Raw genomic sequence first — 57,671 nt, 5'->3', positions numbered from 1 at the left:
CGAGGGCATCACGCCCGCCATCGAGTCGGCCCACGCCCTGGCCGGCGCGCTGCGCCTGGCCCGCCGCTGGGCGGACGAGGGCCTCGTGGGGCCGGACGCCCCGGAGGGTCAGGAGCGGATCATCATCGTGAACCTCTCCGGCCGCGGGGACAAGGACGTCGCCACCGCGGCGGCCTGGTTCGGCCTCGGCACGGCCACGGAGGAGAAGGACCCGCTCGAGGAGATGACCCCCGGAGAGGAGCAGTGACCGGCATGACCGTGCACTCCAAGACCGCCGCGGCCCTGGATGCCGCGAAGGCGGCCGGCCGCACCGGCCTCGTCGCCTTCCTGCCGGCCGGCTACCCGTCCGTGGACGAGTGCGTCGAGGCCGTCGTCGCCGCCGCGGACAACGGCGCCGATGTCATCGAGCTGGGCCTGCCCTACACGGACCCCGTGATGGACGGCCCCGTGATCCAGGCCGCGACCCAGGCCGCCCTGCAGGCGGGTTTCCACGTGGCCGACGTCTTCGACATCATCCGACGGGTGACCCAGCGCACTGACGCCGCGGTGCTGGTGATGACGTACTGGAACCTCGTGGACCGCATGGGCGTCGACGAGTTCGCGCGCCGCCTCGCCGAGGCCGGGGGCGCCGGTCTCGTCACCCCTGACCTCGTGCCCGAGGAGGCCGGCGCCTGGATGGAGGCCTCGGACCGTCACGGCCTGGACCGCGTGTTCCTCACCGCGCCCTCGTCCACGGACGAGCGGGTGCGCCTCACCGTCGACTCCTCCCGCGGCTTCGTGTACGCGGTGTCGGTCATGGGCGTCACCGGCACCCGCGACGCGGTGTCCACCGTCGCCGAGACCGTGGTCCGCCGGGCCCAGGATGCCGGGGCGGAGCACGTGTGCGTCGGCCTCGGCGTCTCCCAGGCGGCGCACGTCCGCGAGATCGGCGCCTACGCCGACGGCGCGATCGTCGGCACGGCCCTGGTGCGCGCGCTGACGGACGGCGGGCCGCAGGCCGTGGGCACGCTGACCCGCGAGCTCGCGGCCGGCACGGTCCGAGAGGGCTGAGGGTGACCGCCGCCCTGGCCCCGCTCGCCGCCTTCCCCGCCCCCGGGTGGGACGGGTTCCAGCTGGGCCCGGTGAAGATCCACGCGTACGCGCTGTGCATCATCCTGGGCATCGTCCTGGCCCTGTGGCTCGCCGAGCGCCGGTGGCGCGCCCGCGGCGGCCCCGAGGACCGCGTGCTCGACATCGCCCTGTGGGCCATCCCGTTCGGCTTCGTGGGCGGGCGGCTCTACCACGTGTTCTCCTCACCGGACCGGTACTTCGGGCCCGGCTTCGACGGCACGGGCGACCCGATCCAGATCCTGTACGTGTGGAACGGCGGACTCGGTATCTGGGGCGCGATCGCCCTCGGCGCCGTGGGCGCGTGGATCGCGTGCCGCCGCTACGGGCTGCGGCTGACGGCCTTCGGCGACGTCGTCGCGCCGGGCATCCTGCTGGCCCAGGCCATCGGCCGGTGGGGCAACTGGTTCAACCAGGAGCTCTTCGGCGGCCCGACGACCCTGCCCTGGGGGCTCGAGGTCGACCCGGCCAGCCCGAACTTCCCGGCCGGCTACGCCCCGGACACGCTGTTCCACCCCACGTTCCTCTACGAGTGCCTGTGGAACCTGGCCGGGGTCGCGCTGCTGCTCCTCGTGGACCGCGCGCTGCACCTGCGCCACGGCCTCATGCTGTGGTCCTACGTCGCCTGGTACACCGCGGGCCGCACGTGGATCGAGATGCTGCGCATCGACGACGCCGAGATGGTCACGCTCTTCGGCGTCACCCAGCGGCTCAACGTGTGGACGTCCCTGCTGGTGTTCGTCATCGCCCTCGCGTTCATCGTCGGGATCCTGCTGCGCCATCGCGGCGCGGCCGCCGGCCCCCACGCCCACCAGAGCGTGTGGCGCGCCGGGCACGCCCCCGAGGGCGACGACGGCGCCGCCGTCGCCGCGGGCCGCTCCGGGTCCCACGCCGTGGGCGCGGCGGAGGACGACGCCGTCCGGCGCTGACCCGCTCCCCGGCGCGCCCGCGAGGGGCGCCCGGGGCCCCGGTGTCCCACATGGTGGACATTCGGCGTGTCACAGAACGTCCGGTTCCGCACAGTGGGACGTCGCGCCCGGTAGCGTCTCTTCCACCTCGGGGCCGTCGGCCCCGAGCGTCGGGGCCAGCGCCGTCCCCGTCCGAGCCCCTGCTCTCCGGAAAGGACGGCACCATGCCCGTGGCATCCTCGCCCGCCTCGGCCCCCCGCGCGGGGGGACCGGTGGATCCCTTCGTCCGCTATGCGGACGTCCCCGCCGCCCAGGGCCTCTACGACCCGTCCCGGGAGACCGAGAACTGCGGCCTCGCCGTCATCGCCACCCTGCGGGGCACCCCGGGCCACGACATCGTCCAGCACGCGCTGACCGCCCTGCGCGCGCTCGAGCACCGCGGGGCGGTGGGCGCCGACGAGGGCACCGGCGACGGCGCCGGCCTGCTGACCCAGATCCCCGACGAGCTGTTCCGTGCCGTCGTCGACGCCGAGCTGCCCCCCGTGGGCGAGTACGTCGCCGGCACCGCCTTCCTGCCGCCCGTCGACGGCGAGCGCGCCGAGGCGAAGGAGGCCGTCGAGCGGCTGGCCGAGGAGGAGGGGCTGCAGGTCCTGGCGTGGCGCGAGGTGCCCACCGACCCCTCGGCCCTGGGCGTCGGCTCCCGGGCGGCCATGCCCGCGTTCGAGCAGCTGTTCCTGTCCCTGGCGGACGGTCAGGACGGCACCGAGCCGGGGCAGTCGCTGGACGTGCGGGCGTGGCGGGTGCGCCGCCGCGCCCAGTCCCGCGCCGGCGTCTATTTCCCCTCGCTCTCGTCCCAGACGATCGTCTACAAGGGCATGCTGACGACGGCCCAGCTGGAGCCGTTCTACCCGGACCTCTCCGACGAGCGGTTCACCACCCGGCTGGGCGTGGTCCACTCGCGGTTCTCCACCAACACGTTCCCCTCGTGGCCGCTGGCCCAGCCGTTCCGCACCATCGCGCACAACGGCGAGATCAACACGGTCAAGGGCAACCGCAACTGGATGCGCGCCCGTCAGGGCCAGCTCAAGCACCCGATGCTCGGCGAGGTCCCCGAGGACCTGTTCCCGCTGATCAGCCCCATCGGCTCGGACTCGGCCTCCTTCGACGAGGTCGCGGAGCTGCTCATGCTCTCCGGGCGCCCGCTCACCCAGGCGATCATGATGATGATCCCGGAGGCGTGGGAGAACCACGCGACCATGGACCCGGCCCGCCGCGCCTTCTACCAGTACCACTCCATGCTCATGGAGCCCTGGGACGGACCGGCCGCCGTCGCCTTCTCCGACGGCACCCAGGTGGGCGCCGTGCTGGACCGCAACGGCCTGCGCCCCGCCCGCTGGTGGGTCACCGACGACGGCCTCGTCGTCCTGGCCTCCGAGGTCGGCGTCGTGCCGATCGAGCCCTCGGCGGTGGTGCGCAAGGGGCGCGTGGCCCCGGGGCGCATGTTCCTCGTGGACACCGAGCAGGGCCGGATCATCGGCGACGACGAGATCAAGGCCGAGGTCGCCTCCGCCCAGCCGTGGGAGGACTGGGTGCGCCAGAACCTCCTGGACCTGGAGTCGCTCCCCGAGCGCGAGCACGTCCGCCACACCTCCGAGTCGATCCTGCAGCGTCAGCGCATCTTCGGGTACACCTCGGAGGAGCTGCGCATCCTCGTCGGGCCGATGGCCCAGACGGGCGCCGAGCCGCTCGGTGCGATGGGCACGGACACGCCCATCGCCGTCCTCGCCAAGCGGCCCCGGCTGCTCTTCGACTACTTCGTGCAGTCCTTCGCCCAGGTGACGAACCCGCCGCTCGACGCGATCCGCGAGGAGCAGGTGACCTCGATGCGCACCGCGATCGGCCCGCAGGGCAACGTGCTCTCCCTCGAGCAGGTGCGCACCCGCCAGGTCGACGTCCCGTTCCCCGTGATCGACAACGACCAGCTGGCCCGCATCCAGCACCTGCGCGACGCCGACGGCACCCGCCTGACCCTCAAGGTGAACGGCGTGTACCGGGTGGCCGGAGGCGTCGAGGAGCTCCGCGCCCAGCTGAAGGCGATCTGCGAGCAGGTCTCGGCCGCCGTCAACCGCGGCGTGGAGTACGTGGTGCTGTCCGACCGCGGCGCCACCGCCCAGTGGGCGCCGATCCCGTCCCTGCTGCTGACCTCCGCCGTGCACCACCACCTGCTGGCCTCGGCCAACCGCACCAAGAGCTCGCTGATCGTCGAGGCGGGCGACGTGCGCGAGGTCCACCATGTGGCCGTCCTGCTCGGCTACGGGGCCTCCGCGGTCAACCCGTACCTGGCCATGGAGTCCGCCGAGGAGCTCGTGCGCACGGGGGAGGTCTCGGGCGTCACCGCCGAGCAGGCCGTGGCGAACCTGATCAAGGCGCTCGGCAAGGGCGTCCAGAAGATCATGTCCAAAATGGGCATCTCCACGGTCGCCTCCTACACCGGCGCCCAGACGTTCGAGGCGCTCGGCCTGTCCCGGCGCTTCGTGGACCGCTACTTCGTGGGCACCACGAGCCCGCTCGACGGCGTGGGCATCGACGTCGTCGCCGCCGAGATCCAGGCGCGCCACGAGTTCGCGTATCCGCCGGACGGCAACGACATCAACCCGTACCGCGAGCTCGAGGTGGGCGGCGAGTACCAGTGGCGGCGCGAGGGCGCGCCGCACCTGTTCAACCCCGAGACCGTGTTCCGCCTCCAGCACTCCACGCGGGAGCGGCGCTACGACGTCTTCAAGGACTACACGCGTCGCGTGGACGACCAGGCGGAGGAGCTCATGACCCTGCGCGGGCTCATGCGCCTGCGTACGGGCGAGCGGCCGCCGGTGCCCGTCTCCGAGGTGGAGCCCGTCGAGTCGATCGTGCGCCGCTTCTCCACCGGCGCGATGTCCTACGGCTCCATCTCGCAGGAGGCGCACGAGACCCTCGCGATCGCCATGAACCGCCTCGGCGCCCGCTCGAACTCGGGCGAGGGCGGCGAGGACCCCGAGCGCCTGCTGGACCCGGAGCGCCGCTCGAAGATCAAGCAGATCGCCTCGGGCCGGTTCGGCGTCACCAGCCTGTACCTGGCCACCGCGACCGACCTGCAGATCAAGATGGCCCAGGGCGCCAAACCCGGCGAGGGCGGCCAGCTGATGGGGACCAAGGTGTACCCGTGGGTCGCCCGCACGCGGCACTCGACCCCGGGCGTCTCCCTGGTGTCGCCGCCGCCGCACCACGACATCTACTCGATCGAGGACCTGGCGCAGCTGATCCACGACCTCAAGCGGGCCAACCCGACCGCGCGGGTCCACGTCAAGCTCGTCTCCGAGTCCGGCGTGGGCACGGTGGCCGCGGGCGTCGCCAAGGCGCGCGCCGACGTCGTGCTCATCTCCGGCCACGACGGCGGAACGGGCGCCTCCCCGCTGAACTCCCTCAAGCACGCGGGCACCCCGTGGGAGATCGGCCTGGCCGAGGCGCAGCAGACGCTCATGCTCAACGGCCTGCGCGAGCGCGTCACCGTCCAGGTGGACGGGCAGCTCAAGACCGGCCGGGACGTCGTGATCGCCGCACTGCTCGGGGCCGAGGAGTTCGGCTTCGCGACCGCCCCGCTCGTGGTCTCCGGCTGCATCATGATGCGCGTGTGCCACCTGGACACGTGCCCCGTGGGCGTGGCCACCCAGAACCCCGAGCTGCGCGCGCGCTTCACGGGCAAGCCCGAGTTCGTCGTCAACTTCTTCGAGTTCATCGCGCAGGAGGTCCGCGAGCTGCTCTCGCAGCTGGGCTTCCGCACGCTCGACGAGGCGATCGGCCACCGCGAGCTGCTCGACGTGGACGCGGCCCTGCACCACTGGAAGTCCGAGGGCCTGGACCTCTCGGGCATCCTCGCGGACCCCTCCGTCGGCCGGCGTCCGGGCCACGAGGACGCGCCCATGCGCCGCACCACCGAGCAGGACCACGACCTCGCCTCCCACATCGACCACCGGTTCATCGCCCGGCTGGGGGACACGCTCACGACGGGCACGCCCGTCGTGATGGACGAGGCCGTCGTGAACACGGACCGGTCCGTGGGCACGCTGCTGGGCTACCACGTCACGAGCACGCGGCTCGCCGACGAGCTGGACGACGACACGATCACCGTGCGCCTGACGGGCGAGGCCGGCCAGTCCCTCGGCGCCTTCCTGCCCGCCGGCGTCACCCTGCGGCTCTCGGGCGACGCCAACGACTACGTCGGCAAGGGCCTGTCGGGGGGACGCGTGATCGTCCGCCCCGACGCCGAGGCCCCGTTCGTGGCCGAGGAGAACACCGTGGCCGGCAACGTGATCGGCTACGGCGCCACCTCGGGCCAGCTGTTCCTGCGCGGCCGCGTGGGGGAGCGGTTCCTCGTGCGCAACTCCGGCGCCACCGCGGTGGCCGAGGGCATCGGCGACCACGGCCTGGAGTACATGACCGGCGGTGAGGCGCTGATCCTCGGCGAGACCGGCCGCAACCTCGCCGCCGGCATGTCCGGCGGGCGGGCCTGGGTGCTGGACCTGGACCGGGAGGACCTGAACCCACTCGCCGTCCGCGAGGACGCCCTGATCCTCGAGGCGCCGTCCGCGCAGGACCGGCTGCGGATCGCCGAGCTGCTGGAGCTGCACCGCGCGGAGACGGGCTCCGCCGTCGCCGCCGCGCTGCTCGCCGACCTGCGGGCCGGCGGGGACGCCGCCGACGCCGCGTGGGACCGCTTCACGACCGTCCTGCCCCGGCAGTACGACCTCGTGCTGCGCACCCGTCAGGCCGCGACGGCCGAGGGACTCGACCCGGACGGGGAGGCCGTCTGGGACCGACTGCTGGAGGTGACCCGTGGCTGATCCGCGCGGATTCCTGAAGAACCGGGAGCGCGTCGAGCGCCCCACGCGTCCGGTGCCGGTGCGCATCATGGACTTCAAGGACGTGTACGTCCGCCAGGACGAGGCGATCGTGCGCACCCAGGCCGGCCGGTGCATGGACTGCGGCATCCCGTTCTGCCACTCCGGGTGCCCGCTGGGCAACCTCATCCCGGAGTGGAACGACCTGGTCCGGCGGGGACGCTGGGCCGAGGCCGCCGCGCGACTGCACTCGACCAACAACTTCCCCGAGGTCACCGGGCGGATCTGCCCCGCCCCGTGCGAGGACTCCTGCACCCTGGGCATCAACCAGCCCGCGGTCACCATCAAGCAGACCGAGGTGGCGATCGCGGAGCAGATCTTCGACAACGACTGGCTCGAGCCGGTCGTGCCGGCCCGCCTGAACGGCCACACCGTGGCCGTCGTCGGCTCGGGCCCGGCGGGACTGGCCGCGGCGCAGCAGCTCACCCGCGCCGGCTTCACCGTGGTGGTCTACGAGCGCGACGAGCGCCTCGGCGGCCTGCTGCGGCTGGGCATCCCGGACTTCAAGCTGGAGAAGGACGTCCTGGACCGGCGCCTGGCGCAGATGGAGGCCGAGGGCACCCGGTTCCGCACCGGCGTGGAGATCGGCGTCGACCTGCCCTGGGACCAGCTCAAGGCCCGCTTCGACGCCGTGATCGTGGCGACCGGCGCCCCCGTGGCCCGCGAGCTGCCCGTCCCCGGCCGCGGCCTCGACGGGATCCACCTCGCCATGGACTACCTCGTGCAGTCCAACCGCGCGGTCGCCGGCGACGAGGTCCCGGACCAGATCTCCGCCGAGGGGCGCCACGTGGTGATCCTCGGCGGCGGCGACACGGGCGCGGACTGCATCGGCACCGCGCACCGCCAGGGGGCGGCGTCCGTGACGACGCTGGCGATCGGCCAGCAGCTGCCGGTCGAGCGCCCCGTCCACCAGCCGTGGCCCACGATCCCCAAGGTCCACCAGCAGACCACGGCCGACGCCGAGGGCGGCGCCCGCGCGCACCTTGCCTCCACGGTCGAGTTCCTCGGCGACGAGCACGGCCGCGTGCGCGCCCTGCGCGTGGCGGAGACCGAGTACCGCGAGGACGGCACGCGCGGGCCCAAGGCGGGCACCGAGCGCGAGGTCCAGGCGGACCTGGTGCTGCTGGCGCTGGGCTTCACCGGCATCGAGGAGGGGCTGCTCACGCAGCAGCTCGGCGTGCACGTGACACGCGGGCTCGTGGCCCGGAAGGACGGGTACGAGACCGACGAGCCGGGCGTGTTCGCGTGCGGCGACGCCGGGCGCGGCGCCTCCCTGGTGGTCTGGGCCATCGCCGAGGGGCGTGCGTGCGCGCAGGAGGTCGACGAGTCGCTCGAGCGCTGGTCCCGACTGCCGCACCCCGTGGACCCGGACGACCGCGGCCTCGTCCTCGGCTGAGTCCTCCGTCTCATCTTCCGACGCCACGCGGGCCCGCCCTCCACCGAGGGCGGGCCCGCCCCCTATCGTGGGTCGCATGCGACACGCGAAGATCATCGCCACCTTTGGGCCCGCCACCGACTCCGACGAGACCACCCGCGCCATCATCCGCGCGGGGGCGGACGTCGTCCGCCTCAACATGAGCCACGGCGACCACGCGGTGCATGAGACGTCCTACGAGCGGGTGCGTCGGCTGAGCGTGGAGGAGCGGCGCCCGGTCGCGATCTTCGCGGACCTCCAGGGCCCCAAGATCCGCCTCGGCCGCTTCACCGACGGCCCGCATCTGCTCGAGAGGGGCGATCGGATCACCATCACCACCCGGGACGTGCCCGGGACCCGCGAGCTGGTCGGCACCACCCACAAGGGGCTGCCCGGGGACGTCGCCCCCGGTGACGTGCTCCTGGTGGACGACGGCAAGGTGCGCCTGCGCGCCGTCGAGGTCACGGACACGGACGTGCTGGCCGAGGTCGAGGTGCCGGGCATGGTCTCGGACAACAAGGGGATCAACCTGCCCGGCGTGGCGGTGAACGTGCCGGCCCTGTCCGAGAAGGACGAGCGGGACCTGCGCTGGGCGCTGCGCACCGGCGTGGACATGGTGGCGCTGTCCTTCGTGCGGGACGCCGCGGACGTGGACCGGGTGCACGAGATCATGGACGAGGAGGAGCGCCGGGTCCCGGTCATCGCCAAGATCGAGAAGCCCCAGGCGGTGGAGAACCTCGAGGCCATCGTGGACGCGTTCGACGCCATCATGGTGGCCCGCGGCGACCTCGGCGTGGAGCTGCCGCTCGAGGACGTGCCCGTGGTGCAGAAGCGCGCAGTGGACCTCGCCCGCCGCTGGGCGAAGCCGGTCATCGTGGCCACGCAGGTGCTCGAGTCGATGATCGACAGCCCGCGCCCGACGCGCGCCGAGGCCTCGGACTGCGCCAACGCCGTGCTCGACGGCGCGGACGCCGTCATGCTCTCGGGCGAGACCTCGGTGGGCGCGTATCCGGTCGAGACGGTCCAGACGATGGCCCGGATCATCGAGTCCACCGAGACCCACGGCCTCGAGCTCATCCACCCGCTCGGCTCGCGTCCCCGCACGCGCGGCGGCGCGATCACCCGGGCCGCCGTCGAGGTCGCGAACCAGCTCGAGATCCCGTTCCTCGCCACGTTCACCGAGTCCGGCGACTCGGCCCGTCGGCTCAGCCGCCTGCGGCCGCGTCAGCCGATCTACGCGTTCACCCACCACGAGCACACGCACAACATCCTGTGCCTGACCTGGGGCGTCTACCCGAAGATGGTCCCGTTCCAGGACTCCACGGACAAGATGACCCTCCAGGTGGAGCAGTCGCTCACATCGGAGGGCATCGCCCAGCACGGCGACCTCGTGGTCATCGCCGCCGGGTCCCCTCCCGGGGCCGTGGGCTCCACGAACACGCTGCGCGTGCACCGCGTGGGCGACGACGCCGCGGGCGGCTCGTCCGCCGCCTCGCCGCAGACGCGCGAGCCGGTCGGCTTCTGGCCGGCCCGCTCCCCGCTCTGACGAGCGCGCGGGCGCCGCTCAGCCGACCTGGTCGATGACGGCCTGCGCGACCTCCCGCATGGTCAGGCGCCGGTCCATGGAGGTCTTCTGGATCCAGCGGAAGGACTCGGCCTCGGTCAGGCGCATCCGCTCCTGGAGCAGCGCCTTGGCCCGGTCCACGATCTTGCGGGTCTCCAGGCGGTCGCCCAGGTCCCGCACCTCGGCCTCGAGGCTGCGCAGCTCGTCGAAGCGGGCCACGGCCAGTTCGATGGCGGGGACCAGGTCGGCCTCGGTGAAGGGCTTGACCACGTAGGCCATGGCCCCGGCGGTCCGGGCGCGCTCCACCAGCTCGCGCTGGCTGAAGGCGGTCAGCATGACCACGGGGGCGAGCCGTTCCCCGGCGATCTCGCCCGCAGCCGCGATGCCGTCCATCACGGGCATCTTCACGTCCATCACCACGATGTCCGGGCGGTGCTCGCGCACGGCCTCGACGGCGGCGCGGCCGTCGCCGGCCTCGGCGACCACCCGGTAGCCCGCCCCGGTGAGCACCTCCACCAGGTCGAGGCGGATGAGGGTCTCGTCCTCGGCGACGACGGCCCGCAGGCCGGTCTCCTCGGGAGGCGTCAGCGTGGACACGGCAGCTCCTTCGCGCGGGCCGGGACGGCGTCGGTGCGGCGCCGCTGGTGGTCCACCAGGCTACCGTGCGCGATGAGTGCGGCGCGGGCGCGGCGGCGGTGACCCCCCCGCCGGAAGGCCGGGGACGCCGGGTCGGGGCGCTGATAGGGTGATCGAGTCCCGCCTCCGGGCGGCACTGCCCGAATGGTGGAATCGGTAGACACGCCGCACTCAAAATGCGGTGCCGAGAGGCGTGTGGGTTCGAGTCCCACTTCGGGCACCGTCGGCGCGCGGCCACCCGCCGTGGGCGCCGTGTCCGTGACCGATCGACCCGAGATGAGTGGTGTCCTGTGCTCCTGACCAGCCTCCTGCTGACCCTCCTCTCGGTGGTGGCGGCCGTCCCGGCCTCCCGGGCGCTGGGCAGGGACGCGGGCTGGGTCCTGGCCGCACCCCTGCTGGCCGCGGCCGGCGTGCTGATCGCGGCGTGGACGGGCGACGTCCGGACGGAGCACCATCCGTGGATCCCCGCGGTCGGGGTGGACCTCGACCTCCGGCTGAACGGCCTGGCCCTGGTGTTCGCCATGATCGTCCTCGTCATCGGCGCCGCGATCCTCGCCTACTCCAGCCGGTACCTCAGTCGGGACCGCACGGAGAGCCGACCCGGCTCCTTCTACCTGCTGATGACCGCGTTCGCGGCGTCGATGCTGCTGCTGGTGCTCGCCGACAACATCGTGGTCCTCTTCGTCGCGTGGGAGTTCACCTCCTTCACCTCCTTCTTCCTCATCGGGCGCTCGGGGGACCATGCCCGCGACCCCGCGATCCGGACCCTGCTCGTGACCGTGGGCGGCGGCCTCGCGCTGCTGGCCGCCGTCGCCCTCATGGCCGTGCGGACCGGCACTGCCTCGCTGTCCGGGGTGTTGGCCTCGGACGTGTGGTCCGAGGCGGGCTTCACCACCACGGTCGCCGTCCTGCTGGCGGTGGCCGCGTTCACCAAGTCCGCCCAGTTCCCGTTCCAGGCGTGGCTGCCGGACTCCATGGTGGCCATCTCCCCGGTCTCCGCCTACCTGCACGCCGCGGCGATGGTCAAGGCCGGCATCTTCCTGCTGCTGGTGTTCAGCCCGGTCCTGGCCGGGAACCCGGTGTGGTCCGCGCTGTTGATCGGCTCGGGCCTCATCACGGCCCTGCTGGGCGCCGTCTCCGCGATCCGTCGCCACGACCTCAAGGGTCTGCTGGCCTACTCCACGATGAGCCAGTTGGGCCTGCTGGTGACCGCCATCGGCATCGGCACCCCCGTCGCGCTTACCGCGGCGATCGTGCACACCGTGGCGCACGCGCTGTTCAAGTCGGCGCTGTTCATGCTGATCGGCGTGGTCGACCACGAGGCCGGCACCCGCGACCTGCGAGAGCTCGCGGCCCGCCACGTGCGCATGCCGGTCACCGGCACGGCGATCGCCGTCGCCGCCCTGTCGATGGCGGGCATCCCGCCGCTGTTCGGCTTCATCTCCAAGGAGGGCCTGGTCGAGGCCGCTCTCGGGACCCCCGGTCCCGCATGGCTCCCCGTCCTCGTCACCGCCGGCATCGCCCTGACCTCCGTGTTCACCGTGGCCTACTCCGGCCGTCTCGTGCTCGGCGCCCTGGGCCTCTGGGGTCCAAGCCCGGACGGGGCCGCCCATTCGTGGCCGACCGGCCGGGAGGACGAGGTCCACGAGGCTCCTGCCACCTTCTGGGGCGTGCCCGTGCTGGCCGCGGCCGCGGGCGTGGCCCTGGGCCTGCTGCCCGGTGTGCTGGACACCCCCGTCTCCTACGCGGCCGAGGCCGCCTCCGGCGCGGAGGTGCACGCGCACCTGGCGCTGTGGCACGGCGTGAACACGGCCCTGCTCGTCTCCGCCGCCATCATCGTGCTCGGTCTGCTGCTGGTGGCCTTGCGCCGCCCGGTGGAGCGCGTGGCCTCCCACGCCGCCCTGCCGTTCTCCGCCCTGGATGCGGTGGACGAGGTTCGGCACCGGCTGATCGGCGTCGGCGCGGTCGTCTCGCGCGCCTCCGGCACCCTGGCTCCCCGCCCCCACCTCCTCATCCCCGCCCTGGTCCTGGGGCTCCTCGCCGTGGCCGGTGTCGCCACGATCGAGGATTTGCCCGCCGTCGTCGGCCAGCCCTCGCGCTGGCACGACTGGGTGCTGGTCGTCCTGGTGGGTGCCGGCGTGATCGCCACCATCCGCGCCAAGACGCGCATCGCCGCCATGGTGGTGGTCGGCGTCGTAGGGTTCGGCATGACCCTGTGGTTCCTCACCCTCGGCGCCGTGGACGTGGCCCTGACCCAGCTGATGGTCGAGGTGCTCACGGTGTGCGTCATGGTGCTGCTGCTGCGCCGCCTGCCCGCCCGCTTCAGCGACGAGCCGACCCCGCGCAGGATGCAGGCGGTCCTCGCCGCCTCCGTCGCCGGCGTCGCCGCGACCCTGGGCGTGCTCGCGTTCACCGGCCGCTCCAGCATGTCGGAGATCGCCCACTTCTACCTGACCCAGAGCTATGCCCAGGCTGGGGGGACCAACGTGGTGAACGTGATCCTCGTGGACTTCCGCGCCGTGGACACGTGGGGCGAGATGACCGTGCTCGGGGCGACGGCGCTGACCATCGCGGCCCTGTTGCTCAACCGTCGGCCGACGCCTCCACAGCCCTCCGCCGTGGACATGCGCTCCCCACTCGCCCACGTGCGCGAGAACCTCGTCCACATCCGGGTGTTCGGCCGTGTCTTCGGCGTGCTGATCATCCTGCTGTCCGCGTTCCTGCTGCTGCGCGGGCACTACGAGCCCGGCGGCGGCTTCATCGCCGCACTGGTCGCCGGTGCCGGCTACGCCCTGCTCTACCTGGCCGCCGACTCGGACACGGCCCCAGAGTTGCGGTGGCCGTACCTGGCCTTCATCGGCTCGGGCATCGCCGTCGGCACCGCGACGGGGATCGTCGGTTACCTCACCGGCAAGGGCTTCCTCGGAGCCGCGGGAGTGAAGGTCCTGGACTACGGGCTCTCCACCACGCTCGCGTTCGACATGGGCGTGTACCTGGCCGTGATCGGCCTGATCGTGGCCGCGTTCTCCCTGCTCGGCCCCGAGCGGCCGGGTGAGGACCCGCTCCGCGCCTCGAGCCGTGACCCCGGCGTCGCGCCGGCGGCCCCGTCCTCCGATCCCTCGGCCCCGACCACCACGACTGCACGAGAGGAGGTCACCCGATGACCGTCGCCCTTACCGTGGGACTTCTGACCTTCGGCGCGTTCTACCTGTTCTCCAAGCGCGAGCTGCTGCGCGTGATCCTCGGCATGGTCCTGCTGGGCCACGCCGCCAACCTGGCCATCATCGCCGCGGGCGGCACCGACCGCCGCGGGCTGCCCTTCGCGGGGACCTCAGACGTCGAGGTGCAGGCCGATGCCCTGCCGCAGGCCTTCGTCCTGACCGCTATCGTGATCGCCTTCGCGATCACCGTGCTGCTGCTCGCGCTGGCCGTCACCGGGCGCGCGGACGACGCGGTGGCCTCGCCGGGGGAGACCCGCGACTCCCTGGAGCAGGCCGCCGCCGACGCACGCTTCCCGCGCGAGGAGCGGCACGCCGCGGCCGGCCGGATCGCGCAGCACTACGCCGGCCAGGGCCCGGAGGTGCGTCGATGAGCGCCGTCCCGCTGGGCCAGCTGCTGCCCCTCTTCGCCGCCGTCCCGCTGCTGTCCGCCGGTCTGCTCGTGCTGGCGGGGGAGCGTCCCCGCCTCCACCGGGCAGTCCTGTTCGCGGTGCTCGGACTCGTCACCACCGGCGGGCTGGCCCTGGGCGTCCACGCCCTCGACGGGTCCGTGCTCGCCACCTCGCTGGGCGGCTGGCCCGGGGGCATCGGGATCGGCTTCGCAGCGGACATGCTGTCCGCCCTGATGCTCGTGCTCACGAGCGCCCTCACGATCGTGGGCGCGGCGTTCGCCTACGGCTCCCGCGTCGCTAACTCCCAGTTCTTCGCCCCGCTGCTCCTGATCCTCATCGGCGGAGTCAACGGCGCCCTGCTGACGGCGGACCTGTTCAACCTGTTCGTGTTCATCGAGGTCATGTTGGTGCCCAGCTACGGCCTCTACGTCCTCTCCGCCAACCGCCGTGAGCCCCTGCGCCGAGTGGACGGGGCGCGGCTGTACGTCACCCTCAACCTGCTAACCTCCACGATCCTCCTGGTCGGCGTCGGCTTCGTCTACGGGCTGACCGGCTCGGTGAACCTCGCGATGCTCGCCGGGTCCGCCGCGGCGGACCCACGCATCGCGATCGCCGCGGGCATGGTGCTGTTCGCACTGTCCATCAAGGCCTCGGTGGCCCCGCTGCACGGCTGGCTGGCCTGGGCGTACTCCTCGACCTCCCCGGCGGTGACGGCCCTCTTCGCCGCCCTGCACACCAAGGTCGCCGTGTACGGGCTCTACCGGATCTACTCCGTCATGTACGACGGCGATGCGCGTCTGCTGCCGCTCATCCTGGTCCTGTCCCTCGCCACCCTCGTGGTGGGTGCGCTCGCCTCGGTCGGTGAGCACGGTGTGCGCGCCGTGTTGTCGTGGCAGATGGTGAGCGGCATCGGCGGCATCCTCGTCGGACTCGGGCTCTCCACGCGCCTGGGTCTCGCGGCGGGCCTGTTCTACCTCGTGCACCACATGGTGGCGATGGGCTGCCTCCTGATGGCGGCCGGCGCGATCGAGGTGCGCTACGGCACCGGCCGTCTCGCGGACCTGCAGGGCCTGGCCCGGCGCGAGCCGCTGATCGCCGTCGCCTTCTTCGTGGGCCTGCTCTCCCTGGTCGGCATCCCGCCCTTCTCCGGGTTCGTGGGCAAGCTCATGCTCATCAGCGCCGGCCTGGACGCCGGCCGCGGTGTCACCGCTGCGCTGGTGCTGGGCGCCTCCCTGGTGAGCCTGTGGGCTCTGCTGCGGGTGTGGGACGCCTGGTTCTGGGGCGCTCCGACGGCCCCACACGGGCACCGCGAGCGCCTGGCCACCGCGGCCATGCCCATCGTGGGCCGGGCGGGCTCCGTGCCGTCGCCCTCCGGCCGCGGCTCGAGCACCGACCACGAGCGCACCGAGTCGTGGGCCTCGCAGGAAACCCTCGATCCGCCCACGGGCGTGCTGCCGGTGACCGTGGATCCGGACGAGGACGTCACGCGCTCCCGCATCCCAGGCCGGCTGGCCGCCCCCGCCGTCGTCCTAGCTATGGCCACCCTCGCCCTCGGGCTCGGCGGTCAGGCCCTGTGGACCGTCACCGACCTCGCGGCTCAGGGCCTGATGGACCCCAGCAGGTACATCGAGGCGGTGCTCAACCCATGAGCACCGCACTCCCGCAGCCTCCGGAAGGAGACGCCCCCATGCACACCGTCGCCCCCGCCGACGGGACCGTCGACCTGGCGCCCGGCACGGCCTCCGCCGTGTCCTGGCCTTGGCGGTGGCTCGTGTTCTGGTGCTGGTACGCGTGGGCCCTGGTGACCTCTTCGAAGGCGGTCATCAAGGACCTCGTCACCCCCGGCGTCCAGGCGCGCTCGGGCATCGCCCGCGTGCGCAGCAACTGCCGCACGGACGCCGAGGTCACCCTGCTCTCGGCGCTGATCACCCTGACGCCCGGCACGTTGACGCTGGGCACCCGGCGTGCCGGCGCCGTCGGTGACGAGGACGGTGACCCGGACGCGCGGCGCCTGCTCTACGTGCACGGCCTGTACGCTGACGACGCCGACGCCCTGCGCGCGGAGATCCACGACATGGAGGCGCGCATGCTCCACGCGATGCGGAAGACGGGGGTGGCATGATGCCCTTCGCCTACGACTGGTCCCTGGTGGGGATCGACCTGGCCATCGCGCTGCTGACCGTGTCGGCGCTCGTGTCCGCGTACAGGATCGTGGTGGGCCCGCTCGACGCGGACCGCGCGGTCTCGGGCGACCTGCTCACGTTCAGCGTGCTCGGGATGCTCGTGCTGTTCGGCGTCCGGGCGGACAACCCGTGGACGTTCGACTTGGTCCTGATCGCCGCGGTCGTGGCCTTCCTGTCCGGCATGTCCCTGGCCCGCGCGCTCACGCGCGGCAAGCGTTGAGGAGGTCGCACCCGTGGACGTCGTCCTGACCGCCGCCGGCTCCGTGCTCGTGGTGATCGGAGCCCTTGCGTTCGTCACCGCGGGACTCGGTCTGATCCGGTTCCCCGACCCCTACACCCGCGTCTCCGCCGTGGGCACCGCCGGCGGCGTCGGGATGATCCTGATCGTGGTGGGCGCCCTGCTACTGGCCCCGGGGGTGGCCGCGTTCGTGAAGGTGGCCCTGATCGTGGTGCTGCAGCTGGGCTCGGCCTCGGTGGCCACCATGGCCCTGGGCCGCTCGGCCTACCTCACTGGGGTGCCCATGAATCCGGGGCACTACGACGAGCTCGCCGAGGATACCCCCGGCCGCGAGGGTGGCCGAGCGGCCCCGCGCCTTCCGGACATGGACTGAGGCACGGGCCGGCCCGCCCGGGCGGCGTGCCTCAGCGCGCGTCGAGGAGCATGTTCGTCATGCGCACGGTCGAGAGCCGCCGGCCCTGCTCGTCCGTCATCACCACCTCATGGGTGACGAGGGTGCCGCCCAGGTGGACGGCGGTCGCGGTGCCGGTCACGAGGCCCGAGCGGACGGCCCGGTGGTGCGTGGCGCTGATCTCGACCCCGACGACGTTGCGGTCCGGCCCGGCGTGGATCTTCGCGGCCATCGAGCCCAGGGACTCGGCGAGGACGAGGTGGGCGCCGCCGTGCAGCAGCCCGACGGGCTGCTCGTTGCCTGCCACGGGCAGGGTGGCGACGGCGCGCTCGGCCGTGAGCTCGAGGAAGCGCAGGCCCATCTTCTGGGCCAGGGGGCTGATCGCCGCGCCGCCGAGCGCGGCGACGAGCTCGGGCGTCAGACCGGCCTCGGCGCAGGCCGCCGCCAGCTCGGCGGGGCTCAGCTCGGGGGTGACGCCGGGGCGGTACACGCGGTCGGAGGCGGCGGGGGTGGTCGCGGTGTGCTCACTCATGAGCACTAGGCTGGCACACGCGACCGGTGCGCCCCGCGCCGCGCGCCGAGAGGAGACGTGAGCACCCATGGCGGCAGATCCGACCCCAGAGGCCCCACAGCGGCTGCTGGTCCTGGACGGGCACTCGATGGCGTTCCGCGCGTTCTACGCGCTGCCCGCCGAGAACTTCGCCACGGACACGGGCCAGCACACGAACGCCGTGTACGGCTTCACCGCCATGCTCCTGACCATGATCCGGCAGCAGCGGCCCACGCACGTGGCCGTGGCGTTCGACCTCTCCGGGCCCACGTTCCGCTCCGAGGAGTACGGTGAGTACAAGGCGGGCCGCTCCGAGACGCCCGCGGAGTTCGCGGGCCAGATCGAGCTGACCGTGAAGGTCATGGAGGCCCTGGGCATCCCCACGCTCACGCTGGAGGGCTACGAGGCCGACGACATCGTGGCCACGCTGTCCGCGCGCGCCGAGGAGGCGGGGTGGGAGGCCGTCGTCGTCTCCGGTGACAGGGACGCGTTCCAGCTCATCTCCGAGCGCACCACCGTGCTCTACCCCAAGAAGGGCGTCTCCGACATCCCGCCGATGGACGCGGACGCCGTCATGGCCAAGTACGGGGTCGCCCCCGCCCAGTACCCCGAGCTCGCGGCCCTCGTCGGCGAGGCCGCGGACAACCTGCCCGGCGTCCCCGGCGTCGGTCCCGGGTTCGCCGCGAAATGGCTGAAGCAGTACGGGGACCTCGACGGCGTGCTCGCACACGCGCACGAGATCACGGGCAAGAAGGGGGAGGCGCTGCGCGAGCATCTCGAGGACGTGCGCCGCAACCGCCGCCTCAACGCCCTCGTGCGCGACCTCGACCTGCCGATCGGGCTCGAGGCGATGCGGCTCGAGATGCCCGAGCGCGAGCCCGTGGAGGAGCTGTTCGACGCGCTGCAGTTCAACCGCATCCGGGAGCGCGTGTTCGAGGTGTTCGGCGAGCGGGTGGGCGAGGACGCGCCGCCCCCCGAGGTCGAGGCCGCCCCGGAGTTCACCGAGGCGACGACGGCCGAGGACGTGCGATCCTTCCTCGCCGCCGAGGCCGGCAACCTGCTCGGCGTCCACGTGGACGTCGAGGGCCCGGCCCTGCTGCCCCGCCGCAAGGTGCCCGTGCCCGGCACGTTCGGCACGCCCGTCGGCGTCGCGCTGGTGGGCGAGCACGCGGGCCTGCACGTCACCCTCGACGGCGACGCCCCGGACCCGGCGCTGGTGGCCGCCGTGCGCGAGGCCCTGGGCGAGGGCGGACTGGCCAAGGCCGTGCACGACCTCAAGCGCACGCTCAAGGCGCTGGCCGCGCCCACCGAGGGCGACGGGCTCGGCCCGGACGCGGCCCTGGACGGCGTGGTGGACGACGTGCTGCTCTCGGCCTACCTGATCCAGCCGGACCGGCGGGACACCTCGCTCGAGGCGCTGGCGGAGGCGCATCTGCACACCCCCCTCACCGCCCCGCGCGAGCCCGCGCAGCAGCGGGCGCAGGGGACGTTCGACCTCGACGGCGGGCAGGCCGCCGCCGAACGCTCGGACCGCGCCGCGGACGCCGTGCGGGCCGCCTGGGTGGTGCGCCGTCTCTCCACCCAGTTCACGCCCCAGGTGCTCGACCGCGGGGCCCAGCGGCTGCTGCAAGAGCTCGAGATCCCGCTCTCGCGGCTGCTCGCCCGGATGGAGCTGACCGGCATCGCCGTCGACGTCGACGCCCTGACCGGCCTGCGCGAGGACTTCACCGACGCCGCCGACGCCGCCAAGGAGTCCGCGTGGGCGTCCGTCGCGGAGGAGACCGGCGGGATGCAGGTCAACCTCGGCTCGCCCAAGCAGCTGCAGGAGGTGCTGTTCGAGCGGCTCAACATGCCGCGCACGCGCAAGACGAAGACCGGCTACTCCACGGACGTGGACTCGCTGCAGGACCTGCTCGAGCAGACCCGGCACCCGTTCCTCGAGAACCTGATGGCCCACCGTGACGCCACGAAGCTCCGGCAGACCGTGGAGGGGCTGCTCGAGACCGTCGCCCCGGACGGCCGCATCCACACCACCTACTCGCAGACCGCCGCCGCCACGGGCCGGCTGTCTTCGCTGCACCCGAACCTCCAGAACATCCCGGTGCGCACCGAGGCGGGCCGCCGCATCCGTGAGGTGTTCGTGGCGGACGAGGTGGCCGGCGAGCAGGCCGTGCTGCTCTCGGCCGACTACTCCCAGATCGAGATGCGCATCATGGCGCACCTGTCCGAGGACGAGGGGCTGATCCAGGCCTTCCGCGAGGGCGAGGACCTGCACTCGTTCGTCGGCTCGCAGGTGTTCGGCGTGGACCCGGACGACGTCACCGCCGAGCAGCGCGCCAAGGTGAAGGCGATGAGCTACGGCCTGGCCTACGGGCTGTCCTCCTTCGGGCTGTCCAAGCAGCTGAAGATCTCGGTGGACGAGGCGCGCGGCCTCATGAAGGGCTACTTCGACCGCTTCGGCGGCGTGCGCGACTACCTGCGCGACGTCGTCGCGCAGGCCCGACAGGACGGGTACACCTCGACGATCGAGGGGCGCCGCCGCTACCTCCCGGACCTCAGCTCGGACAACCGTCAGCTGCGGGACGTGGCCGAGCGCGCCGCGCTCAACGCCCCCATCCAGGGCTCGGCCGCGGACATCATCAAGCGCGCGATGCTCGACGTGCAGGCCGGCCTCGAGGAGCACGGGCTGGCCTCGCGCCTGCTGCTGCAGGTCCACGACGAGCTCATCCTCGAGGTCCCGGCCGCCGAGCTCGACAAGGCCACGGCGCTCCTGAAGGAGCGGATGGGCCGGGCCGCCGAGCTCTCCGTGCCGCTCGACGTGCACGTCGGCCAGGGAAGGAGCTGGCATGACGCCGCACACTGACGCGCCGGAGGGTCCGTCGCTGCGGCGGCTGGCCGACGCCGCCGAGGACCGGCTCGGCGAGCACGGCCTCGCGCTGCGCGACCTCGGGGTCCTCGGCCCCGAGGACCCCGCCGCATCGCACTTCGCGGCCGCGGTCGAACGGGGCTTCTACGAGACGGTGCCCACGGGCGCCGCGCTCCGCCAGCAGCTCGAGGCCCACGCGGCCGACGGACGGCGCCGGCTCGGCGTCTACGCGCCGGGGGACGACCCGGCGGCCCGCCGCCCCGCCGCCACCTTCGAGGACTTCGTGCAGCCGCTGACCACGTGGCCCGGCCGCACCGTCGACGCCTGGCTGATCACCGACGTGACCGTCTCGCCGGACGCCCGCCGGCGCGGCGTGCTGCGGGCCATGATGCTCAGGTCCCTCGCGGACGCCCGCGACGCCGGCCTGTGCGCGGCCGCCCTGACCGCGACCGAGGCCGCCATCTACGGCCGCTTCGGCTTCGGGGCCGCCACCCGGTGGCACGCCGTGCGGATCGACGTCTCGGGCGCCCCCGCGTTCACGGGCGCCCCGGCCGGCGGGCGGGTCACGGTCGAGGAGCCGCGGGAGATCCCCGGCCTCGTGGACGAGCTGTACGGGCGGGTGCTGCCGGCCACCCCGGGCTCGGTCCAGCGGACCTCGTTCAGCGTGCCTCGCTGGGAGGACCGCGAGGCGAGTCGGAACGAGGGGCGCGGCTCGGGGCTGTACGCGGCGGTCCACCGCGACGACGACGGGCGGGTCCAGGGCGTCGCGCTGTATCGGTTCGAGGGCTGGGAGAAGGAGCCGCCCACGATCACCGTCACCGCGTTCCTCGCGGCGACCGCCGACGCGCGGCGCGGGCTCGTCCACCACCTGGCCCGACTGGACCTGGTCGAGCGGATCGAGTGGGGCCGCGCGCCCGAGCCCGGTTGGCTCGAGGCGCTCTTCGTCGACGAGCGGCGGGTGAGTCGGCACCGCGGCTCCGACGACCTGTACCTGCGGGTCCTGAACCTGCCCGCCGCCATGGCGGCCCGTGGCTGGGCGGGCGACGGGGAGGTCGTCGTCGCCGTCGAGGACGCGCTCGGCGCGATCGACGGGACGTGGCGGCTCACCGTCCGCCAGGGGCGCGGCGCCGCCGAGCGGCTGGGCCCCGCGGCCGACGCCGTGGGCCTGGGCGCGGGGCTCCGGCTCGACGCGGCCCGGTTCTCCGCGCTCTGGCTCGGCGGGCACTCCCGCGGGGCCGGCGCCGCGGTGCTGGCGGAGGCCGGTGTCGTGGCGGAGCTGCGGGCCGGCGCGGCGGAGGCGTTCGACGGGCTTGTGCGACCCAGCCGACCCCTGCACACCCTCGTCGGCTTCTGATACGCTGGACGAGCACATTCGTGCGCATTTGATACATGTCCATCACGACCCACGCCGGGTGGGGCCCCTCTGGTGCCCGGATGCCGCCCACCGGCGGCATCGATCCCGACGTGACCCCCGATCCCAACGGAGTCCCTCCTACATGACCACCACTTCCAACGCCCCGCAGGTCGCCATCAACGACATCGGCTCTGCCGAGGACCTGCTCGCCGCCATCGACGCGACCATCAAGTACTTCAACGATGGCGACCTCGTCGAGGGCACCGTCGTCAAGGTGGACCGCGACGAGGTCCTGCTCGACATCGGCTACAAGACCGAGGGCGTCATCCCGTCCCGCGAGCTGTCCATCAAGCACGACGTGGACCCGGACGAGGTCGTGGCCGTGGGCGACACCGTCGAGGCCCTGGTCCTCACCAAGGAGGACAAGGAGGGTCGCCTGATCCTCTCGAAGAAGCGCGCCCAGTACGAGCGCGCCTGGGGCGACATCGAGAAGATCAAGGAGGAGGACGGCGTCGTCGAGGGCACCGTCATCGAGGTGGTCAAGGGCGGCCTCATCCTCGACATCGGCCTGCGCGGCTTCCTCCCGGCCTCCCTCGTGGAGATGCGCCGCGTGCGCGACCTGGCCCCCTACATCGGCCAGAAGCTCGAGGCGAAGATCATCGAGCTGGACAAGAACCGCAACAACGTGGTCCTGTCCCGCCGCGCCTGGCTCGAGCAGACCCAGTCCGAGGTCCGCTCCAACTTCCTCCACAAGCTGGAGAAGGGCCAGGTCCGCAACGGCACCGTGTCCTCCATCGTCAACTTCGGCGCCTTCGTGGACCTGGGCGGCGTGGACGGCCTCGTGCACGTCTCCGAGCTGTCCTGGAAGCACATCGACCACCCGTCCGAGGTCGTCGAGGTGGGCCAGGAGGTCACCGTCGAGGTCCTCGAGGTGGACATGGACCGCGAGCGTGTCTCCCTGTCGCTGAAGGCGACCCAGGAGGACCCGTGGCAGCTCTTCGCCCGCACCCACGCCCTCGGCCAGGTCGTGCCGGGCAAGGTCACCAAGCTCGTGCCGTTCGGTGCGTTCGTCCGCGTGGAGGACGGCATCGAGGGCCTCGTGCACATCTCGGAGCTGGCCTCGCGCCACATCGACACCGCCGAGCAGGTCGTGTCGGTCAACGACGAGCTGTTCGTCAAGGTCATCGACATCGACCTCGAGCGTCGCCGCATCTCCCTGTCCCTCAAGCAGGCCAACGAGGGCGTGGACCCCGAGGGCACCGAGTTCGACCCGGCGCTCTACGGCATGGCCGCGGAGTACGACGAGGAGGGCAACTACAAGTACCCCGAGGGCTTCGACGTCGAGACCAACGAGTGGATGGAGGGCTTCGAGACCGAGCGCGCCGCCTGGGAGCAGCAGTACGCCGACGCTCAGGCCCGCTGGGAGGCCCACAAGGAGCAGGTGCGCCGCTCCCTCCAGGAGGAGGCCACCGCCGGCGCCGACGCCGGTGCGGGCCTGGGCGGCTCGTCCTACTCCTCCGAGGCCCCGTCCTCGGACGGCGGCACCCTGGCCTCCGACGAGGCCCTCGCCGCCCTGCGCGAGAAGCTCACCGGCAACTGATCGCCGCGGTGCGTGACCGTCCCTGACGGCCCGCGCCGAGCACCCGACGCCCCGTCCCTCCCTCCGGAGGGGCGGGGCGTCGTCGCGTCCCGGGGGGCTGGCCGTGGGGGAGCGGACGGGACCCGACGGCCGCGCTCAGCGGCGCTCGGAGACCGTCACGGTGAACGTGCGGTCGCGCGCCGTCTGCCGGGTCGGCCCGACGAGGTCCTCCAGCACCGGCCGGTACCGCAGGTGCGAGTTCCAGACGCACCACAGCCGGCCGCCCGGCTCCAGCACCCGCGCCGCGGCCGCCACCAGCCGGTGGGCCACGGAGGGGTCCACGGCGTTGCCGTCGTGGAACGGGGGATTCAGGAGCACGCACTCCTCCGTCCCGTCCGGCCACGTGGTCAGGGCGTCGTCGCGCACGGCCCGGACGCGGTCCGCCACGCGGTTCGCGCGGGCCGTGGCCAGCGTCGAGGCCACCGCCACGGCGGACTGGTCGGTGGCCAGCACGGTGACGTGCGGCCACAGCCGCGCCGCCCCGACCGAGAGCAGCCCGTTGCCGCAGCCCAGGTCCACGACGCGCCCGGGCGGGCGCGGGTCGTCGGCGAGCGAGGCGAGCAGCAGACGGGAGCCCGGGTCGGCGGCGGCACCACCGAAGGCGCCGGCGTGGGCCACCAGATGCAGGCTCCCCACGCCGGGGACGTCGCGGTCGGCCTCCTCCGGTGGCCGGGGGGTCACGCCGGGACGCGGGCCCCGGGCCGTGAGCACGCGCGCCTTGCGGCGGCCCCGTCCGGCGACGACGTCCTCGAAGGCCGCGCCGAGCACCGCGTTCATGCGCGGGCTCATGTGCTTGTCGCGGCCGCCGGCCAGCAGGACCACGCCGGGGTCGGCCGCGGCTGCGACGATCCGGGACAGCCGGTCGAGCTCGTCGAGCGAGCGGGGCAGCGGCAGCAGGACCGTCCGGGCTCCCCGGGCCGCGTCCTCGGGCGTGGCCGTTCGCTCGAGCTCGCCCGCCTCCCCGCCGAGGCGACCGGCGGCGCGCCACGCGGCGAGGTTCGCGTCCAGCGAGCGCTCGGCGGAGGCGTCGTCCTGGTGGACCCGCACGTCGTGGCCGGCCGTGAGCAGGGGCAGGGTCAGGGCGCCGTGTCGGTCCTCCAGGACGGCCACCGGGCCGGGGACGTGCCCGCTCGCGATCCACCCGGCCAGGGTGTCGAGCAGGAGCAGGTCCGCCGCGTCGTGGGCCTGGCGGTCGGGCTCGGGCGGCAGCGGCCACCGATCCAGCGCCGCGAAGTCCACGCCCGCGGTGAGGTCGTCCGGCAGCCCGCCGTGGGCGACATCGGGGGTGACCCCCCGGGGCAGCGGTTCACTCATGGTCCACCCAGTCCTCTCCGATCCGTTCCGCATGCCCCGCGCCGGCCGTGACGTCCGCGAGCCGCTCCGCGAACGCCGCGCGGGCCTCCTCGGTGTCCGGCACGCCGACCGTCAGGCGTACCGCCGCGGCGCCGTAGCTCGCCTCCAGCACGGACACGCCCGCCGCGCGCAGCTCGTTCTCCCACCGGCCGGCGTCGGTGTGGGGCGCCTCCACCGCGAGCAGGGCCAGCCGGGAGCGGGTGCGCAGCGGGGCGGCGTCGAGTGCCCCGGACACCGAGTCCGAGTAGGCGCGCACCAGGCCCCCGGCGCCCAGCTTGATCCCCCCGAACCAGCGCACGACGACGGCGCACACGTCCGTCAGGTCGGTCCGGCCCGGCGCGGTCTCGCGCTGGAGGACGGCCTCGAGCATGGGGACGCCGGCCGTGCCGGCGGGCTCGCCGTCGTCGCTGGAGCGCATCCGGTCCCGGGCGGGGCCGAGGACGAACGCGCTGCACACGTGCCGCGCGTCGTGGTGCCGGCGCCGCAGGACGGCGACCATCTCGCGCGCCTGCGCCTCGTCCTCGACGCGCCCGAGGTAGGTGAGGAAGCGGCTGCGGCGGATCTCCACCTCCCGTTCCAGCCAGCCGTCGGGGTCGCGGGCGGACGCCGGCAGGACCGTGCAGCGCGCGGTCGGGGCGGGGGCGGGATCGGGCATGACCCCACCCTAGGGGCTGGCCGAGGACGGGCACGCCGTCGAGCCCGGACGTGAGCTTCGGTACAGTGGAAGACCGTGCCACCCGGCACCGGCCCACCGGTGAGCGTGCACGCGTGCCGCCGCGGGCCTCCCACGACCCTGTCCCGGGAGACTCATGACTTCCCCGCTCACTCGCCTGCACGACACGTTGGGGCTCCGCACGAGTCCGGCGATCTTCTTCGGCTCGGCCGCCGCGGTCGTGCTCTTCACCGCCGCGATGGGCCTGTTCCCTGGCCCGGTCCAGGCGGCCTTCGGCGTGGTCTCGAGCTGGCTGCGCTACGACGTCGGCTGGATCTACACCCTCAGCCTGACCCTGCTGGTGGCGTTCCTGTTCATCCTCGCCGTGACCCGGTACGGCCGGGTCAAGCTCGGCGACGACGACGCGGTGCCGGAGTACTCCGGCCTGACCTGGTTCGGCATGATGTTCGCCGCCGGCGTCGGCGCGGTGCTGATGTTCTGGGGCATCGCGGAGCCGATGAACCACTACGCCAACCCGCCCATGGCGGGGACGGAGCCGTTCTCCGACCGCGCGGCCTCGGAGGCCATGGCGATCGCGAACTTCCACTTCGGCATCCACATGTGGGCGATCCTGCTCGTCCCGGGCCTGTGCTTCGGCTACTTCACGTACAAGCGCAAGCTGCCCCCGCGCGTGTCCTCCGCCTTCCAGCCCCTCCTCGGCGATCGCATCCACGGCCCCATCGGCAAGACGATCGACATCATCGCCGTGGTCTCCACCGTGTTCGGCCTCGGCGTGTCCGTGGGCCTGGGCGCCCTGCAGATCAACGCGGGCATGAACTACGTGCTGGGCACCCCCGTGGCCGGCTGGGTCCAGGCGCTCATCCTGGCCGTCGTCACCGCCGTGGGCACGGCCTCCGTGCTGGCCGGCATGGACAAGGGCGTCAAGCGGCTGTCCTACGGCAACATCCTGCTGGCGATCGCCCTGCTCGTGTACGTCCTGATGTGGGCCGTCTCCAGCATGGACGTCATCCGCGGCACCGTGCAGGCGATCGGCGAGTACGCCTCCATGCTGCCCGTGCTCTCCACCTACAACGACACGTACAACTCGGGCCAGTGGTCCGGTGACTGGACCGTTTTCTACTGGGCCTGGACCGTGACGTGGGCGCCCTTCGTGGGGATGTTCTTCGCCCGCATCTCACGCGGCCGCACCATCCGCTCCTTCATCATGGCCGGCCTCGGCCTGCCCACGGCGTTCGTCATCATCTGGATGGGCATCTACGGCTACTCCGCGTTCCAGTCGGACCGCGCCACCGCGCCGGCGCCGGGCCAGGGCGGTGACCTCACGCAGACGATCGTCACCGACGGCAACGTCCAGGCCGCCCTGTTCCAGCACCTGCAGGGCACGCCGCTCTACACGGTGGCCGCGGTCGTGGCGCTCGTGGTCATCACGCTGTTCTTCATCACCTCGATCGACTCGGGCGCGCTCGTGATGGACGCGATGGCCAATGGCCACGAGGATGCCGCGCCCCGCCGCCAGTCCGTGTTCTGGGCCGTGTCCATCGGCGCGGTCTGCGCGGCCATCATCCTCACCGCGGGCGAGAACGGCCTGGCGGCGCTGCAGGAGGTCATCATCGTGATCGGCCTGCCCATCCTGCTCATCACCGTCACGCAGGCCGCACTGCTGCTGCAGGCCCTGCGCGAGGACGCGGGTGCCGCGCGGCCCATGCGGACCCGCCAGTGGAAGCAGGTGCTGCCGGTCGAGGAGTACCGCCGCCGCGCCACCGAGGACGGCGTGGACGTCTCGGACTTCGTGATCCGCCCCGAGTTCGAGGTCGGCACCGAGCCGGAGAACGACACGCACACCCCGAAGACGTGGCACCAGCAGCGCATCGACGCGGCCAAGGCCCTCGTCACCGTCGGCCTGACCGGCGGCATCGCCTCGGGCCGCACCGAGGTCGGCGCGGAGCTCGAGCGGCTGGGGGCCGTCGTCGTGGAGTTCGATGACCTGATGGGGGAGATCCTCGTGCCCGGCAGCCCCGTGCTCGAGGAGCTCCGCTCGGTCTTCGGCGACGACATCGTCCGCGCGGACGGCACCCTGGACGCGCGCACCCTCAACCGGCTCACCGCCGAGAGCTCGACCGCCCGGACGCGCATGTACGAGATCGTCGCCCCGGCGGTGCGCGACGAGGCGAACCGCCGGGCTCGCGAGGTCGGCGAGGACTCCGTGCTGGTGGTCGACCTGGCCCTGCTGGCCGAGACCGGCTCCGAGCACGACTTCGACCAGGTGCTGGCCGTCTCTGCTCCCGCCGAGGTGCGTGTCGCCCGGCTCATGGAGTCCCACGACATGACCCGCGAGCAGGCCTGGGCCTTCATCGATGAGGAGGCGGCGGACGAGGAGCGGGCCGAGATCGCGGACACCGTGATCGAGAACGACGGCTCGCTCGAGGACCTGAAGGAGGCCGTCCGGGCATACTGGGAGGCCAAGATCCAGCCTCAGCTCGAGGCTGCCCGAGGAGAGCGCGTATGACCGAGACCGACCCGGTGGCCGAACGGCCGCGCGTCCATGTGGGCCTGACCGGCGGGATCGCCGCCGGCAAGTCCGCGGTGGCCCGTGTCCTGCAGGAGCGTGGCGCGCTCCTGGTGGACTCGGACGCCCTCGCCCGGCTGGTCCTCGAGAAGGGCACCGACGGGCTGGCCGCCGTCCAGGACGAGTTCGGGGACCGCGTCATCACCGCGGACGGTGAGCTCGACCGCGTCGAGATGGCCCGCATCGTCTTCGGGGACGAGGGCGCCCGACAGCGCCTGAACCGCATCGTGCACCCCCGGATCCGGGCTGCGGCCCGGCGCATCGTCGCCGAGGCCGGGCCGGACGCCGTCGTGGTCCAGGACGTGCCGCTGCTGGTGGAGACCGGGCAGGCGGACGCGTTCGACCTCGTGATCGTGGTGGAGGCCCCGCTCGAGGAGCGCCTGCGCCGGATGGTGGAGGACCGCGGCATGAGCCGCGCGGACGCCGAGGCGCGGATCGCGGCCCAGGCCACGGACGAGCAGCGGCGCGCCGTCGCGGACGTGGTCATCGTCAACGACGCCGACCTCGAGCGGCTCGCGTCCGTGGCGAACCAGGTGTGGGACCGGTTCCTCGCCCCCGGCGCGGCTGAGCCCTCGGCGGACTGACCGCCGGGGTGTCCGGGGCGCGACGTAGGGTTCTGCCATGAGCCTGGCCCAGAAGATCAACCGCGTCGTCGCCCCGTTCGAGGTCATCTCCCCCTACCAGCCCTCCGGTGACCAGCCGAAGGCCATCGCCGAGCTCGCCGAGCGCGTGGAGGCGGGGGAGAAGGACGTCGTCCTGATGGGCGCCACCGGCACGGGCAAGTCGGCGACGACGGCGTGGCTCGTCGAGCGCCTCCAGCGGCCCACGCTGGTGATGGTGCAGAACAAGACGCTCGCGGCGCAGCTGGCCAACGAGTTCCGGGAGCTGCTGCCCAACAACGCGGTCGAGTACTTCGTCTCCTACTACGACTACTACCAGCCCGAGGCGTACGTCCCGCAGACGGACACCTTCATCGAGAAGGACTCCTCCATCAACGAGGAGGTCGAGCGGCTGCGCCACTCGGCCACGAACGCGCTGCTGACCCGGCGGGACGTGATCGTGGTGGCCACCGTCTCCTGCATCTACGGCCTCGGCACGCCCGAGGAGTACATCGAGCAGATGGTCACCCTGCGCCGCGGTGCGGAGATGGACCGGGACGTGCTCCTGCGGCGGTTCGTGCAGATGCAGTACGTGCGCAACGACGTCGACTTCCACCGCGGCACCTTCCGGGTGCGGGGGGACACCGTGGAGATCATCCCCATGTACGAGGAGCTCGCGGTGCGCATCGAGTTCTTCGGGGACGAGATCGAGTCCATCCAGACCCTGCACCCGCTCACCGGCCAGGTGGTGCGCGAGGAGGAGGAGATGTACATCTTCCCGGCCTCGCACTACGTGGCCGGCGACGAGCGCATGGGCCGGGCGATCACCACCATCGAGGACGAGCTGCGGGAGCGGCTGCAGGAGCTGGAGTCCCAGGACAAGCTGCTCGAGGCGCAGCGGCTGCGCATGCGCACCACGTACGACCTCGAGATGATGCAGCAGATGGGCTACTGCAACGGCATCGAGAACTACTCGCGCCACATCGACGGCCGTCCCGCCGGCTCCGCCCCGCACTGCCTGCTGGACTACTTCCCGGACGACTTCCTGCTCGTGGTGGACGAGTCCCACGTGACCATCCCGCAGATCGGCGCGATGTACGAGGGGGACATGTCCCGCAAGCGCACCCTCGTGGAGCACGGCTTCCGCCTGCCCTCGGCCATGGACAACCGCCCGCTGAAGTGGGACGAGTTCCTCGAGCGGATCGGGCAGACCGTGTACCTCTCCGCGACGCCGGGCGCCTACGAGCTCGGCCAGGCGGACGGCTACGTCGAGCAGATCATCCGGCCCACCGGGCTGGTGGACCCGCAGGTGGTGGTCAAGCCGACCGAGGGGCAGATCGACGACCTGCTCGAGCAGATCCGCGTGCGCACGGCCAAGGACGAGCGCGTCCTGGTGACCACGCTGACCAAGCGCATGGCCGAGGACCTCACGGACTACCTGCTCGAGGCGGGGGTGAAGGTCGAGTACCTCCACTCGGATGTGGACACGCTGCGCCGCGTGGAGCTGCTGCGGGAGCTGCGCAAGGGCACCTTCGACGTGCTGGTGGGCATCAACCTGCTGCGCGAGGGCCTGGACCTGCCCGAGGTCTCGCTCGTGGCGATCCTGGACGCGGACAAGGAGGGGTTCCTGCGCTCCACCACCTCCCTCATCCAGACCATCGGCCGCGCCGCCCGCAACGTCTCCGGCGAGGTCCACATGTACGCCGACAACGTCACGGACTCCATGCGGCGGGCGATCGAGGAGACCGAGCGGCGCCGGGCCGTGCAGATCGCGTACAACGAGGAGCACGGGATCGACCCCCAGCCGCTGCGCAAGCGCATCGCGGACATCACGGACCAGCTGGCCCGGGAGGACGCGGACACCGCCGACTTCCTCAAGGGCATGGGCGGCGTGAAGTCCGGGTTCGACTTCGGCATGGGCCACCGAGGCCTCAGCTCGCTGGACCGGGACGCGACCACAGGGGAGGGCACCGAGGCTCCGGCGGTGGACCCGGCGTCGCTGCCCGCCAAGGACCTGGCCGATCTGATCGAGCAGATGTCGAAGCAGATGCACCAGGCGGCGGCGGACCTGCAGTTCGAGCTCGCCGCCCGCCTGCGCGACGAGGTCGGCGAGCTCAAGAAGGAGCTGCGGCAGATGAAGCGGGAGCAGTGACCACCCGGCATGATGCCGACCCAGGGTGTTATGAAAACACTGATGAATGTCGTCATATCAGTGATAGTGTGACGCCATGAGCGCAGCACCCCCGGTCGCGGCCGTGATCGCGGACATCGTCGGCTCCCGCGCCCTCCCGGACCGGGAGCGCGCGCAGGAGCAGATCCTGGCCGCCTTCGCGGCCGCGGAACAGGACGTCCCGCCGCTGCGCCCCGCCTGGGCCAGCGTCGGCGACGAGTTCCAGGCGCTGCACCGCACCTGGCCGGACGCGCTCCGGCTGACCGTCCGCGTCACGCTCGCCCTGCCCCCGGGCCTCGACCTGCGCTTCGGGATCGGCCTGGGGCAGCGGCGGGCCCTGGACGCCGGCGGAGACGGCATCGAGGACGGCACGGCCTGGTATCGGGCCCGCGAGGCCGTCGAGCACGCGCACGAGCGGGCCGCCGGCGCCGCGACCGCCTTCCGTGCCGCGGACCCGTCCCTCACCGCCGCCGTGGACGGGCTCGCCCTGCTGCGCGACCACGTCCTCGGCCGGCTCAAGGCCCGCGAACGCCGGATCGCCGCAGCCCTGCTGGGCGGGGCGACCCAGGCGGAGGCCGCACGGGCGGAGCGGATCACGCAGTCCGCGGTGTCGCAGACCGTCGCGCGGTCCGGGATCGGCCGGCTGCTCGAGCTGGACGCCGAGCTCGCCGCCGCGGCGACGGAGGTCGCGCCGTGACCGCCCTCGCACTGCTCGCCCTGGGGCTGCACGACCTGCTCGACGCCGTCCTGCCCGGCGCCTGGCCCGCCCCACGGCGGCGGTGGCTCGCCCGGGCCGGCGCGGCCGTGGCCGCCGTCCTCGCCGCGGTGCTGGTGGCCGTGCTGGCGCCGACCGGCGTGGCCGTCGCGGTGGGCGGCGGCCTGGTGTCCCTCGGCCTGCTGATGGGCTGGACGTGGCTGCACCCGGACCGGCCGCTCGGGGTGGTCGCGGTGGTGGCCGTGGTCGGCCTGGTGGCCGTGCTCGAGTCGACCCTGGCGCCCGCGGGCCTGCGCTCCGCGCCCCCGGCCCTCACGCTGTTGGCGGTGGCGCTGGCCCTGACCGAGACCGGCAACCGGGTCACCCGCGCGGTCCTCGCCCTGGCGGGCCGGCCCGCCGACGGAGGCGACGAGGAGGCGGAGGACCCCGCGGCGGAGCCCACGACCGTGCCGTCCGCCGCGCCCACGGACCCCGCGGCCGACGGCCTGCGCGGCGGCCGCTACATCGGGCCCATGGAGCGGCTGCTCATGGTCGTGCTGGGGCTCGCGCAGGCCTATCCGGTGATCGCGGCCCTGATGGCGGCCAAGGGCATCGTGCGCTTCCCGGAGATCTCGGCGGACCGCGGAGCCGGCTCGCGCGCGGAGGAGTTCCTCATCGGCTCCCTCGCCAGCTGGGGCCTGGCCGCCGCCGGCGCCGTCGTCGTCTGGCTCGCCCTCGGCTTGACCGCCCCCGGCGCAGCCTGAGACCGGGCCCACCCGCATCCGCGCGCGGGGCCGCACCCGTCTAGACTGGCGCGGCCCCCACGAAAGGAACCCCTCCAAGGACGTGCTCTGTCCCGCCTTCGAGACCACGACCCTTGTGGTCCTCGGCGTCATCCTCCTGCTCGACCTGCTGTACGTCGCGCGCCGCCCCCACGAGCCCTCCATGAAGGAGGCCGGCCTGTGGATCGGGTTCTACGTGGCGCTGGCGCTGGTCTTCGCGGGGCTGCTCTTCGCGGGGCTGCTCTTCGCCCTGGGCGATGCGCAGCACGGCACCGAGTTCCTCGCCGGCTGGGTCACCGAGTACAGCCTCAGCGTGGACGACCTGTTCGTGTTCCTCATCATCATGGCCACGTTCCAGGTGCCCCGCCGCTACCAGCAGGAGGTGCTGATGGTGGGCATCATCATCGCGCTGATCGCCCGCGCGGTGTTCATCGCGGTCGGCGCCGTCGCCATCGAGCACCTGACGTGGGAGTTCTACATCTTCGGCGCCTTCCTGCTCTGGACCGCCTGGCAGCAGCTCAAGGACGACGGCGGGGACGAGGAGTCCGAGCCGGGCGTCGTGGCCCGCCTGACCCGCCGCCTCAACGTGGCGCCGGACTACGACGGCAACCGACTGCGCACCACCGTGGACGGCCGGCGCATGTTCACCCCCATGGTGGTCGTGTTCATCACGATCGGCCTGACGGACGTGATGTTCGCGGTGGACTCCATCCCGGCGATCTTCGGCCTCACCCAGAACTGGTTCATCGTCCTGACCGCCAATATCTTCGCCCTCATGGGCCTGCGCCAGCGGGCCCGACGACGCCCCGCTCCGCCCGCCGCGGGTCGGGGCGTCGTCGTGCGACCGGGTAGACTGACCGGCGACGTAGGGGAGTATCCCGAACACTGTGGACGTCAGCACGCCGCGGCCGCCGAGAGCGCGCCGCCGGCCGGACACAGGGGCCCGGGCCGCGGTCGCGGCGGGCGGAGAGACTTGCGGCACCGTCCTGACCCCTGACGCCGAGAGGTGACCCGTGGAAATCAACGGCCTGACCTGGGGCTTGACGATCGCGCTGATCGTCGGGCTCCTCGCGTTCGACTACTTCGCCCATGTCCGCAAGGCGCACACGCCGTCGATCCGGGAGGCCGCGATCTGGTCCGGCGTCTACGTCGGCCTCGCGCTCGTCTTCGGCCTCGTGTTCTTCGCCTTCGGCGACACCCAGCACGCGGTCGAGTACTACACCGGCTACCTGCTGGAGAAGGCGCTCAGCGTCGACAACCTGTTCGTCTTCCTGGTCATCATGGCCAGCTTTCGGGTGCCGCGCGAGTACCAGCAGAAGGTGCTCCTGTTCGGCATCACCTTCGCGCTGATCTCGCGCACCCTGTTCATCCTGCTGGGCGCCGCCGTCATCGCCGCGTGGTCCGACGTGTTCTACCTCTTCGGCCTGTTCCTGCTGATCATCGCCGGCGGCCAGCTCAAGGGCGAGATGTCCGGCGACGCCGAGGGCGCCCAGGACGAGGCGGACAACGTGATGGTCCGCCTGGTCAAGCGGTTCCTGCCCGCCTCCGAGCAGTTCGACGGCGACCGCCTCTTCACGACGGTGGACGGCAAGCGCCTCATGACGCCGATGCTCCTCGTGATGATCGCGATCGGCGCCACGGACATCCTCTTCGCCTTCGACTCCATCCCCGCGATCTTCGGCGTGACCCAGGAGGCGTACATCGTCTTCACCGCCACGGCGTTCTCGCTCATGGGCCTGCGCCAGCTGTACTTCCTGATCGACGGCCTGCTCGACCGCCTCGTTTACCTGGCCTACGGGCTCTCCGCGCTGCTGGCGTTCATCGGCGTGAAGCTGATCCTGCACGCCCTGCACGAGAACAACCTGCCGTTCATCAACGGCGGCGAGAACGTGCCCGTCGTCGAGATCCCCACGACGCTGTCCCTCGTGGTCGTCGTCGTGATCCTGGCGATCACCGTGGCGATCTCCCTGGCCTCGCCGAAGGGCCAGGCCCTGCGGGCGCTGCAGAACGCCGAGAAGTACTCGTACCGGTACTCGAAGCTGCCCGAGGACGCCGACCCGGCCGAGCGCGAGCGCGCCGCCGCCCTGATGGATCGCTGGACGGCCCGGGCCGAGGCCGTGGACCAGCGCTGGCGCGACCAGCTGCTCGAGCACAAGGACGCGTGGTCGGCCATCATCCGCACGGCCCACGAGACCCGGCTCGCCGATCCCCGTGACGACGACGCGCGCGGGGTCTCCGAGCAGATCGTGCGGCAGGACGGGCCCACCGTCTGAGCCGATCACGGCGCCGGGGGAGCCCTCCGCCGGCGCCCGGGCCCCCGGGCCGGTCAGTCGACCGGGTCGGGGGCCGTCGTCGTCCCGGCGCCGTCCGGCGCGGTCATCGCCAGGAGCCGGTCGAGGATCGCCGGCCCGTCGTCGGCGATGCCGTCGTGGTGGAAGGCGCCGGTCTCCCACACCCGCAGGCCGCGGACGCGCCGCGCGGTCTCGATCGAGAGGTCCCGGTCCACGTACACGTCGTCCGCGTAGACGGCGGCGGCCACGGGGACGGTGTTCTGCGCCAGGGAGGCCACGTCGTAGAGCGGGCCCCACTGCGTGCGCTCGGCGAGCAGCCGCGCCGTGCCGGCCAGGGGCCGCAGCCGGGGGTCGACCTCGACGGACCAGGGCATGACGTGTTCGCCCGTGGGCAGCGGGACCGTGGTCGCCTCCGGGTCGAAGTCCGGGTGCTCGGCGAGCATCCGGGACGCCGACCAGCCGGTGTCCGCCCGGCCGCCGGCCAGGTCCGCCGGCTGCGCGTAGATCGCCTCGTGCAGCACGGTGTAGAGCGGGTTGACGAGGCGGTCGTCCTGGTCGGCGACGGCGGCCAGGAACGTCTCGGACAGGCGCGGCGCGGGCCCGGTGCGGTCCACGGCCTCGGCGAGGACCCAGTGCAGGCGGTCCACGCGGGTGTTGCCGCCCAGCAGCATGCCCAGGGCCTGGGCCCGTCCCACGGTGAGCGGCCCGCCGCCGGGCAGGGGGATCGGGGCGCCCGCGTCCTCGGCGGCGCGGATCAGCCCCACGGCCTCCGCCCACGCGTCGCGGTCGGCCGGGTGCCGGTCGAAGAACTCCTCGGCGCGGGCCCGCATCCGGGCGTAGGTGGCCCGGTAGACCCGGTCGGCGTGGCCGGTGAGCGGGGCGAGGCCGCCGGTCACCAGGCTGCGCTGCAGGCCCTCGGGGTGGAAGGAGAGGTAGCTCAGCGTGCAGAACCCGCCGAAGCTCTGGCCCAGCGTGGTCCACGGCCCGGCGCCGAGGGCGAGGCGCAGCATCTCGGCGTCCCGCACGATCGAGGGCGCCCGCAGGTGTACCAGGTGCTCGGCGCGGGCCTCGTCCGTGGCGAAGGCGCCCGGGGCGGTCAGGGTCGCCACGGTGGCCGGGGTCGAGCGCCCCGTGCCGCGCTGGTCCAGCAGCAGCACGCGGTGGCTCTCGGCCAGCGCGCCGAGCCAGCCGCTCAGGCGCGCCGGGCGGGGCCCGGCACTGCCGGGGCCGCCCTGGAGGTACAGGGCCCAGGGACGCTCGCCCCCGGGGTCGTCCTTCGCCCGGATCTCCCGGGCGAAGACGGTCAACGTGCCGCGCCGGTGCGGCCCGACGCCGGTGCCCGCCGCGTCCTGCGCCTCGGCTTCGGCGAGGCCCAGCGCGTGGTCGATCGGCACCGTGAACCAGTGGTCCACCGTGACGGTGCCGTCGTAGAGCTCGGTGCGCTCGCCCACGCGGTGGCGGGCCGGCTCGAGCGGGGCGAAGCCGCGCGGGTCGCCCGCCACGGGCCGTCCTGCCGCCCGGGCGTCCCCGGCGCTCACAGGCCCCACCCGGACTCGGGCGCGCCCACGGAGACCACCCGGATCACGGGGTGGCCCGCCTCGTCGGAGGCGTCCAGGTCGACCACGGCGTTGATCCCGTGGTCCAGGTCCCCGTCGGGGTCCTTCAGGATCTGCCGCACCGCCCACCAGCGCGGGCCGGCCAGCTCCAGCGGGGCGGCGACGTCGGGGGCCGCGGTCACGCGGAACAGCTCGGGGCCGCGCGCGGCGGGGCCGTCGTCGATGTCCTCGTGGTCGTCGAAGTAGGCGTCGAGGGCGTCGGCCCAGTCGTCGGCGGACAGGTCGCCGGACAGGCGCGCGAGCGCCTCGTCCCGCTCGTCGCCGAACAGGCGCACCCGCTGGAACATCGCGTTGCGGACCATCACCCGGAACACGGGCTCGTTGTCCGTCAGGCGAGGCGGCGCCGGCGGCTCGAGCGCCTCCATGTCCCGGCGCAGCTCGTCGATGTCCCCGGCCACCAGGTCCTCCCACTCCTCCAGGAGGGACGAGTCGGTCTGCTTCACCATCTCGTCGAGCCAGTCCAGCAGCACCTGGAGATCCTCGGTGCGGGCCGCCTCGGGCACCGTGTGGCGCAGCGCCTTGACCGCGTCCGTGAGGTAGCGCAGCAGCACGCCCTCGGACCGGGCGATCCCGTAGAACCGCACGTAGTCGCCGAAGCCCATGGCCCGCTCGAACATGTCGCGCACCACGGACTTGGGGGTCAGCTCGAACTCCGCGAGCCACGGGGCGTCCTGCCGGTAGAGCTCGAACTGCTGCTCGAGGAGCTCGGCCAGCGGCCGCGGGTGGGTGATCTCGTCGAGGGCCCGCATGCGGTCGTTGTAGTCCATGCCCTCGGCCTTCATGGCGGCCACGGCCTCGCCCTTGGCGTGCTTGACCTGGGCGGAGAGCACCTGGCGCGGCGGGTCGAGGGTCGCCTCGATCACGGAGACCACGTCGAGCGCGTGGTCGGGATCGGCCGGGTCCAGCAGGTCGAGCGCGGCGAGGGCGAAGGGGGAGAGCGGCTGGTTGAGCGCGAAGTCCGGCTGCAGGTCCACCGTGAGGTCCACGGTGCGGCCCTCGGCGTCCGGCTCGGGCAGACGCTCGACGACGCCCGTGGCCAGCAGCTCCCGGAAGATCCCGAGCGCGCGGCGCATGAGCACCGCCTGGCGGGCCGGGGTCTCGTGGGTGCCGCGCAGCAGGCGCCGGACCGCGATCACCGGGTCGCCGGGCCGGTCGAGGATGTTCAGCAGCATGGAGTGCGTGATCCGCATGCGGGAGACCAGCGGCTCCGGCTCGGCGGAGACGAGGCGCTCGAACGTCGCCGGCCCCCACGAGACGAAGCCGGCCGGCGGGGTCTTGCGCTTGCCGGACTTCACGGACTGCTTCATGCGCTTGGCCCGCTCGGCCTCGTCCTTGACGTTCGCGAACTTCGCCGCGGCCTTGCGCTCGGCCGCCTTGTTCTCGATCACGTGCTCGGGGGCCTGGACCACCACGGTGCCGGAGGTGTCGAAGCCGGCCCGGCCCGCCCGGCCGGCGATCTGGTGGAACTCGCGGGCCTGGAGCAGACGGGTCTTCTCGCCGTCGAACTTGGACAGCGCGGTGAGCAGCACGGTGCGGATCGGCACGTTGATCCCGACGCCGAGCGTGTCCGTGCCGCAGATGACCTTGAGCAGCCCGTCCTGGGCCAGCTTCTCCACGAGGCGGCGGTACTTGGGCAGCATGCCCGCGTGGTGCACGCCGATGCCCGCCCGGACAAGGCGGTTCAGGGTGTGCCCGAAGCCCGCGGAGAAGCGGAAGCCGGCGATCCGCGCGGCGATCGCCTCCTTCTCCTCCCTGGACGTCACCGAGATCGAGGACAGACCCTGGGCCGTCTCCACGGCGTCCAGCTGCGAGAAGTGCACGATGTACACCGGTGCCTGGTGGGTGCTCACGAGCTCCTCGACCTTCTCCTGCAGCGGCACCTCGGACCACTCGAACGTCAGCGGGATGGGGCGCTGCGCGTGGGCGACGACGGCGACCTCGCGCCCGGTGCGCTCGGTCAGGTCCGCCTCGAGGCGGGCGGTGTCGCCGAGGGTGGCCGACATCAGCAGGAACCGGGCCTGCGGCAGCTCGAGGAGGGGCACCTGCCAGGCCCAGCCGCGGGAGGGGTCTGCGTAGTAGTGGAACTCGTCCATCACCACGGTGCCGATCTCCATGCCCGAGCCCTCGCGCAGCGCGCGGTTGGCGAGGATCTCGGCGGTGCAGCAGATGATGGGCGCGTCACCGTTGACGGTGGAGTCGCCCGTGACCATGCCGACGTTCTCCGCGCCGAACACGTCCACCAGCGCGAAGAACTTCTCCGAGACGAGCGCCTTGATCGGCGCCGTGTAATAGGAGACGGCGTCGTGGGCGAGCGCGTCGGCGTGCGCGGCCAGCGCCACCAGGGACTTGCCGGAGCCGGTGGGCGTCGCCAGGATCACGTGCCGGCCCTGGACCAGCTCGAGGGCGGCCTCCTCCTGGGCGGGGTAGAGCGAGATCCCGCGGTCCTCGGTCCAGGCCGCGAAGGCCCCGAAGACGTCGTCGGCGTCCGGGGCCGGCGGGAGCGCGTCGATGCGGTCGGTCAGCGAGGGCGGGTTCGTGGCGGCAGAAGTCATCGCCCCCAGGGTATCGGCCGCTCCGCGCGATACGGTGCCGCCATGAGTCAGATCGCGCCCGAGAGCCCGCACCCGGACACCGACGCCGTCGTGGGGGACGTGACCGGCCGACAGGGCGGGGGGTTCACCTGGGATCCCGCGCAGTACGAGGGCTTCGCCGAACACCGCGCCCGCCCCTTCCACGACCTGGTGGGGCGCGTGCACGCCGAGGCCCCGCGCGTCGTGGTGGACCTGGGCTGCGGCCCGGGGACCCTGACCCGGACGCTGGCCGAGCGCTGGCCGGACGCCGAGGTGATCGGTCTGGACGACTCGCCCGCCATGCTGGAGCGGGCCCGGGAGCAGGCGGCCCGCACGGGCGCCCCCGCCAACCTGCGCTTCGAGGCGGTCGACGCCTCGCAGTGGCGCCCGTCGGGGGCGACGGACGTCGTGGTGTCCAACGCGATGCTCCAGTGGATCCCGACGCACCGTCGCCTGATCCGGCGCTGGCTCGGGGACCTCACGCCGGGGGCGTGGTTCGCGGCGCAGATCCCGCGGCCCTACGAGCAGCCCTCCCACGCGGCGATCGTGGCGCTGGCGGAGGACCCGGCCTTCTCCGAGCCGCTGCACGGGGTGGCGACGACCCGCACCGTGGCGCCGCCCGAGGAGTACACGCGGCTGTTCCTCGAGGCGGGGTGGTCCCCGGTCGTCTGGGAGACGGAGTACCAGCAGGTGCTGACGGGCGAGGACCCGGTGTTCCGGTGGACCTCCGGCGCGGCCCTGCGACCGAGCCTGCAGGCCCTGGCCCGCTGGGACGCCGAGGAGGGCGCCGCCGAGGGCGCCGGGCTGCTCGAGGCGTTCGTGGACCGGTACCGCGCCGCCATGCGCGAGGCGTACCCGCCGGTGCCCGGTGTCACGGCCGACGACGGCGGCCCGGTCACGATCTTCCCGGCCCGGCGCCTGTTCATGGCGGGGCAGAAGCCGGCCTGACGCTGGGCCCGGGACCGCCCGGGCGCACCGTCACCAGCTGCGCTCGGCCCACTCCGGCAGGTGGGGGCGCTCGGCGCCCAGGGTCGTGGAGGCGCCGTGGCCGGGGTGGACCACCACGTCGTCGTCGAACGCGTCGAAGATCCGATCGCTCACGTCCGTGAACAGCTGACGGAACCGGCCGTCGTCGCCCTCGGTGTTGCCCACCCCGCCCGGGAAGAGGGAGTCGCCGGTGAAGAGCACGGCCGGCTCGTCCGCCTCGGGGCGGCACACCAGCGCGATGGACCCGGGCGTGTGGCCGCGCAGGGCCACCACCTCGAGCCGGAGCCCGTCCGCCCCCACGGTGTCCCCGTGGCGCAGGCGCACGTCGGGGGCGACCCCCGTGGCCTCGGCGATCGCGTCGGCGTCGTCCTCGCCGGCCGCCGTGCGGGCCCCGGTCAGGGAGGCCAGCGCCGGCAACGCGCGCACGTGGTCCCAGTGTCGATGCGTGGTGACGATCATCTCGAGGCGCGGCTCGCACGGGGTGTCGTCCGCGGCCGAGGCGATGAGGTCGCGGATGGCCTCGGCCTCGGCGGCGGCGTCGATCAGCACCTGCGCCCCCGTGGTCTTGGAGGTGAGCAGGTACACGTTGTTGTCCATCTCCGACACGGAGCAGGTGCGCACCGTGACGGCGGGCAGATCGTGCAGGAGGCGGTTCCGGGCGGTCTCGGGCATGCGCAACAGTGTACGGACGGGGCGGTGAGGCGCCAGGGCGGGCCCGGCCCGCGGTGGGTTCGCCCACAGGCGAGACCCCGGTGTCGTGTCCGTACCCGCCCCTATGCTGGCCGCGTGCCCAAGAACTCCTCCACCACCGTCTCCTCCGCCGTCGAGGCCCACCCCGGCGGCCTCGCCTCCGGCCCCGGCGGCGCGCGCTCGGGCGAGCGGGACCGCATCGTCGTCCAGGGCGCCCGCGAGCACAACCTGAAGGACGTGGACGTCAGCTTCCCGCGGGACGCCATGGTCGTGTTCACGGGTCTGTCCGGCTCGGGCAAGTCCTCCCTGGCCTTCGACACGATCTTCGCCGAGGGCCAGCGACGCTACGTCGAGTCGCTCTCCTCCTACGCCCGCATGTTCCTGGGCCGGGTGGACAAGCCGGACGTGGACTTCATCGAGGGCCTGTCCCCGGCCGTGTCCATCGACCAGAAGTCGACCAACCGCAACCCGCGCTCCACGGTGGGGACCATCACCGAGATCTACGACTACATGCGCCTGCTCTGGGCGCGTGTCGGGGTGCCGCACTGCCCGCAGTGCGGCGAGCCGGTGAGCCGGCAGACCCCGCAGCAGATCGTGGACCAGCTCGAGGAGCTGCCCGAGCGCACCCGCTTCCAGGTGCTCGCGCCCGTGGTCCGCGGCCGCAAGGGCGAGTTCGTGGACCTGTTCAAGGACCTGTCCACGCAGGGCTTCGCCCGCGCCGTCGTGGACGGGGAGACCGTCCAGCTCTCGGACCCGCCCGTGCTGAAGAAGCAGGTCAAGCACACCATCGCCGTCGTCGTGGACCGCCTCGCCATGAAGGAGGGCATCCGCCAGCGCCTCACCGACTCGGTGGAGACCGCCCTGAAGCTGGCGGACGGCCTCGTCGTGGCCGAGTTCGTGGACGTGGAGCCGGTCGCCGAGAAGGGCAGGAAGAACACCGCGGAGTTCGGCGGGCGGGACGCCGAGGGCAACCCCCGGTACCGCTCGTTCTCCGAGAAGCTCTCCTGCCCCAACGGGCACGAGCAGACCGTGGACGAGATCGAGCCGCGCTCGTTCTCCTTCAACAACCCGTTCGGCGCGTGCCCCGAGTGCACCGGCATCGGCTCCCGTCTGCAGGTGGACCCGGACCTCGTCGTCGCCAACGACGAGCTGTCCCTGCGCGAGGGCGCCGTCGTGCCGTGGTCGCTCGGCAAGTCCACCTCGGACTACTGGCTGCGCGTGCTCGGCGGGCTGGGCAAGGAGATGGGCTTCTCCCTGGACACCCCGTGGAAGGACCTGACGGAGGCGGAGCGCGACGCCGTCCTGCACGGCAAGGACTTCAAGGTGGAGGTGACGTTCCGCAACCGGTTCGGCCGCGAGCGCCGCTACACCACGGGCTTCGAGGGCGTCATCCCCTACGTGATGCGCAAGCACGGGGAGACCGAGTCGGACGGCGCCCGCGAGCGCTACGAGTCGTTCATGCGGGAGATCCCGTGCCCGGCGTGCCACGGGGCCCGCCTCAACCCCACGGTCCTGAACGTGCTCGTGGGCGGCCTGTCCATCGCGGACGCCACCCGCCTGCCCATGCGGGAGGCCATGGAGTTCTTCTCGGGGCTGCGGCTGACGGACCGGGAGCGGCAGATCGCGGACCAGGTGCTCAAGGAGATCCTGGCCCGGCTGGCGTTCCTGCTGGACGTCGGCCTGGAGTACCTCAACCTGGAGCGGCCGGCCGGCACCCTCTCTGGAGGCGAGGCCCAGCGCATCCGCCTGGCCACGCAGATCGGCTCCGGGCTGGTCGGCGTCCTCTACGTGCTCGACGAGCCGTCCATCGGCCTGCACCAGCGGGACAACCGCCGCCTCATCGAGACCCTCCTGCGCCTGCGGGACCTCGGCAACACCCTCATCGTCGTCGAGCACGACGAGGACACGATCGCCGAGGCGGACTGGATCGTGGACATCGGTCCTCGCGCGGGCGAGCACGGGGGCGAGGTCGTGCACTCGGGCTCCCTGGCGGATCTCAAGGCGAACACGCGGTCCGTCACCGGCGACTACCTCTCCGGGCGCCGCTCCATCGCGGTGCCGGAGCGGCGTCGCGTCCCGGAGAAGGGGCGCGTGCTGACGGTCCGCGGCGCCCAGGAGAACAACCTGAAGGACGTCTCGGTGGAGGTCCCGCTCGGGGTCCTCACGGCCGTGACGGGTGTGTCCGGCTCGGGCAAGTCCACGCTGATCAACGAGATCCTCTACAAGGTCCTGGCCAACCGGCTCAACGGCGCCAAGCTCGTGCCCGGCCGGCACCGGTCCGTGGAGGGGCTCGAGCACCTGGACAAGGTGGTCCACGTGGACCAGAGCCCCATCGGGCGCACGCCGCGCTCCAACCCCGCCACCTACACCGGCGTGTTCGACGCGATCCGCAAGCTCTTCGCAGAGACCCCCGAGGCGAAGGTCCGGGGCTACCAGCAGGGCCGGTTCTCCTTCAACATCAAGGGCGGGCGCTGCGAGGCGTGCGCGGGGGACGGCACGCTGAAGATCGAGATGAACTTCCTGCCGGACGTCTACGTGCCGTGCGAGGTGTGCCACGGGGCCCGGTACAACCGGGAGACGCTCGAGGTCACCTACAAGGGCAAGAACATCGCCGAGGTCCTCGACATGCCGATCGAGGAGGCCGCGGACTTCTTCAGCGCGTACACCCGCATCTCGCGGTACCTGGACACGCTCGTCGACGTCGGTCTGGGCTACGTCCGCCTGGGCCAGCCCGCCACCACGCTCTCGGGCGGCGAGGCCCAGCGCGTGAAGCTGGCGGCCGAGCTCCAGAAGCGCTCCAACGGCCGCACCATCTACGTGCTGGACGAGCCGACCACGGGGCTGCACTTCGACGACATCCGCAAGCTCCTGCACGTGCTCCAGTCCCTCGTGGACAAGGGCAACACGGTGCTCACCATCGAGCACAACCTCGACGTCATCAAGAGTGCCGACCACGTGATCGACCTCGGCCCCGAGGGCGGCTCCGGGGGCGGCACGATCGTGGCCGCGGGCACGCCGGAGGAGGTCGCACACGTCGCGGAGAGCCACACGGGCCGGTTCCTCGCGGAACTGCTCGCGTAGCATGGACCCCGCCCACGCAGGACGCGGACGAAGGAGAGCCATGGCGACGTCGGAGCCCGTGCGCAGGAGCGCCGCCGCGCTCCTGCGGCTCACCTGCCGCCCCGAGGTCGTCGGCATGGAGCACGTCCCTGCGCGGGGCCCCTTCGTCATGGCCTCCAACCACCTGTCCTTCGTCGACTCGGTGATCCTCCAGGCCCTCGCCCCCCGCCCGGTCCACTTCTTCGCCAAGGAGGAGTACTTCACGGGCACGGGCCTGCGGGGCCGCGTCCGGCGGCGGTTCTTCGAGTCCGTGGGCTCCGTCCCCGTCCGCCGGGGCGAGCAGGCCGCCTCCGTGGCCGCGCTCGAGTCCCTCGTGGGCCTGCTCGAGTCCGGCCAGGGCGTCGGCATCTACCCGGAGGGCACCCGCAGCCGCGACGGCCGCCTCTACCGCGGCCGCACCGGTGCGGCCTGGCTGGCCCTGGCCACGGGCGCACCCGTGGTGCCCGTGGGCCTCGTCGGCACGCAGCACCTCCAGCCGCCGGACACGAACGGCTTCCGTCCCCACCGGTTCTCCGTGCGCGTGGGCGCGCCCCTGGACTTCGGCCACCCCGGGCGTCGACACACCCTGCCGCAGCGCCGCGACGCGACGGCGGCGATCATGGACGCCATCGGCGCGCTCTCGGGGCAGGAGCGCGTGGACGCCTACAACGCCGCCCCGGGTGCCCGTGGCTGATCCGGCCTCCTACCGCCCGGCTCCGGGCGAGATCTCCACGTCGCCCGGCGTCTACCGCTTCCGCGACGCGGACGGACGCGTCGTCTACGTCGGCAAGGCGAAGAACCTGCGCGCCCGCCTGAGCTCCTATTTCCAGGACCCCGCCCGGCTGGCCACCAAGACCCGGACCATGGTGTTCACGGCGGCCGCGGTCGAGTGGACCGTCGTCGGCTCCGAGCTGGAGGCGCTCCAGCTCGAGTACACGTGGATCAAGGAGTACCGCCCCCGGTTCAACATCATGTACCGGGACGACAAGTCGTACCCGTACCTGGCCGTGACCATGAACGAGCAGTTCCCGCGCGTCCAGGTGATGCGCGGCGACCGGAAGCCCGGCGTGAAGTACTTCGGCCCGTTCCACCCGGCCAAGGCGATCCGCGAGACCGTGGACCTGATGCTGCGCGTCTTCCCGGTCCGCACGTGCTCGGCCGGCGTGTTCAAGCGGGCCCGCGCCCAGGACCGGCCGTGCCTGCTCGGCTACATCGGCAAGTGCTCGGCGCCCTGCGTGGGCCGGATCAGCCCGGCGGACCATCGCGCGCTGGCCCAGGACTTCTGCGACTTCATGGCCGGGGACGCGAACCGGTTCATCCGCGAGCTGGAGAAGGCCATGGCCCGTGCCGTCGAGGAGCTGCGCTACGAGGACGCGGCCCGGCTGCGGGACGACATCGCCGCGCTGCGCCGCGTGTTCGAGCGCAACGCCGTGGTGCTGCCGGAGAACACGGAGGCGGACATCTTCGCCCTGCACGCGGACGAGCTGGAGGTCGCGGTGCAGGTGTTCCACGTCCGGCAGGGACGCATCCGCGGCCAGCGCGGCTGGGTCATGGAGCGCGTGGAGGACGTCGCCGAGCCGGAGATGGTCGCGCACCTGCTCCAGCAGGTCTACGGCGACCTCGAGGGGCCGGAGCGCATCCCGCACGAGATCCTCGTCCCGGTCGAGCCCGACGACGCCGCACAGCTCACCGAGTGGCTCTCGGGCCTGCGCGGGTCCCGGGTCGCCGTGCGCGTGCCCCGGCGGGGCTCGAAGGCGGACCTCATGGAGACCGTCCGGGAGAACGCGGAGATGGCCCTCAAGCTGCACAAGTCGCGGCGGTCCGGGGACCTCACCACCCGCTCCGCCGCCCTGCGGGAGCTGCAGGAGGCCCTGGAGATCACCGAGCCCCTGCTGCGCATCGAGTGCTACGACATCTCCCACTCCCAGGGCACCAACGTGGTCGGCTCGATGGTCGTCATGGAGGACGGGCTGCCGAAGAAGAAGGACTACCGCCGCTTCAACGTCACGGGGGAGGCCGCCCGGGACGACACGGCGTCCCTGCGCGACGTCCTGCGGCGTCGTTTCGCCCGCCTGGCCAAGGAGCGCGCGGAGGGCGCCCCGCTCTCCGGTCAGGTCGAGGGGGACGATCAGGAGGCGGGGCGCCGCTTCGCGTACCCGCCCTCGCTCGTGGTGGTCGACGGCGGCCCGCCCCAGGTGGCCGCGGCCGCGGCGGTCCTCGAGGAGCTGGGCCTGGACGACCTGCCCGTGGTCGGGCTGGCCAAGCGGCTCGAGGAGGTGTGGCTGCCGGGCGACGAGTTCCCGGTGGTCCTGCCGCGCACCTCGGAGGGCCTGTACCTGCTCCAGCGCATCCGTGACGAGTCGCACCGGTTCGCGATCGCGGGCCACCGCAGCCGGCGGTCCAAGGCGATGACCGTCTCCGCCCTGGACGGGATCCCGGGCCTGGGCCCGGCCAAGCGCACCGCGCTGCTGAACCACTTCGGCTCCGTCGCCGAGATCCGGGCCGCCGGCGTGGACCGGCTGACCGAGGTCGCCGGCATCGGGCCGCGGCTGGCCGAGGCCGTCCACACGGCGCTCACGGCCGACACGCCCGCGGATACAGTGGAGTCATGACCGAGGAGACCCTCCAGCCGGAGAAGCCGCCGACATCCGAGGTGCTCGTGATCGCCGGGATGTCCGGCGCCGGACGGACCACCGCCGCGCACGCGCTCGAGGACCACGGCTGGGACGTGGTGGAGAACATGCCGCCGGCCCTGTTCGGCACGCTGGCCGAGCTCATCGCCCGCTCGCCGGAGGCGTTCCCGCGCCTGGCGATCGTGGTGGACGTGCGCTCGCGCTCCTACTTCGAGGAGCTGTACGCCGCCCTGCAGCACCTGGCCAACAGCGGAGTGGAGTATCGCACCGTGTTCCTCGATGCGGAGGACCACGTCCTCCTGCAACGCTTCGAGGCCGGCCGCCGCCCCCACCCGATGCAGGGCAACGCCCGGCTGCTGGACGGCATCCGCGCGGAGCGGGACGTCGTCGAGCCGCTCAAGGCGCGTGCCGACGTCGTGGTGGACACCACCGAGCTGAACGTGCACGGCCTGGCCACGGAGATCACCGAGCTGTTCTCGGAGTCCGGCCCCGTCACGCTGCGCCTGACCATCATGAGCTTCGGGTTCAAGTACGGCGTCCCGGCGGACGCGAACTTCGTGGCGGACATGCGCTTCATCCCCAACCCCCACTGGGTGCCGGCGCTGCGTCCGCACACGGGCACGGAGGCCGCGGTCGCGGACTACGTGCTCTCCCGCCCCGGTGTCGAGGACTTCCTGCGCGCGTACGTCGCCATGCTGGGGCCGGTGTTCGAGGGCTACCGGCGGGAGAACAAGCACTACGCCACGCTCGCCATCGGCTGCACGGGCGGCAAGCACCGCTCCGTGGCCGTCGCCGAGGAGCTCGCCCGGCGCCTGGCCCAGGTGCCCCACGTCACGGTGCACGTCCAGCACCGGGACATGGGGCGCGAATGACGTCCCCGCTCACCGGCCAGCTGCCCCTGCCGCCCGGGATGGGTTCGGAAGGGCGCGGGGTGGGCGCCGGCATGTCCCGCCCCACGGCCCGGGTCACCGCCCTCGGCGGCGGCCACGGCCTCTCCGCGTCCCTCGCGGCCCTGCGGCACGTGGCCGGGCACCTCACGGCCGTCGTCACGGTGGCGGACGACGGCGGCTCCTCCGGCACCATCCGCCGGGAGATGGCGGTGCTGCCGCCCGGCGACCTCCGCATGGCGCTGGCCGCCCTGTGCGACGACACCGACTGGGGTCGGACCTGGGCCCACGTCATGCAGCACCGCTTCCGCTCCACCGAGGTGCCCGCGGACCAGGCCACCCTGGACAACCACGCGCTCGGGAACCTCCTGATCGTCGCCCTCTGGGAGCTGCTGGGCGACCCGGTGGACGGGCTGCGCTGGGCCGGCGCCCTGCTGCGGGCGCACGGCGAGGTCCTGCCGGTCTCGCGGGTGCCGCTGACCATCGGCGGGGACGTGCTCAGCGCCGGCCCGGACGGCCGCCTGCGCACCCGATGCGTGGAGGGCCAGGTGGCCCTCGCGGTCGCCGCGTTCGAGGGGCGCGTCACCGACGTCCGCCTGAGCCCGTCCGACGCCCCCGCCACCCCGGAGGCGCTCTCGGCGATCGAGCTGGCCGACTGGGTGGTGCTCGGACCCGGCTCGCTGTACACGTCGGTGCTGCCGCACCTGCTGATGCCGGACGTGCGCGCGGCCCTCGCCGCCACCGCCGCCCGGCGCCTCATGGTGCTGAACCTGCGCACGGGAGACCAGGAGACCACCGGCCTCACCCACGCCGACCACCTCAAGGTGCTGCGCTCCTATGCGCCGGACCTCCGGCTGGACGTGGTGATCGCCGACGTGGACGCGGTCACCGACCGGGCGGCGGTGGAGGCCGAGGCGGCCCGGATGGGCGCGCGCGTGGCGTTCAGTAGAGTGAGCAGTGCCCAGGATCCCCAGGTCCACGACCCGCTGCGCCTGGCCGTCGCGATCGACGAGGCGATGACCCACTGACGCGCGCACCTCGCCGAGAAGGAGCACGAGCATGGCGCTGACCATGACCCTCAAGGAGGAGCTGGCCCGTGTGCCGGTCGCCGCGACCCCGGAGCGGCGGGCGGAGACCGCGGCGATGCTGCGGTTCGCCGGGGGGTTGCACCTCGTGGCCGGCCGCGTCGTCGTGGAGGCGGAGCTGGACCACGGCGCCAGCGTGCGCCGCCTGCGCGCCGCCATCACCGACCTGTACGGCCTGGCCCCGGAGATCGTGGTGATCTCCGGCGGCAACCTGCGCCGTGGTCAGCGGTACGTGCTCCGGGTCGTGCGCGGGGGAGAGGACCTCGCCCGGCAGACCGGGCTCATCGACCAGCGGGGACGGCCCGTGCGTGGCCTCGCGCCGGTCCTCGTCAGCGGGACGACGGCGGCCACCGCCGCCGTGTGGCGCGGGGCCCTGCTGGCCCACGGCTCCCTCACCGAGCCCGGCCGCTCGGCGGCCCTCGAGGTGACCACGCCGGGCCCGGAGGCCGCGCTCGCGCTGGTGGGGGCCGCGCGTCGGCTCCGCGTGGCGGCGAAGGCACGCGAGGTGCGTCAGTCGGACCGCGTCGTGGTCCGCGACGGCGAGGCGATCGCCACGCTGCTGGCCGCCGTCGGCGCGGAGCAGACCGCGACCCTCTGGCGCGAGCGGCGCGAGCGCAAGGAGGTCCGGGCCACCGCCAACCGCCTGGCGAACTTCGACGACGCCAACCTGCGCCGCTCCGCCCAGGCCGCCGTCATGGCCGGGGCGAAGGTGGAGCGGGCCCTCGAGATCCTCGGCGACGAGGTGCCCGACCACCTTCGCTACGCAGGTCGACTGCGCCTCGAGCACAAGCAGGCCTCCCTCGACGAGCTCGGCCGCCTCGCGGACCCGCCGATGACCAAGGACGCCGTCGCCGGGCGCATCCGCCGGCTGCTGGCCATGGCGGACAAGCGGGCCGCCGAGCGGGGCGTTCCCGGGACGGACGCGGCCTCCGAGGGCTGAGCGCGGGATCACCGTCGACGGGATCTGGCCCCGGCGCTCCGCCCCCGATCACAATGGAGACGGACGGAATACGCCGCCGAGACGCGAGGTTGCCCGAGATGGAGGCCGAGGGCGTCCTGCCCGCAGCCTCGCCTGACCAAGGAGGAAGCATGACCGAATACACCCTTCCGGAGCTGGACTACGACTACGCCGCGCTGGAGCCGCACATCTCGGCCCGCATCATGGAGCTGCACCACTCCAAGCACCACGCCACGTACGTCAAGGGCGCGAACACCGCCCTGGAGAAGCTGGCCGCCGCGCGTGAGGCCGGCGACTTCGGCTCCGTGAACCAGCTGTCGAAGGACCTCGCCTTCAACCTGGGCGGGCACACGAACCACTCGATCTTCTGGAAGAACCTCTCGCCGGAGGGCGGCGACAAGCCGACCGGCGAGCTGGCCGCCGCCATCGACGAGTACTTCGGCTCGTTCGACCAGTTCCAGGCCCACTTCACCGCCGCCGCCCTCGGCATCCAGGGCTCCGGCTGGGCCGTGCTGGCCTACGAGCCCATCGGCGGCAACCTGGTGATCGAGCAGTTCTACGACCAGCAGAACGGCGTGCCGGTCGCCACCATCCCGCTGTTCCAGCTGGACATGTGGGAGCACGCCTTCTACCTCGACTACCAGAACGTCAAGGCGGACTACGTCAAGGCGATCTGGAACATCGTGAACTGGGCCGACGTGCAGGCCCGCTTCGAGGCCGCCCGCGCCGGCGCCTCCGGCCTGATCCTCCCGGCCTGATCCACACCGCGCACCGGGGCGCTGACGTCGTGGCCCCACGACGTCAGCGCCCCGATGCGGGGAGGGGCTCGGCGCTCCGGCCCTGTCCCCACCGCGCGCCCGGACCGGGCGCGACCGCTCGACCGTACCGCCCCGGACCCACCGCCACGGGGACCACGCAACGCGAACTAACGAGAGAGACCACCATGACCAAGATCGCCATCAACGGCTACGGCCGCATCGGACGCAACATCGTGCGCGTGCTCAGGGACCGCGGCCACGAGAACCTCGAGCTGGTCGCGGTGAACGACCTCGCCGACCCCGAGGACCTGTTCTGGCTGACCCAGTACGACACCATCCTGGGCCGCTACCCGGGCGAGCTGGAGCGGACCGAGAAGGGGTTCCGCATCGACGGCCGCGACGTCGCGTTCTTCCAGGAGGCCGACCCGACGAAGCTGCCGTGGGGTGAGCTCGGCGTGGACCTGGTCATCGAGTGCACCGGCATCTTCACGACCGGCCCCAAGGCGCAGGCCCACCTCGACGCGGGGGCCAAGAAGGTCCTCATCTCGGCCCCCGCCAAGGAGGTCGACGGCACCTTCGTGATGGGCGTGAACGAGCACACCTACGACGCGGAGTCGATGCACATCGTCTCGAACGCCTCGTGCACCACGAACTGCCTGGCCCCGATGGCGAAGGTCCTCAACGACGAGTTCGGCATCGTGGACGGCATCATGACCACGATCCACGCGTACACCGGCGACCAGAACCTGCACGACAACGTGCACAAGAAGGATCGCCGTCGGGCGCGCGCCGCGGCCCAGAACATGGTGCCCACCTCCACGGGCGCGGCCAAGGCCATCGGCGAGGTCATCCCGGAGCTGAAGGGCAAGCTCGACGGCTTCGCCATGCGGGTGCCCACCATCACCGGCTCGGCCACCGACCTGACCGTGGAGCTGACGCGCCACGTGGAGGTCGAGGAGATCAACGCGGCGTTCAAGAAGGCCGCGGAGTCCGGTCCGCTGCAGGGCCGCCTGGTCTACTCGGAGGACCCGATCGTGTCCTCGGACATCATCACCTCCCCGGCGGCGTGCACCTTCGACGCCCCGCTGACCAAGTCCATCGGCCAGACCGTGAAGATCATCGGCTGGTACGACAACGAGTACGGCTACACCTCCCAGCTCATGGACTTCGCAGACCTCATCGGCTCGAAGCTCTGAGCCCGCACGGCGCCCGACGGCCCGGGCCGACGGTTCCTCCGTCGGCCCGGGCCGTCCGCCTAGACTGCACCGTGAACCGACCCCGCTCCGGCACCCCAGGAGGCATCATGCCCGCACCGACCCTCACCGATCTGCTCGAGGCCGGCGTCGCCGGCCGCACCGTGCTCATCCGGTCCGACCTGAACGTCCCGCTGGACGGGGACACCGTCACCGACGACGGCCGCATCCGTGCCTCGCTGCCCGCGATCCGGGACCTGGCCGAGGCCGGTGCGCGCGTGATCGTCATGGCCCACCTGGGCCGCCCCAAGGGTGAGCCGGACCCCGCGTACTCCCTCCGCCCCGTCGCCGCGCGCATGGCCGAGCTGCTGGGCACCGACGTCGCCCTCGCCGCGGACGTGACCGGGGACGACGCGCGCGCGAAGGCCGCCGCCCTGCAGGACGGCCAGGTGCTGCTGCTGGAGAACGTGCGCTTCGACGCCCGCGAGACCTCCAAGGACGATGCCGAGCGCGCCGCACTGGCCGGCGAGATGGCGGCGCTGGCCGGCGACGACGGCGCCTACGTGGGCGACGCCTTCGGCGCGGTCCACCGCAAGCACGCCTCCGTGTTCGACGTCGCGGCACAGCTGCCGGCCCACCAGGGCCCGCTGGTCGCCGCCGAGCTCGAGGTGCTCACCCGTCTGACCGAGTCCCCGGAGCGGCCTTACGTCGTCGTGCTGGGCGGGTCGAAGGTCTCGGACAAGCTGGCCGTGATCGACAACCTGCTGGACAAGGCCGACACGCTGCTGATCGGCGGCGGCATGCTCTTCACGTTCCTCAAGGCGCAGGGCCACGAGGTGGGCGCCTCCCTGCTCGAGGAGGACCAGCTCGACACCGTCCGCGAGTACCTGCGCCGCTCCGAGGCCGGGGCCGCCCGCATCGTGCTCCCCACGGACATCGTCATGGCCTCCGGCTTCGCGGCCGACGCCGAGCACGAGGTCCTGGCCGTGGACGCCCTCACCTCGGGCGCGCACGGCGCGTCCGCCATGGGCTTGGACATCGGCCCCGAGACGGCCCGGGCGTTCGCGGAGCAGATCCGCGGCGCCCAGACCGTGTTCTGGAACGGCCCCATGGGCGTGTTCGAGTTCCCGGCCTTCGCGGAGGGCACCCGGGCGGTGGCCCGGGCCCTCACCGAGGCCTCCGCGGCCGGCGGCCTGTCGGTGGTCGGCGGCGGCGACTCCGCGGCGGCCGTGCGCACGCTCGGCTTCGCCGACGACGCGTTCGGCCACATCTCCACCGGCGGCGGCGCCTCCCTCGAATACCTCGAGGGCAAGGAGCTGCCGGGCGTCACCGCCCTGGCCGGCGAGGGGCGGGCGTGAGCATGGCGGAGCAGACCACGCGCGTGCCGCTGATCGCGGGCAACTGGAAGATGAACCTGGACCACCTCGAGGCCGTCACCCTGGTGCAGCGCCTCACGTGGCTCCTCTCGGACGCGGACCATGACCAGGAGGCCGTGGAGGTCGCGGTGTTCCCGCCCTTCACGGGCCTGCGGTCCGTGCAGACGCTCGTCACCGGTGACCGCCTGGACCTCGTCTACGGCGCGCAGGACCTCTCGCCCGAGGACGCCGGCGCCTACACGGGCGACGTCTCCGGCGCGTTCCTGGCCGCGCTGGGGTGCCGTTACGCGATCGTGGGCCACTCCGAGCGCCGCACCCTCCACGGGGAGGACGACGCCCTCGTCGCGCGCAAGGCCGCCGCGGCCCTGCGCCACGGCCTCACCCCGGTGATCTGCGTGGGCGAGGGCCTGGAGGTGCGCCAGGCCGGCCGGCACGTCGAGCACACGCTCGCCCAGCTGGAGGGCTCGATCGCGGGCCTGTCGGCGCAGGACGTGGCCGGCGTCGTCGTCGCCTACGAGCCCGTGTGGGCGATCGGCACGGGCGAGGTCGCCGGCCCCGAGGACGCGCAGCAGATGTGCGCGGCCCTGCGCGCCCGCGTGGCCGCACTGCACGGCGACGACGTCGCCGCCGGACTGCGGATCCTCTACGGCGGCTCCGTGAAGTCCTCCAGCGCGCCGGCGCTGCTGGCGCAGCCAGACGTGGACGGCGCCCTCGTGGGCGGCGCCAGCCTCGACGCGGACGAGTTTGCTAAGATCGTCCGGTTCGACCAGGCCTGATCCGTCCGGCCCGACCGACCGCATTCTCCGTGACGGCCCCGGCGCGCGCCGGGGCCGCACCTCGACCCGAGGAGCCCTCCCGTGGACGTCCTGACCCTGGCCCTGCAGATCCTCGTGGTCGTGCTCAGCGTGGTCATCGTGCTGCTCATCCTGCTGCACAAGGGCCGCGGCGGCGGCGTCTCGGACATGTTCGGCGGCGGCGTGACCAGCTCGATGAGCTCCTCGGGCTCCGCCCAGCGTCTGCTCACCCGCCTGACCGTCGGCTCCGTGGTCGCCTGGGGTGTCGTGATCGCCCTGCTCGGCGTCCTGCCGCGTCTGACCATGGAGTCCTGAGGCCGCCCCGCCGGGCCCCGACGCGAACGCCCCGCACGGAAGATCCGTGCGGGGCGTTCGCGCGTCCCGGACCGGTGGGGCGCCGGGGGCCCCTCAGCGTTCGGAGGCCTGCACGGGGGAGAGGTCCGTGCGCGGCAGGCCCTGGTGGAGCACGGCGCCGAAGACCTCGTCCGGGTCCAGGCGGCGCAGCTCCTCGGCCAGGCAGTCCTGGATCGTCCGGCGTGGCAGGGAGATGCGCTGCACCGGCCGGCCCTGCTGATAGAGCCGGGCCACCTGCGACTGCGAGCGGGAGAGCACCACGTCCCCGTCCGTGCACCGCAGGCGCACCGCACGGATCCCGTGGCCGACCTTCGAGTGCGCGATCGTCACGGGCACCTTCAGGGTCAGGGTGAGCCACGCCGCGAGCAGCATGGTGCTGGGGGAGTCCGGCGCCCCGTCCACCGTCACCGAGCGCAGGGTGGCCACGTCGAGCGTGTCGAAGATCCCGGCCACCTGGATCCGCCACAGCGTCAGGCGCGTCCAGGCCAGGTCGGTGTCCCCCTCATGGTGGCCCGCGCGCAGAGCCCACAGGGCGGGCTCGGCCGCGGACGCCGAGGCCGTGTCCGTGATCCGGCGGTGGGCCAGGCGACCGAGCGCCGTCGCCGAGGGGACCCCGGGTGGCACCCCGGGCCACCACACGACGATGGGCGCATCGGGCAGGAGCAGCCCGGAGACGAGCGACTCGTCGGCGTGGGCGTTCTCCCCGGCGCACCACAGCACCACGACGTCGGAGGCGCCGGCGTCGCCCCCGACCCGGATCTCGGCGTCCAGGCGGGTGGGGGCCGCGGGGTCGCCCAGGGCCAGGACGACGATGCGGCACGGGTGTTCGAGCGAGGCCGCGTTGGCGGCCTGGACGGCGGACTCGATGCCGGCGTCGTCCGTGCTGATCACGAGCGTGAGGACGCGGCCGAGGGCCACGACCCCGCTCTTCTCGCGCAGCTGCGTGATGCGCTTGGCCACCTGGGAGGTGGTGGTGTCGTGCATGCGGATCTTCACGGGCGCCTCCAGCTTCGTCCGTCGCGGGCCATGAGGGCGTCGGCCGAGGGCGGTCCCCACGTGCCCGGGGCGTAGGGCTCGGGCTGGGTGCCCAGGCTCGCCCAGTGCTCCTCGAACGGGTCCACGATCCGCCAGGACAGCTCCACCTCGGCCTGGCGCGGGAACAGCGGCGGCTCCCCGAGGAGCACGTCGAGGATGAGACGCTCGTACGCCTCGGGGGAGTCCTCGGTGAAGGCGTGGCCGTAGCCGAAGTCCATCGTGACGTCGCGGATCTCGGTCTGCGTGCCGGGCACCTTGGACGCGAAGCGGATGGTGACGCCCTCGTCCGGCTGCACCCGGATGACGATGATGTTCTGCCCGAACTCGTCCCCGTCGTGGACGGGGAACAGCAGGTGCGGGGGCTTCTTGAAGACGACGGCGATCTCCGTCACCCGCCGGCCGAGGCGTTTGCCGGCCCGCAGGTAGAACGGCACGCCCTGCCAGCGCCGCGTGCGGATGCCCACCTTGAGCGCGGCGTACGTCTCCGTGACGGACGCCGGGTTGAAGCCCTCCTCGTCGAGGAATCCCGTGACCCGCTCGCCGCCCTGCCAGCCGGAGGTGTACTGGCCGCGGGCGGAGGCCGCCGCGAGTCCCTCGGGCGTGTCCGGGACGGTCACGGCCTCGAGGACCTTCTCCTTCTCCGCGCGCAGATGGTCCGCGTCGAACGAGATCGGCTCCTCCATCGCGGTGAACGCGAGCAGCTGCAGGAGGTGGTTCTGGATGACGTCGCGCGCCGCGCCCACGCCGTCGTAGTAGCTCGCCCGTCCACCGATGCCGATGTCCTCGGCCATCGTGATCTGGACGTGGTCCACGTGCTCCGCGTTCCAGAGCGGCTCGAACATCCGGTTGGCGAACCGGAACGCGAGGATGTTCTGCACCGTCTCCTTGCCGAGGTAGTGGTCGATGCGGAACACCGCGTCCGAGGGGAAGACGCGCTCGATCACAGCATTGAGCTCCTGCGCGCTGGCCAGGTCGTGGCCGAAGGGCTTCTCGATGACCACGCGGCGCCACGGGCCCTCGGCCGGCTGCGACCGGTCGGCCAGGCCCTGGTCGGCCAGGTGGCGGGAGACGGCCTCGAACCAGTCCGGCGGGATGGAGAGGTAGAACGCGGTGTTCCCCCGCGTGCCGCGTGAGGTCTCGAGCTCGGCGAGCACCTCGTCGAGACGGACGTAGGCAGCCTCGTCGTCGAACGCGCCGGAGACGAAGCGCAGACCGCCCTGGAACTGGTCCCACACGGTCTCGTCGAACGTGGTCCGGGAGGAGGCCTCGACGGCGGCGCGCACGTAGTCGGCGAACTCCTCGTCGGACCAGCTGCGGCGACCGAAGCCGACGAGGGAGAACGCCGGCGGCAGCAGGCCGCGTTGGGCCAGGTCGTACATGGCCGGCAGGAGCTTCTTCTTCGCCAGGTCGCCCGTCACGCCGAACAGCACGAGCGCCGACGGGCCCGCGATGCGGGTCAGGCGCCGGTCACGGGGGTCGCGCAGCGGGTTGCGGGGGGCGGTCCGGGACTCACCGGCCACGGACGGCGCTCCTCAGGGCCTCGATGCCCGCGTCGCGGCGGCGCAGGTGCAGGGTGACCACGGGGCGGCCGAGATCGCCCAGCACCCGGGCGTCGCCCGCTGCCTGCGCGGCGATGAGCCTGCCCAGGGAGAACGGGCGGCCGGGCACCTCGAGGTCCAGGCCGGCGTCGCCGGTGATCTGCAGGAACACGCCGACGGCCGGGCCGCCCTTGTGGAACTGTCCGGTGGAGTGCAGGAACCGCGGACCCCAGCCGAACGTGACCGGGCGGCCGACCAGGTCCGCCAGGTCCGCGCGCAGCTCCTCGAGCTCGGCGTCGTCATGACGGGAGAGGTAGGCGTGGACCGCCAGGTAGCCGCCCTCGGGCACCAGTGCCGCCGTGGCGCGCAGCACGCCGGCCAGGTCCGGGGCAGAGGTCACGGACGCCGGGCCGGAGACCTCGACACCCTCCACCTCGCCGTCGGCCGGCCGCTCGGCGGCGGGGCCGTCCAGCAGGGTGCGGGCGGCGGCCTTGGCGGCCTCCACGTCCGGCTGGTCGAAGGGGTTGATCCCGAGCAGGCGGCCGGCCACCGCGGTGGCCACCTCCCACAGCAGCAGCTGGGCGCCGAGCGAGCCGGCGACCTGCACGCCGTGGCCCGGGGCCGCGACGTCGTCCTCGCCGACGAGCTGCACCTGCAGCAGGTCGGGGGCGTCCCACACGGTCTCGGGGTCGCCGGGGGCGACGACGACGGGCAGCAGCCCGGTGCCGTCCTTGCCCGTGGACTCGGCGATCAGCTGCTCGATCCAGGCCGGCAGTCCGGCGATGCCGGACCCGTGGTCGGCGAAGACGAGCTTGTCGCGCAGCGGGCGGGTGCCGCCCAGGGCCGCGCCGAGCTGCAGGCCCGGGTTGTCCTCGTCGTCGGCGATCAGCAGGTCGAGCACGGCCTCCGCGTCGTCCAGCAGGGCCGCGACGTCCACGCTGGCCAGGCCGGTGGGGACCAGGCCGAACGCGGTGAGGGCCGAGAAACGCCCGCCCACGGTCGGGTCCGCGGTGAAGACGGCGCGCCAGCCGGCGGACTCGCACGCGGCGTGCAGCGGTGAGCCCGGGTCCGTGACGGCGACCAGGCGGGTGCGGGGGTCGATCCCGGCGTCGCGGAACGCGGCCTCGACGACGCGGCGCTGCGAGTCGGTCTCCACGGTGGAGCCGGACTTGGAGGAGACCACCAGCACGGTTCGCTCGAGGTCGCGCTCGAGGGCGCGGGAGACCTGGAGCGGGTCCGTGGAGTCCAGGACCTCGAGCTCGACGCCGGCCGTCGCCGCGATCACCTCGGGGGCCAGGGACGAGCCGCCCATGCCCGCCAGGACCACGCGGTCCACGCCCTCGGCGCGCAGCTCCCGGGTCAGCTGGGCGATGTGCGGGACGAGGGCGCGGGAGTCCTCGAACAGGTCGATCCAGCCGAGCCGCTTGGCGGCCTCGTCGCGGGCCGGCGCCCCCCACAGGTCGGCGTCCTGCGCCCCGAGGCGGGAGGCGACGCGGTCCTGGAGGAGGGCGGGCAGATGGCGGTCGATCGCCTCGAGGGCGGCTCCGGTGGCGGTGAGGCCGAGGGTGCTCATGGG

44 protein-coding genes and 1 tRNA gene (1 of these 45 running past the window's edge) are annotated in these 57,671 nt (G+C 72.9%); 35 read left to right on the top strand and 10 right to left on the bottom strand.

Annotated features, from left to right (window positions below; all coding sequences use genetic code 11):
- The 6 genes from trpB to pyk form a co-directional block, all read left to right on the top strand.
- Positions 1-247 carry the end of a tryptophan synthase subunit beta gene (trpB, locus tag QL983_RS00225; protein WP_101967470.1) on the top strand. The gene continues 1,079 nt to the left of window position 1, outside the view, so 247 of the gene's 1,326 nt are visible here — the last part of the coding sequence; its start codon lies off the left edge, out of view; its stop codon occupies positions 245-247.
- Positions 244-1,050, top strand: coding sequence for a tryptophan synthase subunit alpha (trpA, locus tag QL983_RS00220; protein WP_049147612.1), 807 nt, complete (start codon positions 244-246; stop codon positions 1,048-1,050). Before trpB ends, trpA begins: the two co-directional genes overlap by 4 nt.
- A gap of 2 nt (positions 1,051-1,052) precedes the next feature.
- Positions 1,053-2,036 carry a prolipoprotein diacylglyceryl transferase gene (gene lgt / locus QL983_RS00215; RefSeq protein WP_010078757.1) on the top strand — a complete coding sequence of 328 codons (984 nt, stop codon included), beginning with the start codon at positions 1,053-1,055 and terminating at the stop codon, positions 2,034-2,036.
- 203 nt (positions 2,037-2,239) lie between these two features.
- Positions 2,240-6,892 carry a glutamate synthase large subunit gene (gene gltB / locus QL983_RS00210; protein ID WP_049147614.1) on the top strand — a complete coding sequence of 1,551 codons (4,653 nt, stop codon included), beginning with the start codon at positions 2,240-2,242 and terminating at the stop codon, positions 6,890-6,892.
- Positions 6,885-8,345 carry a glutamate synthase subunit beta gene (locus QL983_RS00205; protein ID WP_049147616.1) on the top strand — a complete coding sequence of 487 codons (1,461 nt, stop codon included), beginning with the start codon at positions 6,885-6,887 and terminating at the stop codon, positions 8,343-8,345. The genes gltB and QL983_RS00205 overlap by 8 nt, the downstream gene beginning before the upstream one ends.
- 76 nt (positions 8,346-8,421) lie before the next feature.
- Positions 8,422-9,909, top strand: coding sequence for a pyruvate kinase (pyk, locus tag QL983_RS00200; RefSeq protein WP_010078753.1), 1,488 nt, complete (start codon positions 8,422-8,424; stop codon positions 9,907-9,909).
- Between the two features lie 18 nt (positions 9,910-9,927).
- Here the strand turns inward: pyk and QL983_RS00195 are convergent, their stop codons facing one another.
- Entirely contained in the window at positions 9,928-10,524 is a 597-nt protein-coding gene (locus QL983_RS00195; RefSeq protein WP_010078752.1) for a response regulator, read from the bottom strand.
- A gap of 177 nt (positions 10,525-10,701) precedes the next feature.
- Between QL983_RS00195 and QL983_RS00190 the strand changes: the two genes are divergently transcribed.
- The 7 genes from QL983_RS00190 to QL983_RS00160 all read left to right on the top strand — a co-directional run bounded on the left by QL983_RS00190 (position 10,702) and on the right by QL983_RS00160 (position 16,967).
- Positions 10,702-10,783, top strand: a tRNA-Leu gene (locus tag QL983_RS00190).
- Between the two features lie 70 nt (positions 10,784-10,853).
- Positions 10,854-13,727, top strand: a complete 2,874-nt coding sequence (locus QL983_RS00185; protein WP_044658966.1) for a DUF4040 family protein — start codon at positions 10,854-10,856, stop codon at positions 13,725-13,727.
- Entirely contained in the window at positions 13,724-14,155 is a 432-nt protein-coding gene (locus QL983_RS00180) for a cation:proton antiporter subunit C (protein WP_010078750.1), read from the top strand. Before QL983_RS00185 ends, QL983_RS00180 begins: the two co-directional genes overlap by 4 nt.
- Positions 14,152-15,822, top strand: coding sequence for a monovalent cation/H+ antiporter subunit D family protein (locus QL983_RS00175; protein WP_044658965.1), 1,671 nt, complete (start codon positions 14,152-14,154; stop codon positions 15,820-15,822). The genes QL983_RS00180 and QL983_RS00175 overlap by 4 nt, the downstream gene beginning before the upstream one ends.
- Before the next feature lie 38 nt (positions 15,823-15,860).
- On the top strand, positions 15,861-16,295 hold the full coding sequence (locus QL983_RS00170; RefSeq protein ID WP_010078748.1) for a Na+/H+ antiporter subunit E: 435 nt from the start codon (positions 15,861-15,863) through the stop codon (positions 16,293-16,295).
- Positions 16,292-16,576 (top strand): monovalent cation/H+ antiporter complex subunit F, encoded by a 285-nt coding sequence (locus QL983_RS00165; RefSeq protein WP_010078747.1) that lies wholly within the window; start codon positions 16,292-16,294, stop codon positions 16,574-16,576. Before QL983_RS00170 ends, QL983_RS00165 begins: the two co-directional genes overlap by 4 nt.
- 13 nt (positions 16,577-16,589) lie before the next feature.
- Positions 16,590-16,967, top strand: a complete 378-nt coding sequence (locus QL983_RS00160) for a monovalent cation/H(+) antiporter subunit G (protein ID WP_010078746.1) — start codon at positions 16,590-16,592, stop codon at positions 16,965-16,967.
- Between the two features lie 31 nt (positions 16,968-16,998).
- Here QL983_RS00160 and QL983_RS00155 read toward each other — a convergent pair whose 3' ends face one another.
- Positions 16,999-17,517: a hotdog fold thioesterase gene (locus QL983_RS00155; RefSeq protein ID WP_010078745.1), complete on the bottom strand. Its 519-nt coding sequence runs from the start codon at positions 17,515-17,517 to the stop codon at positions 16,999-17,001.
- 67 nt (positions 17,518-17,584) lie between these two features.
- Here QL983_RS00155 and polA point away from each other — a divergent pair, with 67 nt between their 5' ends.
- From polA to rpsA, 3 genes are all read left to right on the top strand, one after another.
- Positions 17,585-20,398 (top strand): DNA polymerase I, encoded by a 2,814-nt coding sequence (gene polA, locus QL983_RS00150; protein ID WP_230260436.1) that lies wholly within the window; start codon positions 17,585-17,587, stop codon positions 20,396-20,398.
- The gene (locus tag QL983_RS00145; RefSeq protein ID WP_135019263.1) at positions 20,382-21,755 is read left to right on the top strand and encodes a GNAT family N-acetyltransferase; all 1,374 of its coding nucleotides are present in this window, start codon (positions 20,382-20,384) and stop codon (positions 21,753-21,755) included. The genes polA and QL983_RS00145 overlap by 17 nt, the downstream gene beginning before the upstream one ends.
- Before the next feature lie 142 nt (positions 21,756-21,897).
- Positions 21,898-23,355, top strand: a complete 1,458-nt coding sequence (rpsA, locus tag QL983_RS00140; protein ID WP_036315338.1) for a 30S ribosomal protein S1 — start codon at positions 21,898-21,900, stop codon at positions 23,353-23,355.
- A gap of 135 nt (positions 23,356-23,490) precedes the next feature.
- Here rpsA and QL983_RS00135 read toward each other — a convergent pair whose 3' ends face one another.
- The gene (locus QL983_RS00135) at positions 23,491-24,708 is read right to left on the bottom strand and encodes a methyltransferase (protein ID WP_239074202.1); all 1,218 of its coding nucleotides are present in this window, start codon (positions 24,706-24,708) and stop codon (positions 23,491-23,493) included.
- Entirely contained in the window at positions 24,701-25,402 is a 702-nt protein-coding gene (locus QL983_RS00130) for a YigZ family protein (protein ID WP_069941453.1), read from the bottom strand. Before QL983_RS00130 ends, QL983_RS00135 begins: the two co-directional genes overlap by 8 nt.
- Positions 25,403-25,556: 154 nt before the next feature.
- Between QL983_RS00130 and coaE (QL983_RS00125) the strand changes: the two genes are divergently transcribed.
- The 7 genes from coaE (QL983_RS00125) to QL983_RS00095 all read left to right on the top strand — a co-directional run bounded on the left by coaE (QL983_RS00125) (position 25,557) and on the right by QL983_RS00095 (position 34,504).
- Positions 25,557-27,926, top strand: coding sequence for a dephospho-CoA kinase (coaE, locus tag QL983_RS00125; RefSeq protein ID WP_216881324.1), 2,370 nt, complete (start codon positions 25,557-25,559; stop codon positions 27,924-27,926).
- On the top strand, positions 27,923-28,570 hold the full coding sequence (coaE, locus tag QL983_RS00120) for a dephospho-CoA kinase (RefSeq protein WP_036315330.1): 648 nt from the start codon (positions 27,923-27,925) through the stop codon (positions 28,568-28,570). Before coaE (QL983_RS00125) ends, coaE (QL983_RS00120) begins: the two co-directional genes overlap by 4 nt.
- A gap of 37 nt (positions 28,571-28,607) precedes the next feature.
- Complete coding sequence (gene uvrB / locus QL983_RS00115) at positions 28,608-30,737, top strand: excinuclease ABC subunit UvrB (protein WP_044658957.1); 2,130 nt, start codon at positions 28,608-28,610, stop codon at positions 30,735-30,737.
- 76 nt (positions 30,738-30,813) lie between these two features.
- On the top strand, positions 30,814-31,452 hold the full coding sequence (locus QL983_RS00110; RefSeq protein WP_044658956.1) for a SatD family protein: 639 nt from the start codon (positions 30,814-30,816) through the stop codon (positions 31,450-31,452).
- Positions 31,449-32,213, top strand: a complete 765-nt coding sequence (locus QL983_RS00105) for a hypothetical protein (protein WP_122054304.1) — start codon at positions 31,449-31,451, stop codon at positions 32,211-32,213. The genes QL983_RS00110 and QL983_RS00105 overlap by 4 nt, the downstream gene beginning before the upstream one ends.
- Positions 32,214-32,295: 82 nt before the next feature.
- A complete protein-coding gene (locus QL983_RS00100) occupies positions 32,296-33,228 on the top strand; it encodes a TerC/Alx family metal homeostasis membrane protein (RefSeq protein WP_049147867.1) in 933 nt (310 codons plus the stop codon).
- Between the two features lie 16 nt (positions 33,229-33,244).
- Positions 33,245-34,504 carry a TerC family protein gene (locus QL983_RS00095; RefSeq protein WP_049147868.1) on the top strand — a complete coding sequence of 420 codons (1,260 nt, stop codon included), beginning with the start codon at positions 33,245-33,247 and terminating at the stop codon, positions 34,502-34,504.
- 53 nt (positions 34,505-34,557) lie between these two features.
- Here the strand turns inward: QL983_RS00095 and QL983_RS00090 are convergent, their stop codons facing one another.
- Both QL983_RS00090 and QL983_RS00085 read right to left on the bottom strand, forming a co-directional pair.
- Entirely contained in the window at positions 34,558-36,024 is a 1,467-nt protein-coding gene (locus QL983_RS00090; RefSeq protein ID WP_049147869.1) for an alpha/beta fold hydrolase, read from the bottom strand.
- Between the two features lie 32 nt (positions 36,025-36,056).
- Positions 36,057-38,690, bottom strand: a complete 2,634-nt coding sequence (locus QL983_RS00085) for a DEAD/DEAH box helicase (RefSeq protein ID WP_216881326.1) — start codon at positions 38,688-38,690, stop codon at positions 36,057-36,059.
- 42 nt (positions 38,691-38,732) lie between these two features.
- Here QL983_RS00085 and QL983_RS00080 point away from each other — a divergent pair, with 42 nt between their 5' ends.
- The gene (locus QL983_RS00080; RefSeq protein WP_216881329.1) at positions 38,733-39,656 is read left to right on the top strand and encodes a methyltransferase domain-containing protein; all 924 of its coding nucleotides are present in this window, start codon (positions 38,733-38,735) and stop codon (positions 39,654-39,656) included.
- Between the two features lie 30 nt (positions 39,657-39,686).
- On the opposite strand, the gene QL983_RS00075 is transcribed toward QL983_RS00080, so the two are convergent.
- The gene (locus QL983_RS00075; RefSeq protein WP_063189256.1) at positions 39,687-40,367 is read right to left on the bottom strand and encodes an MBL fold metallo-hydrolase; all 681 of its coding nucleotides are present in this window, start codon (positions 40,365-40,367) and stop codon (positions 39,687-39,689) included.
- 114 nt (positions 40,368-40,481) lie between these two features.
- Between QL983_RS00075 and uvrA the strand changes: the two genes are divergently transcribed.
- From uvrA to secG, 11 genes are all read left to right on the top strand, one after another.
- Positions 40,482-43,466, top strand: coding sequence for an excinuclease ABC subunit UvrA (uvrA, locus tag QL983_RS00070; protein ID WP_036315307.1), 2,985 nt, complete (start codon positions 40,482-40,484; stop codon positions 43,464-43,466).
- A gap of 40 nt (positions 43,467-43,506) precedes the next feature.
- On the top strand, positions 43,507-44,178 hold the full coding sequence (locus QL983_RS00065) for a lysophospholipid acyltransferase family protein (protein WP_036315306.1): 672 nt from the start codon (positions 43,507-43,509) through the stop codon (positions 44,176-44,178).
- The gene (uvrC, locus tag QL983_RS00060; protein WP_036315391.1) at positions 44,171-46,096 is read left to right on the top strand and encodes an excinuclease ABC subunit UvrC; all 1,926 of its coding nucleotides are present in this window, start codon (positions 44,171-44,173) and stop codon (positions 46,094-46,096) included. Before QL983_RS00065 ends, uvrC begins: the two co-directional genes overlap by 8 nt.
- Positions 46,093-46,989: an RNase adapter RapZ gene (gene rapZ / locus QL983_RS00055; RefSeq protein ID WP_036338578.1), complete on the top strand. Its 897-nt coding sequence runs from the start codon at positions 46,093-46,095 to the stop codon at positions 46,987-46,989. Before uvrC ends, rapZ begins: the two co-directional genes overlap by 4 nt.
- Positions 46,986-48,032, top strand: coding sequence for a uridine diphosphate-N-acetylglucosamine-binding protein YvcK (yvcK, locus tag QL983_RS00050; protein WP_123243857.1), 1,047 nt, complete (start codon positions 46,986-46,988; stop codon positions 48,030-48,032). Before rapZ ends, yvcK begins: the two co-directional genes overlap by 4 nt.
- 31 nt (positions 48,033-48,063) lie before the next feature.
- On the top strand, positions 48,064-49,029 hold the full coding sequence (gene whiA, locus QL983_RS00045) for a DNA-binding protein WhiA (protein WP_129866766.1): 966 nt from the start codon (positions 48,064-48,066) through the stop codon (positions 49,027-49,029).
- A gap of 149 nt (positions 49,030-49,178) precedes the next feature.
- Positions 49,179-49,805, top strand: a complete 627-nt coding sequence (locus QL983_RS00040) for a superoxide dismutase (RefSeq protein WP_036315296.1) — start codon at positions 49,179-49,181, stop codon at positions 49,803-49,805.
- 185 nt (positions 49,806-49,990) lie between these two features.
- Positions 49,991-51,001 carry a type I glyceraldehyde-3-phosphate dehydrogenase gene (gap, locus tag QL983_RS00035; protein WP_036315293.1) on the top strand — a complete coding sequence of 337 codons (1,011 nt, stop codon included), beginning with the start codon at positions 49,991-49,993 and terminating at the stop codon, positions 50,999-51,001.
- 107 nt (positions 51,002-51,108) lie between these two features.
- Entirely contained in the window at positions 51,109-52,356 is a 1,248-nt protein-coding gene (locus tag QL983_RS00030; RefSeq protein ID WP_036315290.1) for a phosphoglycerate kinase, read from the top strand.
- Positions 52,357-52,358: 2 nt separating this feature from the next.
- The gene (tpiA, locus tag QL983_RS00025) at positions 52,359-53,150 is read left to right on the top strand and encodes a triose-phosphate isomerase (protein ID WP_010078716.1); all 792 of its coding nucleotides are present in this window, start codon (positions 52,359-52,361) and stop codon (positions 53,148-53,150) included.
- An 81-nt stretch (positions 53,151-53,231) separates the two neighbouring features.
- Entirely contained in the window at positions 53,232-53,483 is a 252-nt protein-coding gene (gene secG / locus QL983_RS00020) for a preprotein translocase subunit SecG (RefSeq protein ID WP_036315286.1), read from the top strand.
- 93 nt (positions 53,484-53,576) lie between these two features.
- Here the strand turns inward: secG and QL983_RS00015 are convergent, their stop codons facing one another.
- The 3 genes from QL983_RS00015 to QL983_RS00005 are packed head-to-tail and all read right to left on the bottom strand — an operon-like array spanning position 53,577 to position 57,668.
- Positions 53,577-54,518 (bottom strand): glucose-6-phosphate dehydrogenase assembly protein OpcA, encoded by a 942-nt coding sequence (locus tag QL983_RS00015; protein WP_036315284.1) that lies wholly within the window; start codon positions 54,516-54,518, stop codon positions 53,577-53,579.
- Complete coding sequence (zwf, locus tag QL983_RS00010) at positions 54,515-56,077, bottom strand: glucose-6-phosphate dehydrogenase (protein WP_036315281.1); 1,563 nt, start codon at positions 56,075-56,077, stop codon at positions 54,515-54,517. Before zwf ends, QL983_RS00015 begins: the two co-directional genes overlap by 4 nt.
- A complete protein-coding gene (locus QL983_RS00005) occupies positions 56,067-57,668 on the bottom strand; it encodes a glucose-6-phosphate isomerase (RefSeq protein ID WP_129866765.1) in 1,602 nt (533 codons plus the stop codon). Before QL983_RS00005 ends, zwf begins: the two co-directional genes overlap by 11 nt.
- Between the last annotated feature and the right edge of the window lie 3 nt (positions 57,669-57,671).

This window comes from Micrococcus sp. APC 4021 (genome assembly GCF_030407635.1).
GTDB classification, from domain to species: domain Bacteria; phylum Actinomycetota; class Actinomycetes; order Actinomycetales; family Micrococcaceae; genus Micrococcus; species Micrococcus luteus.
The sequence above is the reverse complement of the archived record's forward strand: the minus strand, read 5'-3'. Positions and strand labels throughout refer to the sequence as shown.

Excerpts from the sequence above, each read along its gene's own strand:
- coaE (WP_036315330.1), top strand. The coding sequence starts at position 27,923 with ATGACCGAGACCGACCCGGTGGCCGAACGGCCGCGCGTCCATGTGGGC.
- uvrB (WP_044658957.1), top strand. The coding sequence starts at position 28,608 with ATGAGCCTGGCCCAGAAGATCAACCGCGTCGTCGCCCCGTTCGAGGTC.
- QL983_RS00080 (WP_216881329.1), top strand. The coding sequence starts at position 38,733 with ATGAGTCAGATCGCGCCCGAGAGCCCGCACCCGGACACCGACGCCGTC.
- QL983_RS00075 (WP_063189256.1), bottom strand. The coding sequence starts at position 40,367 with ATGCCCGAGACCGCCCGGAACCGCCTCCTGCACGATCTGCCCGCCGTC.
- whiA (WP_129866766.1), top strand. The coding sequence starts at position 48,064 with ATGGCGCTGACCATGACCCTCAAGGAGGAGCTGGCCCGTGTGCCGGTC.
- rapZ (WP_036338578.1), top strand. The coding sequence starts at position 46,093 with ATGACCGAGGAGACCCTCCAGCCGGAGAAGCCGCCGACATCCGAGGTG.
- pyk (WP_010078753.1), top strand. The coding sequence starts at position 8,422 with ATGCGACACGCGAAGATCATCGCCACCTTTGGGCCCGCCACCGACTCC.
- QL983_RS00180 (WP_010078750.1), top strand. The coding sequence starts at position 13,724 with ATGACCGTCGCCCTTACCGTGGGACTTCTGACCTTCGGCGCGTTCTAC.
- gltB (WP_049147614.1), top strand. The coding sequence starts at position 2,240 with ATGCCCGTGGCATCCTCGCCCGCCTCGGCCCCCCGCGCGGGGGGACCG.
- QL983_RS00040 (WP_036315296.1), top strand. The coding sequence starts at position 49,179 with ATGACCGAATACACCCTTCCGGAGCTGGACTACGACTACGCCGCGCTG.
- QL983_RS00155 (WP_010078745.1), bottom strand. The coding sequence starts at position 17,517 with ATGAGTGAGCACACCGCGACCACCCCCGCCGCCTCCGACCGCGTGTAC.
- QL983_RS00175 (WP_044658965.1), top strand. The coding sequence starts at position 14,152 with ATGAGCGCCGTCCCGCTGGGCCAGCTGCTGCCCCTCTTCGCCGCCGTC.
- gap (WP_036315293.1), top strand. The coding sequence starts at position 49,991 with ATGACCAAGATCGCCATCAACGGCTACGGCCGCATCGGACGCAACATC.
- rpsA (WP_036315338.1), top strand. The coding sequence starts at position 21,898 with ATGACCACCACTTCCAACGCCCCGCAGGTCGCCATCAACGACATCGGC.
- tpiA (WP_010078716.1), top strand. The coding sequence starts at position 52,359 with ATGGCGGAGCAGACCACGCGCGTGCCGCTGATCGCGGGCAACTGGAAG.
- QL983_RS00065 (WP_036315306.1), top strand. The coding sequence starts at position 43,507 with ATGGCGACGTCGGAGCCCGTGCGCAGGAGCGCCGCCGCGCTCCTGCGG.
- QL983_RS00145 (WP_135019263.1), top strand. The coding sequence starts at position 20,382 with ATGACGCCGCACACTGACGCGCCGGAGGGTCCGTCGCTGCGGCGGCTG.
- QL983_RS00005 (WP_129866765.1), bottom strand. The coding sequence starts at position 57,668 with ATGAGCACCCTCGGCCTCACCGCCACCGGAGCCGCCCTCGAGGCGATC.
- QL983_RS00135 (WP_239074202.1), bottom strand. The coding sequence starts at position 24,708 with ATGAGTGAACCGCTGCCCCGGGGGGTCACCCCCGATGTCGCCCACGGC.
- yvcK (WP_123243857.1), top strand. The coding sequence starts at position 46,986 with ATGACGTCCCCGCTCACCGGCCAGCTGCCCCTGCCGCCCGGGATGGGT.
- QL983_RS00110 (WP_044658956.1), top strand. The coding sequence starts at position 30,814 with ATGAGCGCAGCACCCCCGGTCGCGGCCGTGATCGCGGACATCGTCGGC.
- QL983_RS00085 (WP_216881326.1), bottom strand. The coding sequence starts at position 38,690 with ATGACTTCTGCCGCCACGAACCCGCCCTCGCTGACCGACCGCATCGAC.
- QL983_RS00170 (WP_010078748.1), top strand. The coding sequence starts at position 15,861 with ATGCACACCGTCGCCCCCGCCGACGGGACCGTCGACCTGGCGCCCGGC.
- QL983_RS00030 (WP_036315290.1), top strand. The coding sequence starts at position 51,109 with ATGCCCGCACCGACCCTCACCGATCTGCTCGAGGCCGGCGTCGCCGGC.
- QL983_RS00165 (WP_010078747.1), top strand. The coding sequence starts at position 16,292 with ATGATGCCCTTCGCCTACGACTGGTCCCTGGTGGGGATCGACCTGGCC.
- QL983_RS00130 (WP_069941453.1), bottom strand. The coding sequence starts at position 25,402 with ATGCCCGATCCCGCCCCCGCCCCGACCGCGCGCTGCACGGTCCTGCCG.
- polA (WP_230260436.1), top strand. The coding sequence starts at position 17,585 with ATGGCGGCAGATCCGACCCCAGAGGCCCCACAGCGGCTGCTGGTCCTG.
- coaE (WP_216881324.1), top strand. The coding sequence starts at position 25,557 with ATGACTTCCCCGCTCACTCGCCTGCACGACACGTTGGGGCTCCGCACG.